60 protein-coding genes (1 of these 60 running past the window's edge) are annotated in these 55241 nt (G+C 56.7%); 15 read left to right on the plus strand and 45 right to left on the minus strand.

Annotated features, from left to right (window positions below):
- Positions 1-395: 395 nt before the first annotated feature.
- From AC6ROY_RS06355 to AC6ROY_RS06365, 3 genes are all read right to left on the minus strand, one after another.
- The gene (locus tag AC6ROY_RS06355) at positions 396-1169 is read right to left on the minus strand and encodes a thiazole synthase (RefSeq protein ID WP_500099293.1); all 774 of its coding nucleotides are present in this window, start codon (positions 1167-1169) and stop codon (positions 396-398) included.
- Between the two features lie 65 nt (positions 1170-1234).
- Positions 1235-1435, minus strand: coding sequence for a sulfur carrier protein ThiS (thiS, locus tag AC6ROY_RS06360; protein ID WP_500099294.1), 201 nt, complete (start codon positions 1433-1435; stop codon positions 1235-1237).
- A 278-nt stretch (positions 1436-1713) separates the two neighbouring features.
- On the minus strand, positions 1714-2598 hold the full coding sequence (locus AC6ROY_RS06365) for a nucleotidyltransferase-like protein (RefSeq protein ID WP_500099295.1): 885 nt from the start codon (positions 2596-2598) through the stop codon (positions 1714-1716).
- A 131-nt stretch (positions 2599-2729) separates the two neighbouring features.
- On the opposite strand from AC6ROY_RS06365, the gene AC6ROY_RS06370 reads away from it, so the two are divergent.
- On the plus strand, positions 2730-3146 hold the full coding sequence (locus tag AC6ROY_RS06370; RefSeq protein ID WP_500099296.1) for a DUF2614 family zinc ribbon-containing protein: 417 nt from the start codon (positions 2730-2732) through the stop codon (positions 3144-3146).
- A 93-nt stretch (positions 3147-3239) separates the two neighbouring features.
- Here the strand turns inward: AC6ROY_RS06370 and AC6ROY_RS06375 are convergent, their stop codons facing one another.
- The 24 genes from AC6ROY_RS06375 to AC6ROY_RS06490 form a co-directional block, all read right to left on the minus strand.
- Entirely contained in the window at positions 3240-4994 is a 1755-nt protein-coding gene (locus AC6ROY_RS06375; RefSeq protein ID WP_500099297.1) for a glycosyl hydrolase family 18 protein, read from the minus strand.
- 115 nt (positions 4995-5109) lie between these two features.
- Positions 5110-5541, minus strand: coding sequence for a peroxide-responsive transcriptional repressor PerR (perR, locus tag AC6ROY_RS06380; RefSeq protein WP_500099298.1), 432 nt, complete (start codon positions 5539-5541; stop codon positions 5110-5112).
- Between the two features lie 63 nt (positions 5542-5604).
- Entirely contained in the window at positions 5605-6864 is a 1260-nt protein-coding gene (locus tag AC6ROY_RS06385; protein WP_500099299.1) for a DUF4097 family beta strand repeat-containing protein, read from the minus strand.
- 12 nt (positions 6865-6876) lie between these two features.
- Positions 6877-7512, minus strand: a complete 636-nt coding sequence (locus AC6ROY_RS06390; protein ID WP_500099300.1) for a hypothetical protein — start codon at positions 7510-7512, stop codon at positions 6877-6879.
- 15 nt (positions 7513-7527) lie between these two features.
- On the minus strand, positions 7528-8052 hold the full coding sequence (locus tag AC6ROY_RS06395) for an anti-sigma factor family protein (protein WP_500099301.1): 525 nt from the start codon (positions 8050-8052) through the stop codon (positions 7528-7530).
- Positions 8012-8632, minus strand: coding sequence for an RNA polymerase sigma factor (locus tag AC6ROY_RS06400; protein ID WP_500099302.1), 621 nt, complete (start codon positions 8630-8632; stop codon positions 8012-8014). The genes AC6ROY_RS06395 and AC6ROY_RS06400 overlap by 41 nt, the downstream gene beginning before the upstream one ends.
- A gap of 69 nt (positions 8633-8701) precedes the next feature.
- Positions 8702-9394 carry an MgtC/SapB family protein gene (locus AC6ROY_RS06405; RefSeq protein WP_500099303.1) on the minus strand — a complete coding sequence of 231 codons (693 nt, stop codon included), beginning with the start codon at positions 9392-9394 and terminating at the stop codon, positions 8702-8704.
- Between the two features lie 106 nt (positions 9395-9500).
- Positions 9501-9959, minus strand: coding sequence for a GNAT family N-acetyltransferase (locus AC6ROY_RS06410; RefSeq protein ID WP_500099304.1), 459 nt, complete (start codon positions 9957-9959; stop codon positions 9501-9503).
- Between the two features lie 15 nt (positions 9960-9974).
- A complete protein-coding gene (gene gatB / locus AC6ROY_RS06415; RefSeq protein ID WP_500099305.1) occupies positions 9975-11441 on the minus strand; it encodes an Asp-tRNA(Asn)/Glu-tRNA(Gln) amidotransferase subunit GatB in 1467 nt (488 codons plus the stop codon).
- A gap of 18 nt (positions 11442-11459) precedes the next feature.
- Entirely contained in the window at positions 11460-12917 is a 1458-nt protein-coding gene (gatA, locus tag AC6ROY_RS06420) for an Asp-tRNA(Asn)/Glu-tRNA(Gln) amidotransferase subunit GatA (protein WP_500099307.1), read from the minus strand.
- A gap of 42 nt (positions 12918-12959) precedes the next feature.
- Complete coding sequence (gene gatC / locus AC6ROY_RS06425) at positions 12960-13247, minus strand: Asp-tRNA(Asn)/Glu-tRNA(Gln) amidotransferase subunit GatC (RefSeq protein ID WP_500099308.1); 288 nt, start codon at positions 13245-13247, stop codon at positions 12960-12962.
- A 280-nt stretch (positions 13248-13527) separates the two neighbouring features.
- The gene (locus tag AC6ROY_RS06430) at positions 13528-13905 is read right to left on the minus strand and encodes an ATPase (RefSeq protein ID WP_500099310.1); all 378 of its coding nucleotides are present in this window, start codon (positions 13903-13905) and stop codon (positions 13528-13530) included.
- 335 nt (positions 13906-14240) lie between these two features.
- Positions 14241-15440, minus strand: coding sequence for a M24 family metallopeptidase (locus tag AC6ROY_RS06435; RefSeq protein WP_500099311.1), 1200 nt, complete (start codon positions 15438-15440; stop codon positions 14241-14243).
- 249 nt (positions 15441-15689) lie between these two features.
- Entirely contained in the window at positions 15690-16238 is a 549-nt protein-coding gene (locus AC6ROY_RS06440; RefSeq protein ID WP_500099313.1) for a hypothetical protein, read from the minus strand.
- Positions 16235-16660 carry a hypothetical protein gene (locus AC6ROY_RS06445; RefSeq protein WP_500099315.1) on the minus strand — a complete coding sequence of 142 codons (426 nt, stop codon included), beginning with the start codon at positions 16658-16660 and terminating at the stop codon, positions 16235-16237. The genes AC6ROY_RS06440 and AC6ROY_RS06445 overlap by 4 nt, the downstream gene beginning before the upstream one ends.
- Positions 16661-16752: 92 nt before the next feature.
- On the minus strand, positions 16753-16911 hold the full coding sequence (locus AC6ROY_RS06450) for a hypothetical protein (RefSeq protein ID WP_500099317.1): 159 nt from the start codon (positions 16909-16911) through the stop codon (positions 16753-16755).
- A gap of 3 nt (positions 16912-16914) precedes the next feature.
- Positions 16915-17091 carry a hypothetical protein gene (locus tag AC6ROY_RS06455; RefSeq protein ID WP_500099319.1) on the minus strand — a complete coding sequence of 59 codons (177 nt, stop codon included), beginning with the start codon at positions 17089-17091 and terminating at the stop codon, positions 16915-16917.
- Between the two features lie 21 nt (positions 17092-17112).
- Positions 17113-17253 carry a hypothetical protein gene (locus tag AC6ROY_RS06460; protein ID WP_500099321.1) on the minus strand — a complete coding sequence of 47 codons (141 nt, stop codon included), beginning with the start codon at positions 17251-17253 and terminating at the stop codon, positions 17113-17115.
- A gap of 25 nt (positions 17254-17278) precedes the next feature.
- On the minus strand, positions 17279-18241 hold the full coding sequence (locus AC6ROY_RS06465; protein ID WP_500099323.1) for a type II secretion system F family protein: 963 nt from the start codon (positions 18239-18241) through the stop codon (positions 17279-17281).
- A 44-nt stretch (positions 18242-18285) separates the two neighbouring features.
- Positions 18286-19290 carry a type II secretion system F family protein gene (locus tag AC6ROY_RS06470; protein WP_500099325.1) on the minus strand — a complete coding sequence of 335 codons (1005 nt, stop codon included), beginning with the start codon at positions 19288-19290 and terminating at the stop codon, positions 18286-18288.
- Entirely contained in the window at positions 19275-20747 is a 1473-nt protein-coding gene (locus AC6ROY_RS06475; RefSeq protein ID WP_500099326.1) for an ATPase, T2SS/T4P/T4SS family, read from the minus strand. The genes AC6ROY_RS06470 and AC6ROY_RS06475 overlap by 16 nt, the downstream gene beginning before the upstream one ends.
- Positions 20748-20769: 22 nt before the next feature.
- Positions 20770-22044: a CpaE/TadZ family protein gene (locus AC6ROY_RS06480; protein ID WP_500099328.1), complete on the minus strand. Its 1275-nt coding sequence runs from the start codon at positions 22042-22044 to the stop codon at positions 20770-20772.
- Positions 22045-22096: 52 nt separating this feature from the next.
- Complete coding sequence (locus AC6ROY_RS06485; protein WP_500099330.1) at positions 22097-23035, minus strand: CpaB family protein; 939 nt, start codon at positions 23033-23035, stop codon at positions 22097-22099.
- Between the two features lie 110 nt (positions 23036-23145).
- Positions 23146-24945 carry a serine/threonine-protein kinase gene (locus AC6ROY_RS06490; RefSeq protein ID WP_500099332.1) on the minus strand — a complete coding sequence of 600 codons (1800 nt, stop codon included), beginning with the start codon at positions 24943-24945 and terminating at the stop codon, positions 23146-23148.
- A gap of 360 nt (positions 24946-25305) precedes the next feature.
- On the opposite strand from AC6ROY_RS06490, the gene AC6ROY_RS06495 reads away from it, so the two are divergent.
- The 4 genes from AC6ROY_RS06495 (at position 25306) to AC6ROY_RS06510 (ending at position 29185) form a co-directional block, all read left to right on the plus strand.
- Positions 25306-26109: a helix-turn-helix domain-containing protein gene (locus AC6ROY_RS06495; RefSeq protein ID WP_500099334.1), complete on the plus strand. Its 804-nt coding sequence runs from the start codon at positions 25306-25308 to the stop codon at positions 26107-26109.
- 99 nt (positions 26110-26208) lie between these two features.
- Complete coding sequence (locus AC6ROY_RS06500; protein ID WP_500099336.1) at positions 26209-27177, plus strand: ABC transporter substrate-binding protein; 969 nt, start codon at positions 26209-26211, stop codon at positions 27175-27177.
- Positions 27177-28202: a FecCD family ABC transporter permease gene (locus tag AC6ROY_RS06505; protein WP_500099338.1), complete on the plus strand. Its 1026-nt coding sequence runs from the start codon at positions 27177-27179 to the stop codon at positions 28200-28202. Before AC6ROY_RS06500 ends, AC6ROY_RS06505 begins: the two co-directional genes overlap by 1 nt.
- Positions 28199-29185 (plus strand): FecCD family ABC transporter permease, encoded by a 987-nt coding sequence (locus AC6ROY_RS06510; protein WP_500099340.1) that lies wholly within the window; start codon positions 28199-28201, stop codon positions 29183-29185. The genes AC6ROY_RS06505 and AC6ROY_RS06510 overlap by 4 nt, the downstream gene beginning before the upstream one ends.
- Before the next feature lie 122 nt (positions 29186-29307).
- Here the strand turns inward: AC6ROY_RS06510 and AC6ROY_RS06515 are convergent, their stop codons facing one another.
- On the minus strand, positions 29308-30120 hold the full coding sequence (locus AC6ROY_RS06515) for a helix-turn-helix domain-containing protein (protein ID WP_500099341.1): 813 nt from the start codon (positions 30118-30120) through the stop codon (positions 29308-29310).
- A gap of 233 nt (positions 30121-30353) precedes the next feature.
- Here AC6ROY_RS06515 and AC6ROY_RS06520 point away from each other — a divergent pair, with 233 nt between their 5' ends.
- Positions 30354-30953 carry a TetR/AcrR family transcriptional regulator gene (locus tag AC6ROY_RS06520; RefSeq protein ID WP_500099343.1) on the plus strand — a complete coding sequence of 200 codons (600 nt, stop codon included), beginning with the start codon at positions 30354-30356 and terminating at the stop codon, positions 30951-30953.
- A 24-nt stretch (positions 30954-30977) separates the two neighbouring features.
- The gene (locus AC6ROY_RS06525; RefSeq protein WP_500099345.1) at positions 30978-31439 is read left to right on the plus strand and encodes a DUF2269 family protein; all 462 of its coding nucleotides are present in this window, start codon (positions 30978-30980) and stop codon (positions 31437-31439) included.
- On the opposite strand, the gene AC6ROY_RS06530 is transcribed toward AC6ROY_RS06525, so the two are convergent.
- The 8 genes from AC6ROY_RS06530 to AC6ROY_RS06565 all read right to left on the minus strand — a co-directional run bounded on the left by AC6ROY_RS06530 (position 31440) and on the right by AC6ROY_RS06565 (position 41148).
- Positions 31440-31991: an MFS transporter gene (locus tag AC6ROY_RS06530; RefSeq protein ID WP_500099347.1), complete on the minus strand. Its 552-nt coding sequence runs from the start codon at positions 31989-31991 to the stop codon at positions 31440-31442.
- A complete protein-coding gene (locus AC6ROY_RS06535; RefSeq protein WP_500099348.1) occupies positions 31982-33427 on the minus strand; it encodes an FAD-binding oxidoreductase in 1446 nt (481 codons plus the stop codon). Before AC6ROY_RS06535 ends, AC6ROY_RS06530 begins: the two co-directional genes overlap by 10 nt.
- 437 nt (positions 33428-33864) lie before the next feature.
- Positions 33865-34998, minus strand: coding sequence for an IS4 family transposase (locus tag AC6ROY_RS06540; RefSeq protein ID WP_500099349.1), 1134 nt, complete (start codon positions 34996-34998; stop codon positions 33865-33867).
- A 289-nt stretch (positions 34999-35287) separates the two neighbouring features.
- The gene (locus AC6ROY_RS06545; protein WP_500099351.1) at positions 35288-35623 is read right to left on the minus strand and encodes a hypothetical protein; all 336 of its coding nucleotides are present in this window, start codon (positions 35621-35623) and stop codon (positions 35288-35290) included.
- 529 nt (positions 35624-36152) lie between these two features.
- On the minus strand, positions 36153-36953 hold the full coding sequence (locus tag AC6ROY_RS06550; protein ID WP_500099352.1) for an alpha/beta hydrolase: 801 nt from the start codon (positions 36951-36953) through the stop codon (positions 36153-36155).
- 162 nt (positions 36954-37115) lie between these two features.
- On the minus strand, positions 37116-37460 hold the full coding sequence (locus AC6ROY_RS06555; protein ID WP_500099353.1) for a hypothetical protein: 345 nt from the start codon (positions 37458-37460) through the stop codon (positions 37116-37118).
- A gap of 331 nt (positions 37461-37791) precedes the next feature.
- Positions 37792-39798 carry a beta-galactosidase gene (locus AC6ROY_RS06560; RefSeq protein ID WP_500099354.1) on the minus strand — a complete coding sequence of 669 codons (2007 nt, stop codon included), beginning with the start codon at positions 39796-39798 and terminating at the stop codon, positions 37792-37794.
- 15 nt (positions 39799-39813) lie between these two features.
- Entirely contained in the window at positions 39814-41148 is a 1335-nt protein-coding gene (locus AC6ROY_RS06565) for a glycoside hydrolase family 30 protein (protein ID WP_500099355.1), read from the minus strand.
- A gap of 162 nt (positions 41149-41310) precedes the next feature.
- On the opposite strand from AC6ROY_RS06565, the gene AC6ROY_RS06570 reads away from it, so the two are divergent.
- Complete coding sequence (locus tag AC6ROY_RS06570) at positions 41311-42243, plus strand: AraC family transcriptional regulator (protein WP_500099356.1); 933 nt, start codon at positions 41311-41313, stop codon at positions 42241-42243.
- 84 nt (positions 42244-42327) lie between these two features.
- Here the strand turns inward: AC6ROY_RS06570 and AC6ROY_RS06575 are convergent, their stop codons facing one another.
- The 4 genes from AC6ROY_RS06575 to uptA all read right to left on the minus strand — a co-directional run bounded on the left by AC6ROY_RS06575 (position 42328) and on the right by uptA (position 45584).
- On the minus strand, positions 42328-42633 hold the full coding sequence (locus AC6ROY_RS06575; protein WP_500099358.1) for a hypothetical protein: 306 nt from the start codon (positions 42631-42633) through the stop codon (positions 42328-42330).
- Between the two features lie 442 nt (positions 42634-43075).
- A complete protein-coding gene (locus AC6ROY_RS06580; protein ID WP_500099359.1) occupies positions 43076-43717 on the minus strand; it encodes an MBL fold metallo-hydrolase in 642 nt (213 codons plus the stop codon).
- Positions 43718-43721: 4 nt separating this feature from the next.
- Positions 43722-44288: a thioredoxin family protein gene (locus AC6ROY_RS06585; RefSeq protein ID WP_500099360.1), complete on the minus strand. Its 567-nt coding sequence runs from the start codon at positions 44286-44288 to the stop codon at positions 43722-43724.
- Positions 44289-44405: 117 nt separating this feature from the next.
- On the minus strand, positions 44406-45584 hold the full coding sequence (gene uptA / locus AC6ROY_RS06590) for an undecaprenyl phosphate transporter UptA (protein WP_500099361.1): 1179 nt from the start codon (positions 45582-45584) through the stop codon (positions 44406-44408).
- Between the two features lie 245 nt (positions 45585-45829).
- Between uptA and AC6ROY_RS06595 the strand changes: the two genes are divergently transcribed.
- The 3 genes from AC6ROY_RS06595 (at position 45830) to AC6ROY_RS06605 (ending at position 48058) form a co-directional block, all read left to right on the plus strand.
- The gene (locus AC6ROY_RS06595) at positions 45830-46288 is read left to right on the plus strand and encodes a MarR family winged helix-turn-helix transcriptional regulator (RefSeq protein ID WP_500099362.1); all 459 of its coding nucleotides are present in this window, start codon (positions 45830-45832) and stop codon (positions 46286-46288) included.
- A gap of 5 nt (positions 46289-46293) precedes the next feature.
- Positions 46294-47634: an MFS transporter gene (locus AC6ROY_RS06600; protein ID WP_500099594.1), complete on the plus strand. Its 1341-nt coding sequence runs from the start codon at positions 46294-46296 to the stop codon at positions 47632-47634.
- A gap of 109 nt (positions 47635-47743) precedes the next feature.
- Positions 47744-48058, plus strand: coding sequence for a dehydrogenase (locus AC6ROY_RS06605; RefSeq protein WP_500099363.1), 315 nt, complete (start codon positions 47744-47746; stop codon positions 48056-48058).
- Between the two features lie 117 nt (positions 48059-48175).
- On the opposite strand, the gene AC6ROY_RS06610 is transcribed toward AC6ROY_RS06605, so the two are convergent.
- Positions 48176-48865: an NAD(P)H-binding protein gene (locus AC6ROY_RS06610; protein WP_500099364.1), complete on the minus strand. Its 690-nt coding sequence runs from the start codon at positions 48863-48865 to the stop codon at positions 48176-48178.
- A 167-nt stretch (positions 48866-49032) separates the two neighbouring features.
- Between AC6ROY_RS06610 and AC6ROY_RS06615 the strand changes: the two genes are divergently transcribed.
- The gene (locus AC6ROY_RS06615; RefSeq protein WP_500099365.1) at positions 49033-49794 is read left to right on the plus strand and encodes a TSUP family transporter; all 762 of its coding nucleotides are present in this window, start codon (positions 49033-49035) and stop codon (positions 49792-49794) included.
- Positions 49795-49889: 95 nt separating this feature from the next.
- On the opposite strand, the gene AC6ROY_RS06620 is transcribed toward AC6ROY_RS06615, so the two are convergent.
- Positions 49890-50183 carry a hypothetical protein gene (locus AC6ROY_RS06620; RefSeq protein WP_500099366.1) on the minus strand — a complete coding sequence of 98 codons (294 nt, stop codon included), beginning with the start codon at positions 50181-50183 and terminating at the stop codon, positions 49890-49892.
- A gap of 206 nt (positions 50184-50389) precedes the next feature.
- Here AC6ROY_RS06620 and AC6ROY_RS06625 point away from each other — a divergent pair, with 206 nt between their 5' ends.
- Genes AC6ROY_RS06625 through AC6ROY_RS06635 form a run of 3 tightly spaced genes read left to right on the plus strand, consistent with a single transcriptional unit; the run spans position 50390 to position 51672 of the window.
- The gene (locus tag AC6ROY_RS06625; protein WP_500099367.1) at positions 50390-50980 is read left to right on the plus strand and encodes a TetR/AcrR family transcriptional regulator; all 591 of its coding nucleotides are present in this window, start codon (positions 50390-50392) and stop codon (positions 50978-50980) included.
- 18 nt (positions 50981-50998) lie between these two features.
- A complete protein-coding gene (locus tag AC6ROY_RS06630; protein WP_500099369.1) occupies positions 50999-51361 on the plus strand; it encodes a DMT family transporter in 363 nt (120 codons plus the stop codon).
- On the plus strand, positions 51358-51672 hold the full coding sequence (locus AC6ROY_RS06635) for a DMT family transporter (protein WP_500099370.1): 315 nt from the start codon (positions 51358-51360) through the stop codon (positions 51670-51672). Before AC6ROY_RS06630 ends, AC6ROY_RS06635 begins: the two co-directional genes overlap by 4 nt.
- Before the next feature lie 107 nt (positions 51673-51779).
- Here AC6ROY_RS06635 and AC6ROY_RS06640 read toward each other — a convergent pair whose 3' ends face one another.
- The 3 genes from AC6ROY_RS06640 to yyaC form a co-directional block, all read right to left on the minus strand.
- Positions 51780-52775: a protoglobin domain-containing protein gene (locus AC6ROY_RS06640; protein ID WP_500099371.1), complete on the minus strand. Its 996-nt coding sequence runs from the start codon at positions 52773-52775 to the stop codon at positions 51780-51782.
- A 160-nt stretch (positions 52776-52935) separates the two neighbouring features.
- Positions 52936-54747, minus strand: a complete 1812-nt coding sequence (locus AC6ROY_RS06645) for an ABC transporter ATP-binding protein (protein WP_500099372.1) — start codon at positions 54745-54747, stop codon at positions 52936-52938.
- A protein-coding gene (gene yyaC, locus AC6ROY_RS06650) for a spore protease YyaC (RefSeq protein ID WP_500099373.1) crosses the window boundary here: on the minus strand, positions 54744-55241 show its 3' portion. It continues 96 nt past the right edge of the window; the window shows 498 of its 594 coding nt (coding positions 97-594); its start codon lies beyond the right edge, outside the window; its stop codon occupies positions 54744-54746. The genes AC6ROY_RS06645 and yyaC overlap by 4 nt, the downstream gene beginning before the upstream one ends.

Here is a 55241-nt window from a genome sequence, read left to right on the forward strand (position 1 = left end):
CAGGATCAAACTCTCCATTAAGGTAGTTCGACTTGCTCATACGTCATGCTAGCGAGAATTTTCATTCTCTATTCAACACTCACTCGTTGTTCAGTTTTCAAAGGGCAATATTTTTCTTAATAGAAACAAACTTTTTGCTCATTTATTTCTTTGTCGCTTTTTGTTAACTTGTTTATCGGCGACTTCTTTAATATATCACATCCACCGCCAATAATGCAAGCTTTTTTTATTTCTTTTTTCGAACCTTTAGTTGCCCGCCGTTTCAGGACGAGTCCTTCTCAGCGGCGAAGACTAATTTATCATAGGCGCTATAGGAATGTCAAGCATCATTTAAAAAAATAAAAAACGGGAAAACTCCAGGCACCCGCCTTCGTTTTCCCGTTTGCTCCAGCCTGTTATTCAATCATTCCTTCTTCGGGGCTGCTGGCGGAAGCATAACGCTTCTTCGCAATCCGGCCCGCCAGGAAGCCCTTGCGTCCCGCTTCGACAGCAAGCTTGAACGCCTCGGCCATCAGTGCAGGATGTTGCGCTCCCGCGACTGCTGTATTCAACAGCACGCCATCAGCGCCCAGCTCCATAGCCAGCGCTGCATCCGCCGGTCCGCCGATTCCCGCATCTACAATAATAGGCACCTTGGCTTCCTCGATAATAAACCGCAGATTGCCCGGGTTCACGATACCTTGTCCTGAACCGATCGGCGAAGCGCCCGGCATAACGGCAGCCGCACCGGCCTCCTGCAGCTTGCGCGCCAAAATCGGGTCATCGGACGTATAAGGAAGCACGATAAAGCCTTCCTCGACCAAAATTTTGGTAGCTTCGAGCGTACCCACCGGATCGGGAAGCAATGTTTTCGGGTCACCGATCACTTCGACCTTGATCATGTCACACAGTCCTGTAGCTCTGGCCAGACGCGCAATCCGCACGGCTTCCTCCACGGTATATGCCCCTGCGGTATTCGGGAGAAGCTTGAACGACTTCAAATCAAGCGTCTCCAGAAAGTTGGGGGCATCCGGGTTATCAATAGGCAGGCGGCGAATGGCAAAGGTAAGCACCTCAGCCTCGGAAGCGCGAACAGCCTGTTCCTGAATGTCAAGCGCGGAAAACTTGCCCGTGCCAAGCAGCAATCGGGATTTAAACGTATAAGGACCTATTTTCAACCGTTCTGTCATGATCTGTTACTCCTTATAAGGTATTAGATTAATGATTCAGCAGTCTACAGCCGCCAGGATTGAGCTTATCCCCCTCCCACGAAATGCACGATCTCTACTTGATCCCACGCCCGCAAAGCAGTACGCTCATAGGCATCACGATCTATAATGACGCGGTTCAGCTCCACGACCAAAATTTTGTGCTCCAGCTTAAAAAAAACGAGCAGCTCCGCAACGGTCGCTACACCTTCGACGTCGCGGCTTTCTCCATTTACAACTAGCTTCAAACGCCCGTCCTCCTTTCCTTCTCTTCTACGTTGTCCTTCCGCATGCACGGCTGCACAAAAAAAAGCCAGCCTGCGCAGGCTGACTTCATGACCGGTAGCTTTTCAAAAAAGCGATCGAGCATCCGTCCACTTCCCTACGCTGGCATCATCCAGAACGACAGGCGGATCACTCCGCATGCGCCGTTATACAGGTTCCAAGGGTCAAAGAATGCTTCTTACTCTCAGCCTCGCATCATGAGGCTCCCCCAGTGGCTATTCAATTGTTCCACACGATTATATCACACGGCCTGGGATTTGACATCCCGGTATCGCAATTCCAGCGTGCTAAGCTCCGGATCGGCCGTATGCACAACCTCTGCGGCAAGCGCCTTTCTCACGAGCTTATTCATCAGCAACGGCAGCTCAACGCTGACGCCCGTCAGCTCCGGAAGCTCCTGAAGCTCTCGAATACTCCAGGCTTCCTCGCGGCTGGCCAGCAGCTCAAGCAGCGGCTTGCAGCAGCGCTCCATTTTGGACATCACCGAAAATTCGCAGGCCAGCAAAACGAGCTGTACCCTCTGCTTCAGTGTTTCACCGCTCAGGGTCAGCTCCTCATAGAGCTTGTACACCCCCGGATTGATCGTCCGCACTTGAGCCCAGACCGTGACTTCCGGATGATGACCTGCTTCTATAATGACAATACGCGCCCAATGCTGCAGCGCCTCCAGTATATGCGTGTAAGCATCAAGCAGATGATCGCTCATCAAATATTCCTTGCTTTGCAAATAACGGCGCAAAAACCTGGAAAACTCAGTCAGCAGCTTATGCGCTCTTACCTCATCAGGAAACTCCAGCAGCCGATGCCGCAGGCTTTCCAAATAAATCTCGTGATCCAAAAGAATCTCCCCTTTTAAGATCCAGTAAAAAATTTGACGCTGATCGCTATGAAGAACAAGCTCTTCCAGCGCGTCGGGAGTCATCCACCGTTCTTGTATACGCAGGTTGTCTTTTATATAATGAACTTGTCGGTCGGCGCTTCGAGCTTGACGGCTGATGATCAATAGCAGATAATCAAAACCGTCGGTTACCGCTGCATGTGGAGAAGGATTGTCAACCGCGAGGATGCTTAACACGGTCTCGTCCTGTCGGAGCCGATCCAGGTGCTGCTGCTTCAGAGAATCCATGAACGAAAGAGCCTCCTGACCTATCAACCTCAGGTTAATCTTGTGCTATGAAGTATTTCTACATGCGAACGCAGTTTCCTGCATTTTTTTGTGACAACGTGCACAATTCTTAAGCGAAAGAAGTGACAAGTGTGAAATTCAAGTCTAGTAAGGCCAATGAATTCAGACTGTGGGGCTTGCTGCTGACGATGGGCGGCATGCTGCTGATGATTTTGGGACTGGGTGGAATCGTGTTTGAGTGGGGCTCGGCGGGACGACTGCTGGCGGCAATCGGCATGGTGATTGGTGCGATTTTGATGCTGCTGAGCATGGGCGTTTATTTTGCAGCCGGCATGATGTCAACAAGCGCAGTTGTTCTCGTCTGTCCGGAATGCGGCAAAGCGACCAAAATTATCGGAAAAACAGACCGCTGCATGTTCTGCAAAACGATTCTCTCGCTGGACCCGGCACATGCTCCGCCTGCGGATGCTCAAGCAGCTGACGCTCAGCCCACGCACGCTGTGGAGGAACCCTCATCTGCTCACGGGAACGCAACGACCCGCTCCTAGAGCCAACAAAAAAACGGCACGCCTCCGCATGATGCGGGGACATGCCGTTTTTTTGCGATGCGGACCAGCGCCATTCAAACGCCGTTGCCGACCTTACTTGCCGCTTCCCTTGCCTAAGTCTTCATTAATCCAATCCCACGCCTCCGGCTGCTCGAAGCCTCTGCGCCAGGACGCGACCCCCGCCAGATTATACTTATGGATTAGTGCGATTCTAGCCCGTACGCTGGTTTCATCTTCGATCCAGATTTTATTCAGCTTGCCGTCTTCTTTATATTCGATATAGTTTTGTCCGACATCGGCCAAAAAGGTTGGCGTCAGCTTCTGCTCCTGGATGATTCGCTGCGGCATCGACATGAAGACGGCTCGCGAGCTTACGGACGGCTTGCCGTCCTTGGTCCCTTCCGTCCACACTCTCGTGTAAAACGGAACCCCCAGCACCAGCTTCTCCGGCGGAATTTTGTCCTGCTGCAGCAATCCTAAAATCGACGCCTCCACCCACGGCAAGGATGCGACAGAGCCGGCCTTCGGACTGCTCGCCCAATGCTCGTCGTACGCCATCAGCATCATATAATCAACAGATTCGATCAGCGCCTTGCGGTCATAAAACATCGACCACATCTCGTTGGTGGAACGCGGCGTCACGTCCATGGATACGACCAAGCCCTGCTCATGCAGGAGCGGCGTCAGCTCGCGGACGAATTGCACCAGATTTTGCTTGTCCTTCAGCTCCACATTTTCAAAGTCGATATTGATGCCTTCCAGCCCGTACATCCGGGAGAAGCTGAGCAGCTGCTTGATCATGTTCATCCGTTTGTCGTGAGTGGACAACGCCTCCGTCGTCCGCTTGGGATCGAACCCGTTGCTAAACAACGCCCAGACATGGTAACCGTTCGCATGCGCCCATTTGACATAAGCGGGATCGGCCAGGTTCTGAAGGCTGCCTTCGCCATCCTGCAGATGAAACCAGGACGGGCTCACCACATTGACGCCGGGCATGGCGGCGATTTTGGACGTATCGGGATTTTTCGTGACGACATGCTCCCAGGTCAAATTAATTTTACCGGTAATCGGCTTCTTTGGTTCAAAGTCAGGCTCGTCAGGCTGGGCCGGAATTTGCTCCTCCCGGTCGAATTCAGCGTCAGTCTTGCGTACATAACCCAGATAGCCGCTCGCTAATTGGACCCGATACCAATCAGCCTCTTCTCCCCAGACAATCAGGCTCTCGCCTTGCTTGAGATCAGACAGGATCGGCGCCTTGATCGACGGGTCGCGCCGCATCGCAATCGTTTTGTCCGGCTTGCCCTCAAATGTGACCGTACGCAGCCAGCGCACCGTCTCGCCTTCCATGAAAAGCAGCACAGCGCCTGTTTCGTCGGACTCCCGCAGATCAACGCCATAGTAGCTGCGCAGCGGGTCGATCGGCAAATACAGCGTGGAGCCTAACTTTTCCGTCGGAAATTTCAGCTTGAAGGGCTTGTCATTCACCATAGCTGTCAGTTCGTCGGTCCGCAGCCGGACGACTTTATGTTGAGTCGTAATAATGGTCGATTCGCTCTTCTGTTCATACACAACTGTCGGGTCAATCCGTTCCTGAACGATGTTGAACGATAATTTCAGCGATTCCTTGCTGCCCAAAGCCGGGTCCTTCAGCATGCCTCCCTTATAAAAAACAGGCTTGGCATTTCCCCCGAACGTCGGAGGCTCATGTTTATTGCTCGGCATCACATTCATCCAGTAATAGGCCGCACAACCCGCAGCCGCCACAAAAGCCAGCAACAGCAGCAGTACGCGCGCGCTTCGATTTCTTCTCGGTCGAACCGGAGCTTGCGGGTATCGGTCATTGTTCATAACTTCACCTCTGTCAATTAATGCAGCAGTCTTCCGCTGAACGAACAAAAAAGACGCATTCGATCCGCAAAATTCGCGTTACCGAACACGTCCATTATACCCGAAATCTAGCAATCTAGCATGTCGCCCTGCTCAAGCAATCTGCGCATACGCCGTAGACCTCAACCCGATGACTTTTCACCCGAAAGCCTGTCATCTCTCCTGCAGCCCGTTCCAGCTCATCCAGCGGCTCATAAGCGAAATCAACCAGCTTGCCGCATTCTTCGCATAACGCATGATAATGATCGGACAAATCGGCATCGAACCGGCTGGAATGATCGCCGTAAGTCATCTCGCGAACAAGGCCCGATTCCATAAATACCTTCAGATTGTTATAAACGGTAGCGACGCTCATGCTCGGAAATTGTGGCGATAACGCCTTATAAATATCATCCGCCGTAGGATGAGATAACGTATTCAACAAATAGGACAAAATCGCGTGCCGCTGAGGCGTCATCCGAACGCCCATTGTTTTAAGCTTATGCAACGCCTGTGCCAAAGCATCCATGGTGTTCACCGCCTAATCAGGGAAAGTATATCAGTTTATTTTACCCCGACGACGGAACAATTGTCAATTTATTCGTTGGACCGCTAAAGCCCCTTTTGTTTCCGCGTATACTTGGTAGGTGCCTGCTCCGACGGTGCCGGACACGTTTCGTTTGGTCACCTCCAGCGGCAGATTGGTCCGGACACTGCCAAATCCCCCCGTGCTGTCTACGGTGTAGCTTCCATCGGCCGGCAGCAGCAGCTCCAGCTTGCCATGCCGGGTTCTTACGTCCCAATTTCCTTGCACCTGCGAGGAAGCAATTTGCACAGACGCGCTGTCGCTAACGGTTTTTACCTGCTTGAGCACGCCATCCACCTTAATCGCCCCATGTATGGTTTTAATCTCAACATCGCCCTGATGACGGGTAAGCACAGATTCCGCATTCGCTGAGCTCAGCTTGGCTGAACCGCGGTGGTCGCTGACCTCCAGCAAGCCATTGGTCACCTCAAGCGTTAAATCACCTTCCAGCCCTTGTGCCGACAACTGACCGTTTTTAACCTTGAGCGCGACTTTTCCGGCCAGCTCGCTGACTGAAATCTCTCCATTAACCGCCGCAGCCGTAAAGGAATCCTGAAGCAGCAGCCGGGAAGCATGTATCTGACCATTGGTCAACTCGATGTCCCAATCCGTTTTCAGATTGACCGGTACGGTGATAACCATATCCATCCGCGGTCTTCGCTTGCCTAACAGCTTGTAGGCGTATTCCCGAGGAACAGCTCGAATGGAAAGCGTATCCCCCTCCAGCTGGTGGTCCAGCCTGGAGCCGCTCACGATGCTTTCGACTTCATCTTTCTTATCATCGTTTACATAAATCGCCAGATCGACCTCCAGCTGCTCTACCTGGCCGGTCTTGATCGTTACATTGCCGTTTGTGTTCGACAGCTTGACCTGACGGAGACCGGAGGGAACGGGAATGGCGGTCACGCCTTTATCAAAGCGCTCCCCATCGCTGAACGCTTCAATGACATCCGCAAGGTTGCTGTCGTTCCAGTCGCGAATGCCTTCGATCCCTTTCCAAACGCCGGGGTTTTGCACGCTGACCACAACGATGGCGGCAATGAACACCGCAAATGTGATCCCGCCCAAATCAAGCCCAAGCGCGCGGTCTCCTTGGCCGTGACGCCGATTAAGCACCATATATTCAAGCCCCAGCGCGATAAATAAAACCGGCCAGGCTTTCACAAGTCCAACGGTCAGATTGGTTCCGGCCAGCTTATCGGACATCACAACGCCGCCCACAACGAGAAGCACAAGCGCCGCCGTGTACCGTCCTGCCTTCAACATATGCAATCCTCCCTATTTTTTCATGGATTCTCTGAAAAAAAGGAATAAGCCGAGACCGATCAGCAGTAATGCACCATAAGCGGAGCCCATAAATTCAACAGCACGATCCAGCCATTCCGATCTGCCTACCGCCAAAAACAAGACAATGCCGGTAATCACCAATAGATAGCCGAATCCATTACCCGGCTTTCCCATGCGGCCCGAACGGTCCTTGCCTCCATCCGCTGAAAAAGGCGCGTCTTTGTCTCTATAGTCAACGATCGGTTCTCCCCAGCCGTTCACCCGGTCCGTCTGCTGCAGCGCATCAAAGATGTTGTAGAAATACATAATCGGCAGCAGCAGCGAAAACAGCACGATCAGCGGAATTCCCTGATGCAGCGCGAAATAAACAATCGCAAAAATATCAAGCATAAACAGCACCATAATGCCAAGCCCGCGCTGCATCAAGCCGAGATACAGCTGGCCGGTGCCCGGGAACATAGACGACAGCAGACCCGCAAGCCATTTGTTTTTGCGTGTGCGCAGCGGCATATACGGATCAAACGGAGGCTTGTTTCCCCCTTGCCCCCAGCGCTCGATTCGCTCCCGTAAAAATGCTTCCTCGGGATCGCTCGCGTGGTCTCGCAGCTTGTCTTGTTGATCATTCATATCCAGCAATCCTCCTTAGGACAGCAATTGGCGGGATACCGCCTCTACCGCTTGAACAAGCTGAGCCGTGCCAAAACGCACCCCATTTTCCAGCTCTTTTGAATTCAGTGAAATGATACGGCCGATAATGCCCGTTGAAATAAACAAATACGTGGCCGCCAATGCGATCAGCCCGTTCGTCAGAACCCGCCTCACGCTGCGCGGAGCAGCCGTCCGAGGCATGCGAGCATTCGGGGGCCAAGCATGCTCAGGTTGCGCTGGCTGCCCTGGGGTCAGTTGGACGGATTCGTCTTCAAGCGGCGCGGCTGTCGGCTTCCTATGGAAAGGCAACCTGCACAGCACACGGTCGGTCAATCCGGATGGAGCCTTAAGCAGCGGCAGCTCATTCAACGCAGCTTCGATCTCGGTCAGCGCCGTCTGCCGGCGTCTGCAAAATGGACAGCTCTGCAGATGGGCGTGCAAACGCTGGGAATCCAGTTCAGAGCAGCCTTTATTCAGGTCACGTAGCAGTTCTTGATCGCTTGGATGCATGCGTGTCATGCTCTCCCACCTCCAGCCATTTTTGCTTCAGCATCGCCTTGCCCCGGTACAATCGGGTTTCGATCGTTTTCAGCGGCAGCCCGGTTGCTACCGCAATTTCCTGATACGAGAGCTGCTTGTAATGATACAAATAAAGCACCAGCTTGTATTTATCAGGCAAAGCTGCCAGCAGCTCCTGTACGGTTTGCTGTTGCTCCCGTTCCAGCGCTCTGGATTCCGGTTCCTCTTTGCGGTCGCCGAACCAGCCCTTCACTTTATCCAGAATCGCTTCGTAAGGCCGCCGCTTCCGGGCACGTCGATAGTCGGTGACCTGATTTACCGTTAGCCGGTAAATCCACGTCTTCAGCTGCGCGTCTCCGCGAAACTGCTCAATCGCCCGAAACAGCTTGAGAAACACTTCCTGAGTTAAATCCTCAGCCGTTTCCCGATGGTCAACCATACGGTAAATCACGGTGTATACGTAATCCTGATAACGCTCCATCAGGGTTCGATACGCCATTTCATCGCCTTGACGGACCAGGTCGACCAACTGTTCATCCGTCATGCTTCCCATCGTTTCACCGCCTTGGCTCTTTCTCATTGACTTAGACGCCCGGACCCGCCTGTTGCCCTTCATCTGTGGTTAAAAAAGATAGAAAGGCGCTGCCGCTTAGTCGACGGAAACCGATCTGATGCCATCAATAGCCATTAGCTCCTCAATCGTCGGGGCCATTTGCGTTTTTTTGGTCAGACGAAGCTCCAGCGTAATCTGCATAAGCCGCACCTCATCATCACCGGGCAGCGCTTCCACCGACCACTTCTTGATGTCGCAATCCTTGGACGCCAGCAGCTGGGAGACACGTCCGAGCAGGCTAGGGATGTCATACGCTTCGAGCCGGATGCTGCGTGTTCTTTTATGCGCCATATACCGCTTCTCGACAACATGCAGACCAAACAGGCTGATCAGCGCGAACAGGCAGGCCAGCCCTGACGCATAATAAAAGCCTGCGCCAATGGCAAGTCCGATTGCCGCCACCACCCATAGGGAAGCCGCCGTCGTCAGCCCCGTGATGGATTTGCCCGTATACAAGATGGTACCCGCGCCAAGAAACCCGATTCCGCTGATGACCTGGGCGGCCAAACGCGCCGGATCGCGCTGCACATGATCAATGTTAAATTCGGCAAAGCCATAGATGGATAAGAGCATAATTAACGTCGAACCCAGACAAACAAGCATATGGGTGCGTAATCCGGCCGCGCGGCTGCTTTGCTCACGTTCGAAACCGATGAGTCCGCCGAGCAGCATGGCCAAAATCAGCCGGAGGGTAATATGAAATAAATCAATCGACCAGGGATCATTCAATGTGTAAAACCTCCTTTTTGCTCGCACATGGTGTACCCACTATTTTATCACGATCAGCCTGTCACATGACGATTTCCGAAAAAAAGTTTAAAAAAAAGCCGCGGAGTTAGGACTCCGCAAGCTTTATAAATTGGGTCATGACGATCCCTGGCGCAATCAACTGCATACGCGCGGGCGAAAAGCCGTGCTTCTCATATAAAGCGACTGCCGGGGCATTGCTTGTCCCGGTATAGACGACCAACGCGCAGCCTGAAGCCGCCAGCGCTTCAACATGCTGCAGCAATGCGCTCCCGATGCCTCGGCGAAAACGGTCCGGATGCACCATCATCCGGCAAATTGTCAGCTCCTTGGCGCTTTGCTTGCAGGAGATCGCTCCGACAAGCCGCTCGCCCTCATAGTAGCCGAAAAACGTTTCGCCCGATTCTCGCAGCTCAAGCGGCGAATCCAGCAAAGGGGGAATTTCAGCGAACCCGACCAGCTCCGCCTCAACGCGATAAGCTTGCTGCTGCAGCTCCAAAAGCGGCAGCAGCTCCGACAGCTCAGCCACGTCAATCATTCGGATCATAAAGGATTCGCCCCGTTAACGATTAAGGCGCTCCAAAATTAATTTGTTTACTAACCCAGGGTTGGCTTTGCCTTTCGTTTCCTTCATGATTTGTCCGACGAGGAAGCCGATGGCTTTATCTTTGCCCGCTTTGAAGTCTGCGACGGATTGCGGGTTCTTGTCCACAATTTGATCGACGATGGCCGCAATCGCGCCTTCATCGCTAATTTGCACCAGCCCTTGCTCCTCGACGATCGCCTGCGGGCTTTTGCCGGATTCAAGCATCGCTTTGAAGACCGTTTTGGCAATTTTGCTGCTGATGGTGCCCTTCTCAATCAATCCGATCATTTCGCCGAGTCCCTGGCCGGTAATTTGTACGTCCGCCAGCTCCAGACCTCCTGCATTCAAGTAACCGAGCAGGTCGCCCATAATCCAGTTGGACACCGCCTTGGCATCCTGGGTGTAAGCCAAGCTCTCCTCGAAGAAATCAGCCAGCTTCATCGAAGCGGTGATGACACCGGCATCGTAGCTCGGCAGGCTGTATTGCTCGACATACCGTTTCTTGCGAGCGTCCGGCAGCTCCGGAATCGTGCCGCCGACGCGGGCTTTCCACTCATCGTCAATATGAATGGACACCAGATCCGGATCCGGGAAATAGCGGTAGTCATGCGCCTGCTCCTTGCTCCGCATCGTCAGCGTCTTCGCCTGGGATTCATCCCAGCGGCGCGTCTCCTGCACGACTTCTCCGCCGGAGTCCAGCACATCGGCCTGACGCCATTCCTCGTACTCCAATCCGCGCTGCACGCCGCGGAACGAGTTCATATTTTTCAGCTCAGCCTTCGTGCCGAATTTCTCCTGGCCGAACGGACGCAAGCTGATGTTGGCGTCGCAGCGGAGCGAGCCTTCCTCCATCTTCACATCGGAAACGTCGCAATACTGCATAATCGCCTTGATTTTCTCCAAATACGCACGCGCTTCCTCCGGGGAACGCAGGTCCGGCTCAGACACGATCTCGATCAGAGGGGTGCCGACACGGTTAAAGTCAACAAGCGACGCATATCCGCCATCGACGTGCGTCAGCTTGCCAGCGTCCTCCTCCAGATGAACGCGGGTAATGCCGATCCTCTTGGTGACGCCGCCGACCTCGATTTCGACCCAGCCGTGCTCGCCGACCGGCTTGTCGTATTGGGAAATTTGATACGCTTTGGGCGAATCGGGATAAAAGTAGTTTTTACGGTCAAACTTCGTATCTGTTGCGACCTGGCAGTTCAGCGCCATCGACGCCTTGATCGCATATTCCAGCGCCTGTTTGTTCAGTACCGGCAGCACGCCAGGATGTCCGAGACATACGGGACACGTATGGGTATTCGGCGGAGCTCCGAACGAGGTGGAGCAGCCGCAAAAAATTTTGGATGCGGTATGCAGCTCAACGTGAACTTCGAGACCGATGACGGTTTCGTAAGACTTTGCTGCTTGTGGTTGGTTACCGGTTGCCGCTGTCATGTGGGAACACTCCTTTCCTTAAAGCTGCGGACGCTGCTGGTGAAACTCGGTATGCTGCTCGAAGGCGTGAGCCGTCCGCAGCACCGTCGCTTCATCGAGCGCCTTGCCGATAATTTGCAGGCCGATTGGCAGCCCGTCCGCCATGCCGCACGGAATGCTGATAGCCGGAACCCCTGCCAGGTTAACCGGAATAGTTAAAATATCGTTCAAATACATCGTCAACGGATCGCTCGTCTGGGAGCCGATCTTGAAGGCCGGTGTCGGAGCCGTCGGGCCTATGACGACATCATAGTTCTCAAACACTTGATCGAAGTCACGCTTGATCAGGGTGCGCACCTTCTGCGCCTTCAAATAATACGCGTCATAATAGCCGGAGCTAAGCGCGTAGGTGCCAAGCATAATGCGGCGCTTCACCTCATCGCCGAAGCCTTCGCTGCGGCTTTTCAGGTAGACGTCCAGCAGGTTTTTCGGGTTGTCGGTCCGGACGCCGTAACGAACGCCGTCAAAGCGCGCCAGGTTGGATGAAGCCTCGGACGAGGCCAGCAGGTAATACGTAGCGACCGCGTATTCCGAATGCGGCAGCGACACTTCCTCTACGGTTGCGCCGAGACCCTCCAGCGTTTTGAGCGCAGCCAGCACCGCTTCCTTAACCTTCGGATCAATGCCTTGTCCCATATATTCCTTAGGCACGGCGATCCGCAAGCCCTGCACATCGCCGGTCAGCGCGCTCAAGTAATCCGGCACGTCTGCGTTCAGCGAGGTTGAATCCGACGGATCGTAACCGGCGATCGCCTGCAGTAAATACGCGCTGTCCTCGACGTTTTTGGTCAACGGACCGATCTGGTCAAGCGACGAGGCGAAGGCGACCAGGCCGTAACGCGATACGAGACCATAGGTCGGCTTCAAGCCAACTACGCCGCAATAGGACGCCGGTTGGCGGATCGAACCGCCTGTATCGGAGCCAAGCGAGAAAAATACTTCACCGGCAGCGACCGCTGCCGCCGAGCCGCCGCTGGAGCCGCCTGGCACATACTCCGTATTCCAAGGGTTATATGTCGGATGGAAGCTGGAATTTTCATTGGAGCCGCCCATCGCAAACTCGTCCATGTTCAGCTTGCCGATCGTGACCGCTTCCGCTTCCCGAAGCTTCTTGACCACCGTAGCGTCGTAAATCGGATTGTAATTACGCAAAAATTGGCTGGCGCATGTGGTCGTCAGCCCTTCGGTTACGATATTGTCCTTAACCCCGATCGGCAGTCCGAACAGCAGGCCGCGCGAGTCAGCCGTGCCGAGCTTCGCGTCCAGCGCGCCCGCCCCGGCAAGCGCCCGTTCCTCGTCCAGCGTCAGAAAAGCGCGTACCTTGCCATCTACCTCGGCGATCCGCTTATACGATTCGCTCACCAGATCGGTGACGGTAATTTCCTTGGCGTGCAATTTGTCATGTACATCCTGTAGTCGTAAATTCAGCAGAGACAAGCGTGAATCCTCCCTTCACATCATACCGCTTCCTGTCGGTTCCTACTCCAGCACAGCTGGCACTTTAATTTGACCGTCCTCTTGATCCGGCGCATTCCGCATCACCTGATCAATGTCCAGCGACGGCTTGACGGCATCAGCACGCATTACATTCACCAGCGGCATCGCATGGCTGGTCGGCTCCACGCCTTCCGTATCCAGCTGCTCAAGCTGCTCGGCGTATTTCAAAATCGCGCTCAGTTGACCCGCGAACGTTTCCTTTTCCTGCTCGCTCAGCTCGAGACGGGCCAGCGCCGCTACATGCTCAACATCCTTAACCGAAATACTCAATGTCTGCACCTCACTTCTTGGCTAATCATTCCTACTATTATAGCTTAGTTACCTGGGGAACTCAATGGACAAGCAGGTGCATAAGGGCGTTGAATCAGACGGGAGAATTAGGCGGCTTTTACCGGAAATGGCGGTCCGAGCTGCAGCAAGCCGCGGCCCCGAGAAGAACGGAGAAGGACGGAGAAAGCAGCAAAGCCGACCCCTCATGAAAGGAATCGGCTTCCTGTACTGCGGCCTGCGGCATTGCTGCCTGAGCCGGCGCAACATCCGGGCTTTGAGATTAAATCCAGGCTTTGAGATGAATTTGACGAATGAAGTCCTGATCCGATTGCACGTCCTTGCTTGTCTCGGAGGTTGCTTCCTCCACCTCGCCCGTCATAATCCGGCGGAACAAGGCGGCATTGCGGGTCGCCAGTGCAAAATCAATCAGCGCCTCGCGTTCGATCCGGTCCGCTTCCTGCCGCAGCAGCGTCTCCTCCAGCTCCACATCGGCTCCCGGCAAATAATGATGCTTGTTCGTTTTCGGCACGCGCACCACGTAATCAAATACATTGTCCGCATTGCGGTCGTAAGCGATGATATATCCGTACTCGCCGACAGGCAGGTTCTGCTCGAAGCTGTCACCGACAATAATCACTTTTTGCCCTAAACGCAGCATATGTGTTCCCCCTTCGCCCGTCCGTCCCTGTTTGCTTTTCCCGATGCTAGTAACGGAGCGATTGTCTGTATAGATGACCTATATGTAGGCTTGCAGGAACCGATGGCCGAATTTCCTTGCACAAAGGTAAGTATCTATACTTAATTCTACTAAGCATATCATTTTTTAACAGGGTAAGCAATGAAATCGGCCATGGCTATCAGGGGCTTGGGGGCTATTTTATTGCTCGGGCAGGCAAACAAGGCAGTCCGCTGTTCGGCAGGCAACCGACTTGCGCTCTTGACGTCGACGGAAACACGGAGCATAGTTTCATAGAACACGGAACGCACCGCCCGCTACAAACAGATCAGTCCCTCCGGAGTGACGCTCAGCTTCTCGAAGCCGTCGGCTGTCACGGCGTAGCTGTTCTCAATGCCGACAACGCCGCGTCCCGGAAACGTAAACTTAGGCTCTACAGCAAGCACCATCCCAGGCTGCAGTTCATAGCGGAAGCCTCTGGCCAGCACCGGCCATTCGTCGATTTCCAGACCGATGCCGTGTCCGAGGAAACGCACCTGATCCACGCCGTATCCCATATAATGATCGGCCAAGCCGGCTTCAGCCGCCAGACTCAGTGATTCGGCATACAATCGCTCGCAGCCTTCACCCGGCTTCAACAGCGATTCCGTATGACGAATGATGCGCTCCGACTGTTCATAGGCGTACTGCAAATCAGGGGCCAAGGTACCGATAACAACCGTACGCGTCTGGTCGATCACGTAGCCGTCCAGGCAGCAGCCGATATCAATCAAAATCGGCTCGTCGCGTGCAATCGGCCGCAAGCTGACGCTTTGCGGGCAAAAGGCGCCCAGGCCGCGGCCGCCGGCCGGGCCGTCAAAATAAGTCGGCTCAGCCGCCGCTTCCCCCGCTCCGATCATGCCGGTGATGACAGTCTGGTTAAAGCCGCGCAGCCGCATCAGGCCGCTATGTCCCCGCTGGCGAATAAACGTTTCGATGCGGCTCATCACGTCCAGCTCGCGCTGCCCCGGCTGCAGCCAGCCCAGCATATCGGTGAACGCCTCATCAATAAGCTGTGCCGCTGCACGGATGCAAGCCAGCTCGCGCTCCGACTTCACCATCCGCAATTCGCGGATCAGGGCCGACCCGTCCTTCCATTGGACAGTCGGAAGCGCCTGCTGCAGGCGTTGGAGCTGCTGCACCGGCAGCACATCAAACTCCGCAGCCAGCAATATCGGCTTGCCTTCGTCCGCTTGAGACAGCGCCGGGAAAAGCTGCCCCAGCTGTACGGCCAGCTCCCGCAGCGAGCCAAGCGGCTCTACAGGCCAAACGGATTCCTCCAGCGCCCGCGTGACGCTCCGCCGCACAAGAAAACGCGGTTCGCCCGCCTTCGGCACAATGAGATACCCTGTCTGCATCGAACCCGTCAAGTAGTACAAATCCACCTGCTGGGCAATAAGCATCCCGTCCTGCCCGCTTGCCTGAAGCTTGGCCTGCAGCCGAGCCACCCGGGCTTCGTATTCATGGTTGTTCGCCATCCTGTTCCACTCCCTGCAGCTTTAACCCGCCCCCGGCGGAAAGCCGTTTGTTTCCTTAACCTTACCGGGTAGCGATGAAAAATGCAAAGGGGCGAAGACCGGAAAACAAGCCTTTGCTAAAGCTTATTGATGAAGCCGCGGCAGCAGGCAAGCCGGACGGCGGCCTTCGAACAGGCTGCTACAGGCGGATCCGCTGCGCCCGTCGCCGCAAAACTTGTTGAATCGCTTTGCGACCAACCTGCTGCTGCCCTACCGCAGGCGCATGCTCGACACGCCGCTGAGCACAATCGGCTCCTCCCGGCCTTGCCCAAGCTGCGCGCGAGTCAGCTCCACAATGGCGATCACAGACGGACCGTACAACGTGACCTGCACGTTACGCGACGTTTGCCTGACGGTCCCTCCATGAACCGTGATCGAACGGGTCAACGTGTACGGATAAGCGGGGGGCGCCACATATTCAAGCCGATGAATGATCGGGGCCGCTTCCAGCGGACTTCCCGCCACCGGCGTGAGATCAGCCGCCAGTTTGAAGTTCAGCCTGAGGTACCGCATAAATTGCTCCCGGCCGTCGGCTTCCTCCCATACAATTTTGCCCAGCGCCGCTTCGGTCGGATCAACACTCATCGCAGCGGCGCGGACAGCTTGGTCCAGCAGAGGCTTGGACTTCGCTAGGATGTGCGCATGCAGCAGCCAGTTCCAGGCAATGCCCCACAGCAGCACCGCCGGGACCAAGGCCAATAAAGCAACAAGCATGATATGAATGCCGCCGCGCTCCTGGCTCAACGGCTGCTTAATCATTCAAAGGCCTCGCTCCGCCCGTACAACACAAGATGGTAAAACCCTTCATAGGCCCCGCTTCCTCCTCCCCCGCGAACGGCGCGGAGAACCCTCGTCATATTGGGCGCCGGATAGGTCAGTTCCAGCTTGATGGTCGGATCGGCCGCATCCCGCCGAACGAACGCCGACGTACCGCCTGCATAAGACGGATACCTTGTACCGCCGATATCAACCGGTCCCATCCCCAAGCTGGCAAGCCGCATATCCAACCGGTCGCGTACGTCCGCACTCACATAACCGATGGCTTCGGCCTCCTTCAACGCGTGATTGGCAAGTGTATGAAGATGGTTTGCTTTCATCGCAAACACAAAAAACGGCACGATGGCAAAGCACACAAACAGCAGCACAGGCATAATCAGCAAGGTAACCAGTACACTCGACATGCCGCGCTCATTTCGGACAAATTTACGATGACATCCATTACCAAAATCGCGTTGCGACCTATCGACGAGGTCGGTCGAGCCGACCGTCATCCTCAGTTGCTGTTGTAATCGAAGCTGCGAATTTTTTCCGTCATGGTCATATGCCCGTCCCGCAATTGCGCCTGCATCCCTCCGGCTCCCGGCCTGAACACAAACAAAGCGACGCCAAACACCAGCACAACAAGTAAGCATAACGTTACCAGTTTGCTCATCGCTTATGGCGCGGTCGCCGTAACTTTGCCGTCGGTTTGGCTGACCGTTGCGCTAGTAATACTTGTATTAAGCGCCGTTCCTTTGGCGCCGACTGCCGGACCAACCTTTGTTCCTGCCACAAACATAGCTGCGCCTCCGAGCAATACCGTCAATAAGCACGCGATAACCAATTTCCCCATCTGCTTTCATCCTCTCATTTTTTATTTGAACGCATCCTGAATTCGCACCTGCGTCTGGCTGCCCGCTATACCTGCCGCCGGGGCCAACTGGCCGCCTACAACGTACAAGGAAGCGCCTCCCAGCAGGACGGTCAGCAGTACAGCAACGATTAACTTCGACACCGGCCTCCCCCTCCGCATGTGTACCTTATCCCTCAAAGCTGGTCATCAGCTGCTCCGAAATGGTAATCAGCCATGGATACAGGAACAACACGATGATGACTGCAAAGGGCACCATGATATAGAAGCTGATCCACACCGGCGCATTTTCCAGCTGGCGGTCACGCTCTGCCCCCAACGTTGCTTCGATACCTGCCGTTTGCTCCTTCAGCACCTTGGCAATTTCGTGCGAATCGGCCCGGCTGACCGCCTCCAGCGCATTGACGAGCGGAAAGGCTTCGGAGATACCGACATGATCGCGAAACCGCCGAATCGCCAGTGCCCGGTCCTTGCCCCACATGACGGCCAGCTCCTGCAAAGGCGGCTTCAACAGCGTCAGCGGCCGGCCTGCTCGTACGAGCAGCTCCCGCATATCCGCGCGTTCACTGACGCAAACGGACAGTCGATGGGACAGCTTGGCAATTTCCATTAACAGCTTCGCTCTCCGGCCGCGGGCATTTGCAGCCAGCCACATATCCGGCACCGACCAGCCAGCCAGTCCGGCGAGTGCCAATTTCAGCCAAATGCCCCAGCCCCAGAGGCCGGACCCGCTGCCTGACGGGAGGCTTGGCGCTGCGAGAAAAAACTGAGACAATACGCCGAGCACTACGAGCGTCAGCATAAGCAGCAGCTTGACCTGGACGAACCGCTGACGCGTCCAATACCCAGGCAAGCCTGCCAGCCGCGCCCGGTCCCTGTAAGCCCGAAGCTGCTGCAACCGCTTATGCGACATTGGGCGTTTCACCGGACCGCCGGACCACGGCGTCGCTCGATTTAACCGCTCGCGCAAATAAGCGAGTCGGCTTCCGTCCAGACGGCGAAGCGGGCTAACTGCCGCATAGGCAAGCAAGGCGCTGCCCACGGCAAATAGAGCCAATAAAGCGTAACCGGGGAGCATGCTCAGTAATCCAGCTGGCTGCATGCTTTGGACCTCTGCATAGGCGGCCTTCATGTTGATTCACCTCCTTCCCGAGCGCTTCCGCTCTGCAGCTGCGACTAATACGCCCTTCGCCCCGTGCGGATCACGAGCAGCATCGACACAAACATGACAGCGAAAGCCAGAAGCAGCAGCAGCTTGCCGCCAGGCTCAACAAAATAACGGTTGTAGTTGACCGGATCGGCGTAAACATTAAATCCAATGATAAACAAGGCGAAGCCGACCATAAACGTCGTCCCGAGCCGGTAGACGGTAATCATCGCCAGCCGGTTTTCCTCGTGCCGCTTGGAGGCTTGCATTTTATTGACCAGATGATGCAGCGATTCTGTCATATCGGTCCCGTATTGCGCCCCGATCAGCAGCAGATCGGTTAAATCATGCGCCCATTCGTTATCGACACGCTGCGCAAATTCATACAGCGCCTCGTCGATCGACTTCATGTGCAAGCCAAGCTCCAGCCGCCTCCACTCCGCCCGCACCTCCTCCGGCATCGTATCTGCGCTGCTGACAATCATATCGGCCAAGGTCAGACGCGGACGGTAATGCCCGATTAAATTTTGCACGAGCATCATCATCCGCATCGCAATCCGCTGGCGCTTGCGCAGCACACGGAAGCGGATCAGGAAATACGGCGCGGCTCCGGTCAGCACGCCAATCATGACGCTAAGCGGCCAAATGTGCGCCCCTTGCATCGGAGCCGCGCTGAGCGAAAGCTGTCTGGACATCGTCTGGAGCAGCACATCCGATCCGCCGAAGCCGACCAGCGTCAGCAGCAGCATCGCCATCGCTACAGGCTCGGCCCCGATCCGCAGCTCCGCCAGATCCAGCTCCTCGCGCAGATGCTTCAACGGCCCTGCCAGCAGCCTGAACAACGGCGCGCTAGCCCTTGCCGCCCCGGCATGCCGGTACAAAGCCGGATGTCGGCGGCGATACGACCAGAAGGCGGTAAGCGCATGAGCCAGCGGCAGCGCCAGCCCAAGCGAGCCGATGATCCAGATGCCGAGCATGACCGGCTTTACGGCTTCATACCAGCCCAGCGAATCACCGATCAATCGTTCCAGCATGTTTCCCATACCCCCAGCTTTACAAATTCCTCCGGCTCAGCCCCGTTCGCAAGCAAATGGTCGGCCAGGGAACGGCTGAATACGTGTCCTGTGAACCGCCAGCTTTGTGTCCTGTAGTGCCATTCCACAAGCGGACGCACGGCGATATGCTGATGCTCGTCCACCGACAGCTCCGTGATTTCGGTTACGACACGCACAGCTCTGCCGCCGACCTGAACGATTCGTAAAAAAATCAAAATATTAAATGCTCGCGCTACCCGGCGCATCGTGTCGCCCGTATCGTGCTGCCGCCCGTCCTGCTTGATCATATCGACAACATCGCTCAGAAAGGAATCCCGGTATTTCGTATGCATCGTCCCCATCATATCGTGTCCGCGAAGCGCGCCCTGCACCATTTGAGCTACCTCAGACCCTTTCGCTTCACCAACGATCACCCAATGCGGGCTCATGACCAGCAGCGGCTTAAACGACTCCTCCATCGACAGCCGGATATCCTCAACCTCCCGTACCGCCAAAATATTTCGCGTGCCGCGCAGCCGCTCTCGCAGCGCAACCTCAAACTCCTTCTCCAGCGTACGAATCCGCTCATGCTCCGGAATTTCCGCCGCCAGCGCGAACAGAAAGGTCGTCTTGCCTGTAGCGGTCCCGCCGCCGATCAGCAAGCTCGCATGATGGCGGACAAGCAGACGCAGCAGCTCAGCCATCCGTTCGTCGATTGTTCCGAGCCCGACCAGCTGACTCAAGGTCACATCGCGAACAATAAAGTTGCGGATATGAATGCTCGGTACATCCGAATACGGCGGGCGGGTCATCACAAGCCGCGAACGGTTCCACATATAGGACTGTACGAAGGGCTGACGCTCATTAATCGGCTTCCGGCCGCATAAAGCAAGCCGATCCTGCAGCCGCATCACCTCGTCCAGCGAGCTAAACATACGTTCATGCCGCTCCATCCGCCCTCCCTTCAGCAGAAAAATGTGACGACCGATCACCTGCACCTCCTCCACGTCGTCCAACCGGTACAAATCCTCAATCAAGCTCGTGCCGCATGTTTCGGCAAATATGCTTTCCGTGGGCGAGAGCGGGTGGATCAGCGTCGCAGGCGTCACCTGTATACGGTATTCGGCAAGCAACGCATCAATCATTGCCTTCATCCGCCACTGTGCCAGCGGCTCGCCGAGGCCTGCCTGAATGATGTCCTCATAAAGCGAGTGGTCCGTCTTCGAGCGCTCCGTCAAATGCTCGTACAGCATGACCGCCGCCTCAGATAGCGGCATTCGCCGCTCTTCTCCCGCTTCCGCTCTAGGTCTGCCTATCGCCTGGTCATGGCGTAGAAAGGGATTGCCTGCCTGAGCCATATCCTTCATATAGCGGGCGGGATCAAATTGCAGACGCGGTCGCATCCCCGCCCCGGCTGGAAGCGAGCCAGCCTTGATGTCTGCAGACAGGCTTTGCATTCGTTACCCTCCTCCTTCCCATTCAGCCCAAATGTGTCGTCAGCCGGCTAAACCATCCGATTTTGGGCCGTAGCCGGGCTTCAGGCAACGCCCCGGCCCGGACTTCCTCGACGGGCTGAACCACGGTTGCCGCGAGCCGATCAATCTGAGTGGAAAATGCATCTGCTTCCGGACGGCCATAAAGCGGCAAACCTTCGTCTGCAGCGCGAAGTCCGAGGCCGCCTGGCACATTGGGCAGCGCCACTGCCAGCTTCATCCCCAAATAGTCGGCGATGCGCTCCGGCTTTTCGGCCGGGGCGGTGCGGTTAACGACCAGCGACACATCCTGCGGCTTTAGTCCGCAATACGACCAGAAGCAGGCAAACCAATCGCCCCAGCCCGCGCGATAAGACGCATACCGGTTCTGAACGACCAGCCAGCGCTCATCCGCTTCCCGCACAGCGCAAATTGTCGCAGCGTTGTCGGGACAACCGTTGATGTCGACGACGGTCAGATCGAAGGCCCGGCGTGCCGCTGCCAGCAGATGCTCCATCATCTCAGGGGTCATGTCCGCCGCCGTATCCCGGCGGGGCGAGCCTGTAAGCACCTGCAGGTTGCGATGCTGCCTATGTCCCCTGCAGGCGCCGAGCAGGTCATCCGGCGTCAGCCGCTGCGTCTGCAGCCTGGCCCGCAGCGAGAAGGCTGACGCCATGCTGATCGGCAAGCCGAGACACGTATGAAGCTCCGGGTTGCGGAGATTGGCGTCGATCAGACCTATGCGCTGCTGGCTCCGGGACGCAAGCGCAAGCGCTGTGTTGACGGCGACGGTTGTCGCCCCGTCCTTGGCTGACGCTGACCAGACCGCGATAACTGCGCCTGTTCCGCCACGGTCCATCCCGACGAGTTGGCCGCCCGCTTCCACGTAAGGCTCCTGACCTGCCGCAAAGCGGTGAAAAGCGCGCATCACCGCACTTCCGACGAGCCCGGCCGGCAGCACCACAATATCCAGCGCCTCGCCAAGCCGACATACGGCCTCCATCAAAAACGAATCAAACACCGCCTCGTCCTGCGCAACCATCAGCCGTACATGCGGCAGCTGACGACGCAGCATCGGCATCCACTCCCACGGAAAACGATCCGCCCAGATGCCCGCATGCACCGCTATAGCGTCAAACGGGTCATCGAGACGGGCCAGCAGCGCTTCCCGGTTATTCACCAGCACAAGTCCACTGCCGCTGCGCTGCTGCTCCTGAAAAGCTGCATGCGGGGATAGCAGGCTTCCATCACGTTCCGGCGGCATGGCCAGTAATGCTTTCATCGTTCATTCTCCTCTCGTTTCCCTTAAATAAGGTTCTGCCCGACAGCTGTCGCTAATTGGAGTTCCCTGTCGCCGGAGCTGGCCGGCTTGCCGACCGTGACGCGGGCAATGCCGCTTCCGCCGCTGCCGGTGTCTGGATCGACGTATCGGCAGGCTTCATCTGGGCAGCGGACAGCTCCGCGTCCAGGCGCACCGGTTCCTTTCTCACCGTAAACGCATTTGCCGCCTTCAGCAGCGTAAACAGCTCTGTCACCCTGCCGTCACCCTCGCGGCCTTCCGGCGAGCTCAAATCGGGCAGGGCCAGCTTGACCGTACCGGCGATCCGGCCGAGTACAAACGCTTCATACACTTCGTCACTCATCATGTACGTGTTCGTTTCCGGCTTGCCGTTGGGCCGCGACCGGGCTGCCTGCAGCGATTGCCGATCAGACAGCATGATCGCTTCAACCGCTCCGACATCGGCCACCTCAACGCCTTCCGTCGTTTTGACGCTGGTCACCGGCAACCGCTCGATGATCTTGACCGCGCCGATGCCCAGCGGTGACGAAGCTCCTGTCTCCACCAGCCGGGGCTGGTCAAATTCAATCCAGACATCGACACGGTCGCCCCGCCGCACCATATTATTGACGTTCGCCACCGCGTCTGTCTTGAAGCTGAAGTATCGCTCCAGCGCAAGCGGCGTCAACCTTGTATCGGTCAGCTTCCAGCCGCTCAGCTCCTCCTCACTGGAAACCGGCACCGCAACACGCCGCCCGATCAACTGCCGCGGGTCTGTAGCAGCTTGCGGGTCATGAGCAGTCTGCGCAATCCGGACGATCCGCAGCATGGACGGCTCGATCTGTTCGCCGCTGTGCAGCAGCCGCACAGGCTTGACCGTTTCCATGGTATGAAGTGACATTTCGGTATGCTTCATGAAATACCAATAACCGGTGACCGAGCCTGACATCAGCACAGCCCCGAGCGCTCCTATGATCCACGGCTTACGCAGCAAAAAGCTTCCTCCTTTTCTTCAAGCTCATCAGGCAGGCGTGTACCGGTATGGCAGCCAGCTGCGCAGCAGCCCCCGAACCATTTTTCTCAGTCTATAGCGATAACGATTGATCATGACGATCCCCCTTTTCCTGCCCCGGCAGTTGGTATTGAAAACCAATTGCGGATTTTGTGGTATAACGATGTCTCCGTTTTCCTTGTCTGGCGGCCTCTGACTCCCTCAACCGGCAGACGTTCACGAATCAGGCCATGTGCGCAATCGCGAACAACCGGCCAAATGAGCGGATGCTCTGTCGGCAGATGGCCGCTCCACGCAGCCTCGGCCAGCAGTTCCACTGGCAGCGCCGGGAGCAGGCAAACAGGCGGCTCCGGCAGCAGCCGCAGCCACGCTGCCCGCTCTGCGGCGGAGGTGCATTTGTTGGCAACCGGATGACGGCGGCAGCCGGATCGCAGCCCCTCCAAAAGCAGAGCAAGACGACGCTCGCTTGCCTTTAGCTGAAGCTTGTGAATGAACGGATCGACGACGTACACGATATCGGTGACTGTTTCCAGCAATGCGGCAATTTCCGGTTGCTCCCAGCGATCGCCGATATCCACAATCATCACTGGCCTGCGCAGCGCATGAACCAGCTTGAGCCAGCCTCCCGCTTCCTGCAGCGGACCGGAGGACTCGGCTGAACCGGGCACTGCTGCGCCTGCCACCGGCAGTCCAGTCGGCAGTCCAGTCGGCGACAATCCCCGATCAGAGGCAGGCAGCCACAACGTGGAGCCGCATTCCCAGCTCACGCCGTCAACGCGGGCCACCCCTGCCCGGGCAGCTTCGTCGTAATATCGGTAGCCAACCGGCTCGTTGCGGACAGCGAACAGCAGCGCAGCCAGCTCTGACTGCGGAGCGGGCGGTTCAATCAGCGCATGCGGCACGCCGAGCTCCTGCAAGGCTCGAACGAGAGCCAATGCAACGAAGGTTGCGCCAGCGCCCGCATACAGCGAGCCGACGGCAATGACAAGCGGGGGCGTCCAGCCCGGACCGGACGGCAAGCCGCCAGCGGAGAATGCATTGCTGCGTGCTGCAAGCCAGCCGGTGAGCGCAGCTGCCGTTTCTTGCGCCGACGCGTAACGTGCAGCCGGATCGCGGTGCAGCAGCCGCGCGACAATCGGCTCCAGCCCGGACGGCAGCGGCTGCCGCGAGCGGCCCGGCTGCACCGGTGACGCATACAGGCCGCCGCTCAGCAAGTGATACATCAACGCGCCCAGGCCGTACAAATCTGTGCGCGGATCGCTTTGCCGGCCGTCATATTGCTCGGGAGCGGCAAACCCGATCGTCCCCAAATTCACCGTGTCTCCTTCTCCATCCGGCTTGAAGCGGCGGGCCGTGCCAAAATCAATCAGTCGCACCCGTCCGTTGGCGTCGATCATCAAGTTCGCAGGCTTCAAGTCCCGGTGGATGACCGGCTGAGGACCTGAGGTGTGCAAATAATGAAGCAAGCCGCACAATTGCAAGGCCAGCTCGACAACGGCCTCCGCCGTCATCACGCCGCCAAGCCGCCTGAACCGTTCCTGCAACGTTTCACCTTCAATATAATCCATCACCAGATACAAGAAGCCGTCCGCATTCAACGGCACCATATCGACAATGTCCGGCAAGCTCGGATGGGCAAGACGGCTCATCGTATCGGCCTCATCCAGCATGGCCTGCCGGACGGCCGACTCCTCCTTAGCGCTTCGCCTCCCTCGTTCCCCATCCGAAGCGGCTTCAAGCTGCAGCTCCTTCACGGCCCACCGCTTGCCAGGCAGCTTTTCATCCTCCGCCAGCAGCACCCGGCTCGTCCCGCCGTGGCCCAGCGAGCCTATAATTTTGTAGCGGCCGGCCAACAGCCCGCCAATCTGAATGCCGATCTGCCTCTGTTGCATCGTCAATGCCCACTCCTCCAGCCTTACAGACAAAAAACCGCCCGACCATGCCGGGCAGGCATGGTGCAGGCGGTTCCTCCGCGCAATCTCTTATAGCTCCGTTCCGGCATGCTTCCTACACGAAAGCTACAGGATAGTGATTGGATTTATTTATTAAATTATCACATAATTCCCATATATGCAAGCTTATATTTCGTCGTTACCAAAATCCGGCTCCGAGCCGGATTTTTTTCGTGCTTTGTCTGCAAACAGACGGTCCGCAGGCTTGCCTCCTGACCGCTGCTGTGTCAAGATCAATCCAGAGACGGATCGGGGCGTGGCCCTGATCCGCGCGACTTTCCACAGAAAGGGCTGCTGCTTATGGATTTCCTTCAACTTGCTACGATGCTCCCTGTTGTGGAACAGATCGGCTCGGGCGATAGCTCCCGCATCATTGAAGGCGCAGTTGACAGCCACCGTCTGATCGTCATGCTGCGCGGCCACTTGACCGTCACGCCGGAAGCCGGACCGCCTGTTATCGTCACCCAGGGATATGCTTGCCCGTCCGGGCGCGGCCCGCTGACGCTGCAGGTTCCCCGGACGAAAAAAACCGATTATGTCATCATCACCTACCGCGTCTATCCGGAGAGCAGTGCATGGACACTTGCCGGATTGCTGCGGACGCACAGCGAGGTCAAAATTCAATATATGCTGGACGAGCTGCTGCGTACGTTCGAAGATATTCATCCTGACTCCGCCGAGGAGGAAGCGATCCAGCAGGTGCGCAAACGGCTCATTATGGAGCGGATTTTATTTATTTTCATGGCCGAAACCCGAATGACACAGGAACAGAAGGCCCGCTCCGCCACCCTTGAAGATACGTTATCGTATATGAAGGAGCATTATATGCTCAAGCTAACGTTACCGATGCTCGCTGGCCGGGCCGGAATGAGCGAGGGGCATTTCACTGTGTTGTTCAAAAAACATACAGGTATGACCATGACTCACTACCTGCGCAGCCTGCGGATTGAGAAAGCCAAGCAAATGTTCAGCCAAACCCGCTTGCCAGCCAAGGAAATTGCGCTGCAGACGGGATTTGCCGATTATTTTCATTTCAGCCGCATTTTCAAACAAGAAACGGGCTGTTCACCTACGGAATACCAGCGCAGGCTGCACGAAATCTAAAAATATAACATGCCTAATCGTAAAATTAAACATGGTCTATTTTCGCTCTGATAGCTACAATAACGTGAGAACAATTATCATTATCAGGGGGAAGTTATTATGCAGCTTTGGATCAACCGTACACTCCGTCTCTCTTTTCTTTTGATGGTCATCTTCAGTTTGGCCGCTTGCGGTCAGGCTCCAGCCAGCCCGTCCGGAGCAGCGCCTTCAAGCCCGACACCGGCTCCTGCCGCCGCAGGCGGCTCCGTTACCGTCGAGGACGCGCAAGGCTCGCTCACGCTTCCGAAAAAACCGGAACGGATCGTCACAATGGATTTCAGCTTCACCGATATGCTCGTCACGCTCGGCGTTCAGCCTGTTGGCATCGCCGACGACAGCAGCCCGGACCTGTTCATGGATGCCGTCAAAAGCCAGCTGAAATCGTACACCTCGGTAGGCTCCCGTTACGAGCCGAATATTGAGCTGATCAGCTCGCTGAAGCCGGACCTGATCATCGCCGATCTCAACAAGCATAAAAATGCGCTGGCGCAGCTGAAAGCAATCGCTCCGGTGCTTGTGCTGAATGATTTTCAGGCAGATTACGACCAGATGCTGAAAAACTATATGATTACGGCTAAGGCTGTCGGCCAGGAAGCCGCAGGCCAGAAACGGTTGAAGGAGCATCAGGATAAAATGGAGCAGGTGAAGCAAAAGCTGAAGCAAGCAAAGCTTACTGTGCTGCCGGCTGTTGTAAACCCGAAGGGCTTCTACGGCCATTCGGACCACTCCTACAGCGGCTCGATGGTTCACATGCTCGGCTTCACCGACCCGCTGGCCAACAACGCGGCTTACCCGCAGCTGACGCTGGAGCAGCTGGTCGAAACGAACCCGCAGGCGCTGTTCCTGATGCCGACGGATAAAACAACGATTGTAAATGAATGGGAAACAAATCCGCTTTGGAAAAAAATCGACGCGGTTGCCAATAACCGGGTATTTACGGTAGAACGACGCGACTGGTCCCTGTCACGCGGCATGCTCGGCTCTGAGAAAATTGCCGAAGATATCGTGAAGCAGCTTGGGTCCAAATAATGCATACAAGTAACCAACAAGGGAAGCAGAGCCGATTCGGGTATCTGCTCTTCCTTTTTTGTATGTCGGGGCTGTTGCTGGCTGAGGGCTTGCTGTGGAGTCTCAAGCTCGGACAAGCTCAAGTATCCTGGTCGGCTTTAGCGGATGCGCTTATGGGCCGCGGGCACGACAAGGTCCATCTGTACATCCAGACGCTGCGTCTGCCGCGCACGCTGACGGCCTGTCTCGTCGGCATCGCACTGGCTCTGGCCGGGCTGCTTACCCAGCTGGCGACGAAAAACCCGCTGGCCTCGCCGCATATTTTCGGCATCAATGCAGGAGCGGCGCTGGCCGTCGTCGCCGGGCTTGTATTTGCCTCGGTCTTATCGCTGGCCGGTACAATGCTGCTCGCCTTCCTCGGCGCTGCCGCAGGTGCGCTGCTCGTCTGGTCGTTATCGTCGGGTAGCGGACCGGGTCAGCATGTCCGGCTGGCGCTGGCTGGCATCACCGTCCACTTCCTGTTGTCGTCGTTAACAGAAGGCTTTATTATTCTGAATCAATATTCCACTGAAAGTATGATGTTCTGGCTGGTCGGCTCCGTCAATCATGCAGGCTGGCCGGAGGTGCGTATGCTGCTGCCGTTTTTCATCGGCGGACTGGCGCTGCTCGGCTGGCTGCTGCCGTCGTTTCGGCTGCTGCTGATGGACGACGAGGTGGCGGCCGGACTCGGCCAGCACGTCGCCATGGTGCGGCTGGCCGCTCTGCTGCTCGTCATCGTGCTGGCCGGAGCTTCGGTTGCGATCTGCGGGCCGATCGGCTTCATCTGCCTGATCGTGCCGCATATCGCCCGCGCGCTTGTCGGCCAGCAGCTTGCCGTGCTTGTGCCGCTGACCGGTCTGCTGGGCGGGGTACTGCTTGTGTATGCGGATTTGCTCAGCCGCCTGATCGCCTTTCCGTTCGAATCCCCTGTCGGGATAGTGACGTCGGCAATCGGCGCGCCGTTTTTCATCTATTTGGCCCGCCGGAACAGGAGGAGCGCCGCATGAAGCCATTCATTCTGCTCAGCTCAGCCAGCCTGATCCTCATTGTGCTGGCAATCGTCTCCCTGGGCGCGGGCACCGTGCCTATCCCGCCCGCAGGCATCCTCACCGGCTTGACGGACACAGCCAGCGGGTCGTATTTTATCGTTCACGAGGTACGGCTCCCGCGTATTCTCGTCGGTATACTGGCTGGCGCGGGGTTGGCCGTCGGCGGCGTCATTTTGCAAAGCGTTATCCGCAATCCGCTGGCTAGTCCCGATGTGATCGGCATTACGAAAGGAGCCGGACTAACGGCGGCGGCTACCATTTTCCTGTTTCCCAAGTCGCCTGCGTTTGTGCTGCCGCTGGCCGCGTTTGGCGGAGCACTCGCCGCCTTCGCCCTACTGCTGCTGCTGAGCCGAAAATTGACGCTGTCTCCGTCCTCGCTGGCGCTGGTCGGCGTCGCGCTCGGCGCGCTGTTCCAGGCGGGAACGCAATACTTGATCATCACCAATCCTACAAATATCAATATGGCGCTGCTCTGGCTGTCGGGCAGCCTGTGGAGCCGGGGCTGGCGCGAGGTGTATACCTTGCTGCCGTGGATGCTGGTGCTGCTCCCTCTAGCCTGGAGCGGCTTTGCCAAGCTGAACGTCTTCCAGCTCGGCGATGCTATGGGAACGGCGCTTGGCCTGCGGGTCATTCGCGAACGGTTCTGGCTGCTGCTGCTTGCCGTCGCTTTGTCCGGCATCTCGGTCTCAGCTGTCGGCGCAATCGGCTTCGTCGGCCTGATCGCGCCTCATATGGCGCGCAGCCTGGTCGGCGGCCGCCATCAGTGGCTGGTCCCGCTGGCAGCCGTGCTCGGCGCTGACCTGATGCTGCTCGGCGACTGCCTTGGACGCATCCTGATCGTGCCGCGCGAAATCCCGGTCGGCATCATGGCCGCCATCATCGGCGCGCCGTATTTCCTTCGCCTGCTGCGACGCGCGAGACGGCAGCAGCGTAGCGGGTGACGCAGCCGGGCAAGCGGCGAACAGTCGGCTTGAGCTTCCTTCCGCTGAACACAAGCCCCGAAAAAACCGGGCAGGACCGCACTCGGCTGCAGCTGTCGCCCGTGCTGCAGCCCGGCCGCCGGCTACAAGCTCTTGCCCGTCTGGTGTCGGGTCGTCCGGTTCAAGAAATTATTCATCAGTACAGGCAGGGAAATCAGAATCGGCGGATCGTCAATTCGAGGCAAAAACAGCTTGACCTGCTGGGGTGGAACCTTGGAAAACGGCTTGACCTCAATGGGGGCTTTGGAGCGGGTGCGCAGGGTGGCTTGAGGCAGCAAAATATCCATCGCCCTCATCTTCCACGAAATCGAGGTCGCCAGCAAATAATAGGTCCCCGGCTTGACGCCGTGCAGCACAAAATGTCCTGTGGAGGACAGCAGCGTGCCGTACAAAGGCAGCCCTTCAGGGATTGGCTTGGCGAATAAGCCCAGTAAAATAAATCCCTGAAACGGCACCTCGGTTTCCACGCTGCCCTCCACTCTTGCGTAAGCGTGCGCATCGGCCAGCGGATGCCGCTCGCGCCAGTCGCCGAGCTGCTGCAAGGAACGCAACGCGTGAGTTGTCTGCTCCGTGGAGCTGCGGAACTGGGCAGGCGATATGCCCACTCGCGCGGTAAACCGCGAGGTGAACGTGCCAAGACTTTGCTGGCCGATTTCCAGTCCAACGTCACGAATGCTCAGCTTGGTGCGCAGCAGCAAATCCTTGGCCTTCTGCAGCCGTAACGAAGAAACGTAGTATAGCGGGGACATCCCCGTTTTTTCTTTGAAAATCCGCGTAAAATGGTAAGGGCTGTAGCCCGCATAGCTGGCCAGACGGTCAAGCAGCAGCGGCTCGGCCAAGCATTCATGAATATAAGCAATGACTCCGTCTACTTCGGAGTACCGGTCGTAGGTCATGCTTGTCCCTTCCTTCCAAGCGGGTTAGGCCCCTAAAGCCCTAAATAGGAACGCTAGTTCCCTTTTTTCATTTTACCACTTGAACAGAGAATTTATCAAGCTGTACCGAAATAAGTTTCTGTAATCATCGACCAAACCAATTTCAACTTTACAAACCGACGGTTTGTTTGTATATTAAATCTAAGGATTCAATCTAAGTCTATGCATGCAGACTAGAGGAACGGGGGAATACGATGAAAAACGAAGATCGCAGAAAGCAAACCATTCGGCAATTGCTTGATGCGACAGAGCAGCTGCTTCGGGAAAAAAGCTGCAGCCTGATTACGATGAAAGACATCATGGAGCAATCGGGCCTTTCCAAGGGGGCCATTTTCCATTATGTCAAGACGAAGGATGAAATATTCGCCTGGATTCTCAAGGAGCGGCTTGACGAGTTAAATTCCAGCTTCACTCGGGAAGTGGAGAAAAATGCCGTGCGAAGCTTCGATGGTCCGATGAAAACCATTTCCGCCAATTTGCAGCTGCTTGCCGATGGCCGGGAAATAACCAACAAGATTTTAATCTATTTGCTCGGGAAGGACAATGATCCGGCTGTAGCGGAGGCGCTTCAGATTTTTTATGCTTCAACCCTCGAATACTCGGAGAACTGGATCACGACCGGCCAAGCGAGCGGTGTCATTGAGGAATCCGTTGACGCCCTCCGCATGGCCGAGCTGTTCGTGCTGTTATCACTTGGATTACGCGTACGCTCTTCCTTGAACGCCTCCGAGCCTTCCTTTTCGGCAGACGGCATATCTGAGTTCATCATCGGGATGCTGAAGAAACAACAATAACATTCAATGAAAGGGTGTAGTCTCATGAGTATGTGGCTTGTTCTGCATCTTGTAGGCGTTGTCATGTTTGTCGGCAATATCAGTACGGCGGCCTTCTGGAAGCTCCGCGCAGATGCCGGGAAAAATCCGACGGTTATCCATAGCGCTGCTCGCAATGTGATGCTGGCCGATTATGTATTTACATTGCCGGGACTTGCTCTCCTTGTTGTTTCGGGAATGGTTATGGCCGTTCAGGCGAATTGGTTGACGGGAGGCTTTAACTGGCTTATGGCTTCGCTGGTACTGTTTGCGGTGTCCGGTATGATATGGATTGGTGTTTTGCTTCCTTTGCAGCGGGCCATGATTCGCCACAGCGCCGCAAGCGTGGAGCAAGGGAGCATGTCCGAGACATATATGCGGGCTTCAAAGCTGTGGGCCGTGTTCGGCACGATCTCGTCCTTGCTGCCGATTGTTGTCTTGTACCTGATGGTGACGAAGGGCTTCTGATCAGATTATCCGCCCCTTCTCCCGGACGGCCCCCTTCCATACGATCCACGAGCTGATCCCATAAAGCATGGCGCTCATATAAAACAAAGCGTGAATCGTCAGCCAGTCGAGCAGAAATCCGCCGACCAACACCGCGAAGCCAGACGCAGCGGACGTCCAGAAATGGTATGTGCCCATCGCTTCTCCCCGCGCGCCCGGTTCCGTGTGGTCGGCCAGCAGAGCACGCTCGCTCATTTTTTGCATGGCGCTGCAGATCCCCATGACCAGTTGAAGCACGACCACGACCCCAAACGATTGCACCCACGGAAAAGCGAGCATAACCAGCATCATCCCCAGAGAGCCGGTCAGCAGCAGCATGCGGCTGTGCCGGTCCAGCCGGCCGCCGAGCCAATGGGACACGGCCGCTGAGCTGATCGTAAACACCGCAAACGCCAATCCGTATTTGCTGTAGCTGTTGCCAAGATTTTTCAAGAAAAGCAAGTAATACGGATAAATCATCCCCGCCGCCAGCGTAACGATGCTCTGGGACCTGATCAGCCATTTCATCTCCATCCCCGCTCTCCCTTGTATTGTTGATAAAAGCTGTTCATAAACAGATGCTCCGGGTCCAGCCGATCCTTCTGCTCGAAAAACTGGCGGTGGCGCGGGTACGCCTGCTCGAACTGCTCCTGGCTCGGATACGCGGCATACGGCAAATAATAGGAGCCTCGATGGCGGATCACCTCGTCGAGCACGCGCTGGACCGATTGCTTGAACCGCAGCTGAGCTGCATCGTTCAGCGGTACGTGAAACAGACAGACAAGCGCAAACGCATCCTCTGTGGCGTAGGAAAGCACCGCCTCTTCATCCCGGCTTACATAACGGACCGTAATGTTCAGCAGGTTCATCTCCTCCTCCCGCAGCACCGTCCGCAGGTTGTGAACAAAGCCGGCAAATTGATCCGGCGGAATGAAATATTCCTGCAGCAGATCATTCCGGCCCGGCGTCTGATACGCCATAAAAGCCGACTCCGAGCGCATCGCATTATTGCGGCTAATGATCGCGCCCTGCTGAGCGGCGAAATACGTCTCCTGCCAGCTCCAGAACTGATTTTTGCCCCAGTCGGACATCCGGTTCAGCTGAAAGGCCAGCTTCGCCGGAACAACCCATGCTTCGCGGTTGGTTAGCGTATTGTACGCCTGAAGAGGAAGCGACGCATCCGTCCTGTAGTTAATCGCGTACATGTCGGCAAGAAAGGAGTCCGGCGCCACCGAAATCCGTGCCAGATGCATACGCACAGCCGGGTCAGCCTGCACCTCGCGGGCGAAATAGGCGGGATAATCATGCACCTGCACGCGCTGCATCGCCGTCCGGTACACCTCGTTCTCCGTCAACGACAAGGTCACGTCGAGAATGATGCCGAACAGCCCGTAGCCTCCGAGCACATAAGGAAACCACTCCGCTTGCTCCGTGCGGCTGACCTGCCGGATCTGGCCGTCGGCCGTCAGCAGACGAAATGATTGGACACTTTCGATCAGCGAGCCATGGCGAATGTCCCGGCCGTGGGCATTAATGCTGATCGAGCCGCCGACGGTAAACACGTTTTGCGACTGCATCGCTTTGACCGCCAAGCCATGCGGATTAATCCGGTCCTGGACGTCCTTCCAGGTTGCCCCGGCTTGTACCCGAATCGTCCGCCCCGCCGGGTCCAGCTCCAAAATCCGGTTAAACGAAGTCATATCCAGCACGATGCCATCCTTGTAATAGGTATGTCCGCCCTGGCTGTGCCGCTGCCCCGCGATCGACACGGTCAGCTTCCGCTCACGCGCTTCCTTCAGCAGCCGAACCAGCTGCTCCTCCTCGCGGCCGACTGCCACCTTCTCCACCTTCACCGGATGCAGGCGACTGTAATCCGTGATCAGAAACGGGTCCTGATCAGGCGTGTCTGTTCGAACATACTGCCAGGCGCACAAAATCGCGAGCAGCAGCAGCGCCAAGCTTTTTTTCATCGCCCCAGCATCCTTCCGTTTCCAACGTCACCCCTTCAGTTTAACCTGCTCCTGACGCTGGATGTAGTACTAACTTGAAGTAGTACCCTGCTGAATGAAAAAGAAAGCCGTGCGTATGCACGACTCCTCCAACGATTCACGACTTGGACACGCATTTTCAGTCCAATAGTCGTATTACTCAGTATAAAAGGGACTGTACCTCGCTAAACAGCACTTTCTTGCTGGGGATGTGGCTGAAAAATCAATGATTGTTTAGTGCTTTATGATTCTGTTATTCAGGGCACCAATAGTCAGTATTGTATTGGAATAGTTAGAAAAATCCCCTGTTCCACTAGTTGTAAATTGTTGAGTCCCCTCTTTAAAATCTCCATCTATAATGACTTCTCCCAATTTCGTATTATCCATACTATAGAAAGAAATGTTAGCAGGCCTGTTGATTAACCAGAATATGTCACTGTATTGGGAGCAAAATCGGTTGAGAGCAGACGATCTATGCTCATGATCCATTCAATCGGGAGTTCACCAAGAAGAAGTAAACGGGTGAACCGAACTAACGTGAGATCTGCATGACGAGGAAATGCCCGTTTTGCGCCGTCGAACAACCATTTGAAGAGTACAAATACGATCAGCGCGGAGAACAGCTGGCCATAGACCGCATTTTCGGTTGTGCCAAACAACGTCGGGATGTTGACGTGCTGCTTGATCCAGCGAAAAAACACTTCGATTTGCCAGCGTGCTTTATAGATCAGGGCAATTTGTTCCGGCGACACTCCCATCAAATCGGTCACAACGCGAATTTCTCTGCCCTCAAAATCATGAAAGATGACCACACGGTGACGTAGCTTCGACCGACATTGTGGGGTTCCGAGTTGGCAGGTAATATCCCTAATAATGGAGGAGTCGGCAACAGTTTGACGCCGCAGGGCATACGGTTTTTCGAAGTGGATGTTGTCACGAAGCCGGATGACAAAGAACTGCCCTTCTTGTTTATAACGATCCAGGCGCTCCAGTTTTCCATAGGCGCGATCCATAACCCTAATATAATCAGGATTTTCCAATGATTCGCAGACCGGTCCATCATGCTTGGCGCCAATCGTTTCCGTAACCTCCACAGGTTGTCCATTTTGAGCACGGAGAGCGACATGCAGTTTCACTGCAGCTCGCTCTCCGTGATAAGGAGCCCCAGGCAGCCGGGTTTTTCCCACGGTCATGGTCGTCGAATCCAGCAGCAGCAGCTCCTTTGGAAATGCCAGTTTTCGCCGGGTTTCCCGGTTGCATTTGCCAACAAGCAGTTGAAAACCTTGTTTAAACACAGCAAATGGCACATCGGCGGCTTTTCCAGAAAAACTGGAATAGTGGACGGGCGTGAGACCACTGCGAGCGGCATGATCCGCACCATAACGATACCCAGACCATTCTTCGCTGGCTGCAGCTACCCAATATTGAAGCAAGTGATAGACGGTGAATTTTCGCGCTACATTGACATAGCCCACCGTCTGGATGATCGTTTGTACTTCTTCTGGCTTCAGAACCGTTTGTAGAATGGCTTGAATCATGTTAGACTTTTTCATGGAGTCGTCACCTTCCGGCCGTTTGTAGGGGTACAAACAGTTTACCGGATTGACGACTCTTTTTCTACCATTTAGTGGTTAATCAACAGGCCTGCTACAATAACAATGTAACAAGTCAATGGACTAGCACATATACATCTACTGCTGAAAAAGGTGACACTTCCGATGAGATGAGCATTGTACAGGTTACTGTCATTAATAGCGATTACAATGACTATGCAACCATTGAGCTCAATAAACCATAATTACCAAAAAAGTTACATAAAAATTCTACCTAAGGCATCGGGCATTACGTGCTGTTCACAAGAACAGCACGTACCCATTGAAACACGTAATTTAATCCATACGCTATCATCGAATTGCTCGGTACATGTAGGTAGGACCTTGGTTCGATATTATTAAATTCCACGCATGATGTATACACGCAACCGAACAGCCCGTAGCCTCCGAGCACATAAGGAAACCACTCCGCCTGATCCGAGCGGCTGACCTGCCGAATCTGGCCGTCGGCCGTCTGCAGACGAAATAATTGGACACTTTTGACCAGCGAGCCGTGGCGGATGTCTCGGCCATGGGCGTTAATGCTAATAGAGCCGCCAACGGCAAACACGTTTTGCGATTGCATCGCTTTGACCGCCAGCCATGCGGATTAATCCGGTCCTGGACGTCCTTCCAGGTTGCCCCGGCTTGTACCCGAATCGTCCGCCCCGCTGGGTCCCAGCTCCGCTTCCATCCTAGGGCTTTTTATATTGTCCACTAAAAGAGGGCTTGACCATAATAAGGGCGGTGTTTAAAAATAATTAGATTTATTACAATAGTTGTAAGCGCGGTTGTCATTTACTTTCTGTTGCGTTTATTCAATTCAAAGGAACAATTTTTCCTTACATTTATTGTTGTATGTATGGTTTTCCTTATTCAATCAATTGTTTCCGATTCCATCAATAAATATCTCAATAAAAGGAAAAACAAGTGATAGTCAGATGTATTGCGTAGCAAGAAATATACGACCCGTTGGCTCATGCCGACGAGTCGTTTTTGCGATTTATTCGTCTTCTGCCGGGAGCGTGTCTTCTGAGGTTTGCAGTAAATACTTGCCATCCAGATGCTCCATGCCCCTTCCTAGCTGCCAGCCCCGTCCATTTCACCCAGCTCCGTTAGCCGTTATATTGCGACGACGGTAGAGGCAGCCACTCCAGCACACGCTGAATCGTAAAGTCCCAGTACGCCCAGTTATGAGTGCCGGGATGCTCCTCATACGTATAATCCATAGCCAGCGCCTGCGCCGCTGCACGGAAACGCTGGTTGTCGCCGTACAGGAAATCCTCGGTCCCGCAGCATTGATACAGCTTGGGCAGCGCTAAGCCTGAGCCGGAAGCCTGGTGTGCCTCTGCGAGCAAATGAAACAAATCGACCCGGCTGCCCTCGATGCCGTCCGCCGAGCCAAACATGGCTGCGACCTCGGCCGGGTTCAGCCATTCCTTCGCCAGCCGCGCCACGTCAAGCGCGCCGGATAAGCTGGCCGCCGCCGCGAAACGACCCGGATGCGTCAGCCCAAGCCGCATGGCCCCGTAGCCGCCCATCGACAAGCCGGCGACAAAGGTAAGCTCCCGCTCCTCAGCCAGCGGGAAAAAGCTTCTCGCCAGCGCGGGCAGCTCCTCGCTGATGAAGGTCCAGTAGGCGAGGCCGTGCGCCATGTCCTGGTAAAAGCTGCGATGAACGTTCGGCATCACAATGGCCAGGCCGTACTCGGACGCATAACGCTCAATCGACGTCCGGCGCAGCCAGGTAGTATGGTCGTCCGACAGGCCGTGCAGCAAAAACAATACGGGATGCTTGCCCGTGCCGCTTTGTCCGGTCAGCCCGATTTGACTGCGGGTAGACTGCGGCAAGATCACATTCATTGCTGTCGATAATTTTAAAGTCTCCGAATAAAACTGACACTCCATTAATGCCATCGGTATCCACCCCTTTATCAAGACGAACGCTTCGCTTTTTCAGTCCACGCTGTTCCGCTCCGCTACGAGCTCCCCCTCCCGCGTTGGCGGGCGGCGGGCGGCAGCACAGATTGTACGCCCGTGCTGCCGCTCCATCCGGGCCTGCTGCGCACAGCCGCCGCGCTAACTGTCCGACCGCGCCTCGCCAGTGTACCGGCGCGGCCTGCCCACGGCAGCAGACCGGCGGCTGCCCGGTCCGTTCCGGCGTGACGCGGCCGTGCGGCGCTGCCCCTGTCTGCGGCCAGCACGCGGCCGCGTATTTATCTCGCTCAGCCGGATCGGCCGGTCCGCAGCTTGGCCAGCGGAGGCCTTCTGGCGCACCTCCGACACAAGCTGCGCGATTTGCAGCAGCACGGGCGACATCTGCTCCGCCGTCTGACAAAGCGTTTGCACTTTATCCATCGTGCCGCGCAGTTCGTCCAGACCTTCATTCATATGCCGGATTACACCGGGAAACTTGCTCATCATAACAGCTCACCCTTCCCTTATGCAGTATAGGCTGCTATAAGGTATGCGGCGGCCGCCCGGTTGGCTTAGGCGGCTGTCCAGGTGCCGTGCGTGTCGAGCAAAGCCAGCCCGGATGAAATCCAGCGCAGCGGAGAGAAGCAGGCGCATCTGAAGCAGCAAGCAGCCGCTATTTGCTCCCCGTCCTTGATTATCATAGCCCAAACCCGAATAAGCAAGTCGCGTCCGTGTTGCTGCGCAAACAGACGAGCCGTACGCAAACAAACCAGACTCCCCCTCCGGGAAGTCTGGTTCACGACTTGACGCCTCTGCGGCAAGCAGCACGCCCTAAGATCTAGGCTTCCTCCACCACGATAAAACCCCAGCCAGGCAGCTCGACACGCTGTCCCTGGCGAATCGCCAGCCCGGACACGAGTTCAACGCCTTCGCCATGCGGATACGCCAAGCTTTCGGGATGATCGGAATAGTTGAAATAATAGCGAATCGTCCTTCCGCGCTCATTCACCCCGGATTTCGTAATCAGCGGATGACGGATCGCCTGGTCCGGCCCCCATAGCCCGGCTTCCTTCACGGCCGCCTCCAGCACCTTGCCCATCACCGCGGCGCTCGGCAGGCAGCCGATATACGTCGCCGTGCCTTTGCCGTAGCGGTTGCGGGTAATGGCCGCATAGGCTCCCCAATGCGGATGCTCGTAGCTGGCAAGCACCTCGGCTGTCGTCGGCGTCAGCAGCTCCATCCAGGTATGCACGGCATTGTCCGCCTCTCCAACCTCAAACGGATCGTCCTTGAAGGCAACGGACTGCGGCTCGACAAACATATTGTACCGGATGCCGCACGCTTCATGAATGATACCCGGCTGTGCGGTCGTTCTGACTTTAACATGCTCGTCGGTAAAACCGCTTTTGAACGTATAGACCACATGGCCGCCGCGCTGAACAAATGCGTTCAGCCTGTCCAGCAGCTCGTCCGAGGCGGCATAAAGCGCCGGTACAAGCAGCAGCTCGTACTGATCCAGCGCATCGCTGGACGGATGGACGATATCCAGCCCGACATTCATCCGGAATGCCGCATCATACATCAGCCGCACAATATCGTTGTACTGGGTTTGTCCGCCGGGAAGCGGGAACCACGACATCGCCGTCAGCGCTTCATTGCTGACCAGCAGCGCCGCCCGGTTCGACTTGCGCAGGTTCATCAGCTGCGGCGACAGCCGGTTAAAATCGCGCCCGACCGTCTTCGCTTCCTCATACACCGGATTGGACGCCAGATCGTGGCTGAGCAGCCCTTTCCAGTACGTTTCGAAGGAGTTGTGAATCGAATGCCAGTGCCAATACGCAACCATGCTGGCGCCTGACGCCAGATGACTGAACGCGAGCAGCCGCAACTGGCCCGGATAAGGCGTCCAGTTCGGGAACGCCTGCGCTTGCGTTTCCAGCACGAAATAGCTTGCGCCCTTCAACGAACGGGTCACATCGCCGCCGAATGAAATTTCAATGCCGGTCAGCTTGTCCTGCGAAGGATGGTAAATATCGACCCCGGCAATATCGAGCGCTGCCGATGCAGCGAAATGATCCACGTCCGGCTGCACGCCGTAGGAGTAGCCGCGCCATTCGAAGTCGAAGTTATGGGTCACAAATTGCTCCGGCTGCTTATATTCCCGCACAAGCCCGGCTTGCCAAGCGAGAAAATCCGTCACCAGCTTGCGCTGGAAGCGCGCGAATTCGGCGCCCAGACTGCCGTTGATCGTACCGACCACGGAGGGGAAGTCCTCCCAGCTATTAATCCGGTTGCTCCAGTAATCGAGCCCGAATTCCCGGTTAACCCGCTCCACGGTGCCGAACTTTTCCTTCATATACTTCACGAATTTAAGCTGTACGTTCGGTCCTGCCGTGTTGTAATGCTTCGTCTCATTGTCTACCTGGTAGCCAATAATCGCAGGATGGTCCTTCACATGGCCGATCAGCTTGCGGATAATCCGTTCGGCATAAAACAAATACGTCGGATTCGTAATGTCCATAATTTGACGCGCGCCGTACCGGCCCGGCCCTTGCGCCGTCACGGCCAGCACGTCCGGATGCTCCTTGACCATCCACGTCGGAATCGCATACGTCGGCGTTCCAACGATCACATGAATGCCTGCTTCATGCATCGCATCCAGCACACGGTCCACGTGGGCGAAATCAAACACCCCGTTCTGCGGCTCATGCGTACTCCACGTCGATTCGGCGATCCGCACCATATTGATGCCGGCTTCCTTCATCATCCGGATATCTTCATCCAGCCGCTCATACGGCATATATTCCGTATAATAAGCCACCCCATACAGCAGCTTGCCGCTCATCGCTCCTTCACCACCTTAACAAATAATGGTATTAAATGATTCCGGCTCCAGCTCGAACGCGTACACGCCGTTCCCGGTCGCCAGCCGCACAACCTTGCTTTCAGCAAACGGATTCGAGATCACCACAACCTGCTCGCCCGCAGGCGTGCGGAAAGCAAGCGCGCTGCCTGTCCACGGCCCTTTCAAGCCAATGCGGACCGACCCCGGCGCGACTTTATGGGAAAAATGCTTCATGACCTCGTATTCCGGGTTAAACACCGCTTGCCCGGCGGCCGGATCAACCGTAATCATGGAATTTTGCTCCCAGCCCCACGTGCTGCGTCCTTTCGGCTCCAGCACCATGTTCCAGTACGTATACCCGTTTACGCCGTTCGTAAAATAATGCTGGTACAGGTTAAATACATAAGTGGCGTACTCCCACGTATTTGTTCCGTCGCCGCATTCGTTTTCGGTCTGCAAATAACGAAGCTCCGGATAGCTTTGCACAGTGCGTTGAATCGCATACTTGCCGGCCCACTGGTAGCCGATTCCTTTTACATACTTGTAAGCGTCCGGGTCGCTGAGCACGGTAAAGGCGTAGGCGCTGAAATCGGAGGTCGATTTTTTCAGCCATTCCTGCCAAGGCTCCGGCGCATTGATGGTGCCCAGCCAAATTTCCGCCGTAATGCCGTGCTGCTCGAAGGCTGGCCCCAAATAATCGCGGATAAAATCGCGAAGCTGCTCGCCGGTCCATAAGCAGGACGGGAATTTCTGATCGGCCACGACTTCATTTTGAACATGAATCTGGTGAATCGTAATCCCTTCGTTACGGTAAGCCTCGATAAATTTGACGAAATAAAGCGCGTACGCCCGCAAAATGTCCGGCTCCCAGCGCAGCGTGCCATAATTGTAGGCTTTCGGAAATTTCATCCAGGTCGGCGGGCTCCACGGGGACGCAAAAAGTTTCAGCTCCGGATTATAAGAAAGCGCTTCCTTGATGTACGGAATTAAATAATTCAAATCCCGTTCAATCGAAAAATGCTCCATCTGCAGGTCGCCGTCCGTCTCGTTCAGGCTATACCACTCCAGCGCGTAATCACTCGCCCCGATCGGCAGCCGGCACAAGCTCAGCTTCTGCTCGCCCTCAGGGTGGAACAACGCATGAAGCACCTTGCCGCGCTCCTGCTCCGACAGATGGCTAAGCGCCACAAATCCAAGCTCGTTGAAGCAGCCTCCGAAGCCTTCCACCGTTTGAAACTGCTCGGCCGTAATCGTCAGATTGGCCTCGCCGCCGCCCTGCTCCGGCAACGGCTTGTCCACCCAACGCGCCTCGCGGGTGCTGGAAATCCAGCGCATGCTCTGTTCACTCATCTTTAGCCGCCTCCGTCCTGTTTTCGTTGCTTCGCACAGCGCCCCTGATTGCCTGTACAGGCGCCGGCTTGCTCACTGCTCCCCTTTATTATAGATTTAGAGTAGCCATGCAGACGATTGTCCAAACAACGTGAAAATTACCCAAAACCAAGGTGGAGCAACATGGATAAAAACAAGCCTGTCGGAGGCTGGAGCAGCCAGATTCAATGGTTGCCTGTTATTAATTGGAATGTGAAGTTTTACGGCGCCCACCATCAGCATGTAAGCTCCGATTGGGCCATGCCGGTCGAGACGCATATTGGCTTTGAAATCAATTTGATTTTGAGCGGCACGCAGGAAACGATGATGGAGCATAACCGCTATTTGCTGCATGAAGGGGATATTATATTGATCCCTCCCGGCTTCAAGCATGCCAACCGCTGTGCGTCCGACACGGGCATGACTTACTTCACCGCGCACTTCAACGTCGATGATCCGCTGTTTCGTCAGGAAATGATTCGCAGCTCCAACATTTGCTTCCCTGCGCATACAGAAGTAAACGGCAAGCTGCGCAACGTACTGGACTACTGGGTTGAGCTGGGGCGGCAACCGCGCGAATATACATTGGCCGACCGGTTCCGTCTGCAGTCCAGCCTGTTCGAGCTGTTCGGCTTGCTGGCGCAAACGGCGCTCGCCGCGCAGGCGGAGCCTGTGTCCCTCGCCCCCGCTTCGGTGCAGTACGCGACGGCAATTGCCGAGGCGATCAAAGCGAACTTTCATCCGCATGCTCCGCTTGATGACGCGGACGGGCAGGATAAATCCTTGCGGATCGAGCCGCTGATCGCCTCGCTTGGCATCAGTCCGGGCTACGGGCTGGAAGTCTTTCGCAAAGTGTATGGCATCTCGCCGAGGCAGTACTTATCCGACCTGAAGCTGCACGAGGCCAAGGTGCTGATCCAGCAGCCCGGTCTGTCCCTGAAGGAAATTGCCGGCCTGCTCGGTTATGCGCAGCTGTCCCACTTCAGCAGGCAGTTCAAGCGCTGGACCGGCATGAGCCCGCTGCAATACCGCCAGTCCGCGCGGACAGACGAAGCAGGCCGTCCCCCGTCAAGCTGACAGGCAACGGCCTTGCCACAGCCACAACTGCCGCGGACATGAGGCGGCTTCGACGCGTTCAGCGGCTGGCGGCAGCCGGCCTCTTTAACAGCGCGGGAAGCTGCGCAGGATGATGACCAGCAAAATGTACAGCACCAAAATACTCGCGGCATTCATACGCGGAACCGCATAGGCTGGAGAAACGGCTGTCGGCATGTGGTGGTGGTGTTCGTGATGCTTTTTCGGCGCATAGATGTTAATTTCCTCATAGCTGGCATGCACGTTAATCGGAGCGCCGTGCATCGGCTGTGATGGCATCGGAGCCGGCATCGGCATCGGCATCGGCATGGGCATTGGGGAGGGCATAGACGCTTGCATCGGGGCCTGCATCATCGGTTGAACTTTTTCCATACTACATAAACACCTCCGGGGATTGTACGCAAAGTCCGGCTTGCGGCCGGCTTTCGTCAGTTCGCTGCCCGATTATTCGGGCGCGATTTGTTGTCGTAGTCGTGCTGGTGTACCGAACACAACATCAGTCTATGGTGTCCTACCTAGACCGAGCACGGTATTCACCCATTTTCCGGCAAAATAGACGTTTGCCCTGCTCCGGCGGCTGTCCCCCCAACTGTTACGCCCGCACATGACCAGCGTGGAGCGGAGCATGCGCGGGAGGGGTTCCAAGCGGTCGCAATGGGACGTGGGGGGGACGCAGACAAAGGATGAACAAAGCAGCGAGCTTTGCAAGCAAATGCCCGCTCTATCCAGTCGCTGCGGAACATGCAAAAAAGCCCGGAGAAAACGAGTTTTCTCGTCTTCTCCGGGCTTGCTTGGCAAATAGGGTAGATGGCCTCTACACGTAAGGGTTATGCTCGCGTTCGTAGCCGATCGTCGTCTTCGGGCCGTGTCCCGAATAGACGATCGTGTCGTCCGGCAGCTCAAACAGCTTGCCGTGAATCGACTCCAGCAGGTCGCGCTGGTTGCCGCCAGGCAAGTCGGTCCGGCCGACCGACATCCGGAACAGCACATCGCCGCCGAACAGCAAATTGCCGTAGCGAATGCTGACGCTGCCCGGCGAGTGGCCGGGCGTGTGCATAATGTCGAAGGTGCGGCCGAGCAGCTTGAGCTGCTGCCGGTCATCCAGCGCATATTCTGCCGGGTCCGTCGTCAGCAGCACGCCAAGCTCCGGCCAGCGGGCCGAGCCGTTGCGCTTCGGATCGGTCAGCCAGTCGGCTTCCGCGTCATGCAGGTAGACCGGGCAGCCCTTCGCCTTGCGCAGCTCGTCCACGCCGCCCATATGGTCGAAATGAGCATGCGTCAGCAAAATCGCTTCGATCTCCAGATCGGCCGTCCGCTTGAGCAGCGGGCCCGGGTTCATGCCCGGATCAATAACGATCCCTCTTTGCTCGCCGGGTACGGTCAGCAAATAGGCATTCGTCTGAATCGGTCCAAGCTGGAACACCTCGACCTTGAGTGGTTGTAAGGGTTCGGTCATCGGCTTAGAACGTCGACAGCAGCTCGCGAAGCTCGCGGACGATAACCGTCTGATAGCCGGCGCCTTCTCCGTACTGCCGTCCCATTTCCTCACGCGCGACTTTAATCTTGTCCTGGTAATCCGGCGCTTCACGGTCCGGGTTTTCTTGCTTGAACTGGTTCATCACAGCCTGAACGTGAGCCGGACGCGGTCCCCAATGGCCGAGGACGAAGCCGCTGAAGTCGGTGAAAATAACGATTGGAATCGCCTCGCCGCCCATCGTCAGAAACTGCTCCATCACGTCCTGATGCTCTTCCTTGATCAGCAGCTCGGTCGGAATACCGGAAATTTCAAGCGCCCGCAGCACAGCCGGGACGTTGCGGATCACATCGCCGCACCAGTCAGCGGACAAGATCAGGCAGCGCAAATCGTCACGGTTGTTCATCGACTCGAAAAACTCTTTGTCGCTTTCATCCGCCCAGGCGAAGGCTTCGTACCATTCCTGAAACTTGTCCTGGTTTTTGGTCATTTTCTGGATAAATTGCTCAGGCGAAAGCCCTTTGTTCAGCTTGCTGCTTAAATTTTTACTCATGCTTGCGTTCCTCCTCCAACATCTTCCTACGGCCTATTGTATCAAAAAAAACGCCCGCGCTCCAATTCCTCCTTTCGGCGGATAAGCGCGGGCGACTTCATGCCTCCAAACGGCGGCCTAGACGCTGCTGTCGTTGATCAGCTGCTCAATCGCGGCTACATCGGCCGGCGACAGCGTCCGGGTAGGACGATGATTGAGAATATACGGCACCAGCCGTTCGGCCTTCAAGGCGGCGAAGGAGCGGGTCGTTCCCGCCAGGCGGCTGTTCGGGTGCGTGAAGCAGACGATGCCGATCACATCGGCGCGAATTTTGTGCTTGCGCAGCAGCTCCTTGAGCACATACTCATGCCGGTACAGCGGCGCAGTCAGATCCGGATTGCCCTGCTCGTCGCCATCGTCCGCTTCCTCGCCGGTTCCGGACGGCCGATCCAGGCTGATTTCACCGGACCACGGATTGGCGTCAATATGAAAAATGCCGTTGGGCCCGATCACCAGATGGTCGATCTCCTGCGGACTGCTGCTGCCCTGGACGCGCTTGCCGTGCAGCACGCGATACGCGCCGCCGATATAGTTCAGCTGCTGGATGACACGTCCGCTCGCAGCGCCGTTTCGTCCGCTTGCTGCGTACAGCTCGGCGGACGGCTGGCCAGGCTGCTCCGGCTGGTCGTCCGCCGCCTTCGTCCGGCGGCTGGCGGAGCGGCGAAGCAGCCATTTCCACAGCACATACAAAGCAATCAGGATCAGCGCGCCGATCAGGACCGGCTTCATGTAAGGCGCGGCCAGCTTGTCGATTTGCTCCCAGTTGGTCCCCAGCTCGCGGCCGAGGTAGACAAACAAAATGGCCCACGGAATGGTGCCCAGCGTCGTATAAAACATAAATGCGGCCAAATTCATCCGCGCCATCCCGGCCGGAATCGAAATCGCCTGCCGCAGCACAGGCACGAAGCGGGCCAGAAACACCATGCCCGGGCCGTAGCGGGTAAACCAGTTTTCAGCGATGTCCAGGTGCTTTTTCTTCAGGTGCAAATACTTGCCGAATTTATCCAGCGCCGGGCGGCCGCCGTACCTGCCCAGCGCATACAAAATCAGCTGCTGCAGCAAGCAGCCGATCGTTCCGAATACGATCGCGCTCGTCAGCGTTATTTCACCGCGGAAGACGAGATAACCGCCGTAAGCCAGAACAATTTCGCTCGGAATGACCTCCATCATAAGTCCCAGCAAAATCCCCCATACGCCCAATCCTTCTATAAACAGAAGCGCGGATTGAACTCCCTGGTGCAGCAGCTCACTCACCATGACACCTTATCATCCTCTCTTCTACAAGCTATCTTGCGGCTGCCTCTATTCTATCATAAGCCCGTCCGGGCCGCATCCTTGCACGTCTAGCCGACCGGCTCTGCCGGCTGAACAAGCTCCGCGCGGGATGAATAGGCAGCTGGCTGCCGAAGCAGCTTCGCGCAGGTCAACAAACCGGGCTGTTTACATTTTTAGTTGTCGGACATATAATTGCCATGACAACTATTTAGGAACAGAGGTGACTTATGCAGCCTGATTTATCCTCCCTATCGCTTGGCTTTCTGCTTGGGCTGACGCACCGCAAGATGGCGAATCTGCTGTCCGGCCGGCTCAAGGAGTATGATATGACGACCGAGCAATTTTCAGTTTTATGCCGGCTGGCCGAAACGGACGGGATCAGCCAGAAGGCGATTGCCGCCCGTACGGTAAAGGATCAGCCGACTACGGCCCGGATTTTGGATTGCCTGCTCCGCAAGGAGCTTGTTCGCAAAGAGACGAGCCCGACAGACCGCCGCTCCTTCCTCGTGTTCCTGACGCCGGAGGGACGCGCCCGGCTGAATCTGGTCATGCCGGTTGAGCAGGCAGCGCTGCGGGACATCTTCGGCGAGCTGGACAGCGCTGAGCTGACCGTATTGCGCCAAGCCCATTTGCGCATCCTTGCGCGGCTGGAGCTGCTTCTGGACGAGGAGGGCGACCGCCCGTGAATCCGATGTCGCTTCCCGCTGAACAGCCGCGGCTTTGGAGCCGTGAGTTTATTTTACTGACGCTGAGCAACATGCTGCTGTATTTGAACCTGCAGATGATCACTCCTGCGCTTCCTGCTTATGTGACAGACGCATTTGGCGCAAGCCAGTTTGATATCGGGCTGGTTATCAGCTTGTTTGCCCTGACAGCCATCCTTTCCCGGTTGTTCGTCGGCCGACTGCTCAAAACCGGACCGCGGCTCACGATTTTGCTCATCGGACTTATCTTCTATGTAGCTGCCACGTTCAGCTTTTACTTGGCCGGAAGCTTTCTGCTGTTTCTGGCCCTCAGGCTTGTGTATGGCATCGGGTTCGGTGTCACAAGCACCGCCTATGGGACGATGGTATCGGATATCATCCCGATGAGACGGATCGGCGAAGGAATGGGATACTTCGGACTGTCCTCCGGCTTATCCATGGCGATCGCTCCGCTGATCGGGCTGTGGCTGCTCGACTCGTACGGCTTCGGCACGCTGATTGCGGCTGCTACCGGGCTTGGTTTGCTCATTATGCCGATCGTCTGGGGCATTCGCATCAAGCGCCCGGCGACCGCATCGGACGCAGGGGCAGTCGGTCCTTCCTCAGCCTACGCTGCCGCAGAACAAGAGCAAGCGGCCCGGCTGGAGGCGGCTGCGGCGGCTCCGTCCGCTGCCGGACAGTCTGAGCCAGTGTCGGCCGGAGCCGCGAAGCCCTCCGCTCAGGACGCTCCGGGCGACCGCAGCCCGCGGGCAGGCCGGGACCTGCTGCTGCCAGCCTTGCTGAGCATGCTGCTGTCCTTGACCTACGGCGGGCTGATCAGCTTTCTGGCCCTGTACGGCAAAGAAACGGGCCTTGCCAACGTCGGCTGGTTTTTCCTGTTTAACGCGGCTGCCGTCGTGCTGGTTCGCCCCTTTGCAGGCAAGCTGTTCGATACGCGCGGCCATCGCGCTGTGCTGCCGCCCGCCGCTTTGCTGGTGATGGCCGGGCTTGTCCTGCTGTCGTATGCGCACGGGGTGCTCTTGCTGGCGATTGCAGCCATATGCTACGGTACGGGCTACGGCATGCTGCAGCCGTCGCTGCAGGCGTGGATGGTGAAGTCCGTTCGCCCTGACCGTCGCGGCGCAGCCAATGCCGCCTTCTACAACTCCATTGACCTGGGCATCGCCCTCGGCTCGCTGCTGCTTGGCGGGATCGCCGCCCTGAGCGGCTACGCCTGGATGTACCGGATGTCCTCAGCCGTGATGGCGCTGTTTCTGCTCATTTACGGAGGGATGGTGCTGCTGGAGGCGAAGCCGCGCCAGACCGCCGTCTCCAGTCCCCGCTCCTGAGCGAGCCGAGCCCGGTCCCCGGCTTCCTGCCCGGATAAATGTTGCTTTCGGACGGTACGACAGCCCCGCCTGACGCATACCTTATGTCAGGAAGGTAGGTGACGCTCTGATGAATCCGGGTAACTCGATGAAGCACCAGAAGCCGCTGCCCTCGGCGCGGCAAATTCGCCGCACCTGCAGTCGGGAGCTGTACCGGGCGCGCAAACGGCTGGGACGTTATGTCGCTCCGGCTCCGATTCGCGAGGCCGACGAGCTGTATTATCGCCGGGTGATGGCCAATCTCCCGTATATTGCCGAGCATGGCAGCAACCGCAAGGTGCTGGCTGACTGGTTCGACGACCACGTCTGCGCGGATGTCGCCGCGCTGTGGGAGGTCGAATCGGGAGCGTTGTCGCATGCGTTCCGGGAATCATTTGGAGGCTGATGCAGCGGGCATCAGCCTTTTTTCCGTGAAGCTTGGGCAGCGAACAGCTTCAACCTCACGGTCACATTCCCCCTCCATGTTCCCCCGTTGCCAAATGGAATCGCGGCGCTGGCAGCCTTATCCCCGCTTGGCCGCCAGCGCCGCGATCCGCTCGGACTCCAGCACCTCGACGGCAGGCGTATCCGCCGCGGCCGCTAGCCGCAGCATCGCTTCGGCCACCGCGCAGCCTTCAATCGCCCTGTACTTCGCCAGCGGCCCGCGCATCAGCTTGCCTAACGGCTTATACAACGCGGCGGCAGCCCGCTCCATCGGCCGCCGCTCCTCGCGTTCGCCGAGCAGCAGCGACGGACGAAAAATGACCAGCCGCGGCAAGCCAAGCCGCTTCAGCGCTTGCTCGATATCGCCCTTCACGCGATTGTAGAAAAACCTCGACCCCGAATCGGCGCCCATGGCCGTCACGATCAGCAGCCGGGCCGCGCCGTCCCGCACCGCCGCCCGGCCCAACGCCAGCGGATATTCGTAATCTACCCGCCGGAACGCCGCCTGGCTGCCTGCCTTGCGAATCGTCGTGCCAAGCGCGCAGAACACATCCGCGCCTTCAAGCAGCCCGTCCGTCTCCGCCTCCAGCTTGTCGAAGGCAATCCGATGCTCAATAAGACGCGGGTGCGACAGTCCTGTGCTTGTTCTGACCAAGGTTATGACACGCGCGTAGGCAGGACTCGCCAGCAGCAGACGGACAAGCTCGCGGCCGACAAGTCCGGTTGCCCCGGCCACAACGGCCGTGCGGGCTTCCGACTTTGTTTTCATAGGAACAAGCCTCCTCCAAATTGTAATGCGGAAACAACTCCAACATTCCCATATAAAGGGAAAACTATTGACAATACCAGTCGGTTGACTATACTAAATGTACCGTATTTTTAGACCGTTTTCGACTAATAGACCTGGAACCCGCCCAGACGAAGGAGATTGGCTTCATGGAATGGCCTGCGCTCGACATGCTCTTGTTTTTAATCGCGGCCGGATTTGTCGCGGCATTTATTGACTCGGTCGTCGGCGGAGGCGGCCTGGTTTCCCTCCCGGCTCTGCTGCTTGCCGGACTGCCGCCAAATCTGGCGCTTGGCACGAATAAACTCGGCGGCGCCTTGTCGTCGCTGACCAGCACCTTGTCCTTTATGACCTCCGGCAAAATTCACACCAAGGTTGTGCTCACCCTGTTTCCGCTTGCTTTTATCGGCTCGACGCTTGGCACGTATACGGTCCATCTGCTGCCGCCTACGTTTCTGCGGCCGCTGGTCGTCAGCCTGCTGATCGGCATTTTATTGTATACGTTGTTCAAAAAAAACTGGGATGGCACAGGCCAGCTCCGCCCGCTCACACCGGTGACGCGTTCCTTGCTCGGAGCCGCCGCATTTATCATCGGCTTCTATGACGGCTTCTTTGGCCCTGGGGCCGGATCATTCCTGCTGTTTGTCTTTCTGCTGTACGGCTATGACTTTGTCGGCGCCTCCGCCAATGCCAGAGTGCTGAACTTTGCCAGCAATATTGCCAGCTTGTCCGCCTTCTTCCTGCTCGGGTCGGTCCATGTCGGCTACGGACTCCCGATGGGTCTGGCGATGATCGCCGGCGCGTTCGCAGGCTCGCAGCTGGCGATCCGCAAAGGTGCGGCTTACGTGAAGCCGCTGTTTATCGTCGTAACGACGCTGCTGATCGGCAAGCAGCTGTGGGATTTATTTTAAACGGAAAAGGGAGAGCATGCGTCCGCAGCCGGAAGCGTGCTTCTCCCTTTGTCTGATTCGGCGGTGCTGGTCTGGCTGTCTGCCTGCGGCGTTCGTCATGAGGGATAAACCATCATCGTCGACAAATGATTGACCGGAGGCCAGATGTGCTTGGTCTGGTTGCTGATCCATTCCTTCGCCGGATCGCGCACAATATACGGATTCGCAAGTGGACGCAGGTCGTCCCACAGGCAGTCGACTCCTTTGCCGTCGGCATCGCCTGCAAACATGCTGCAGCCCTGGCAAAACTCTTCCTTCTGCTCCTGATCAAGCTTCACGACTTTATTTCGCAGACAGCAATACACCCGGCCGCTCGCATCCTGCAAATTTCGGTGTCGAATAGGCTGCATTCTCTTGAACTCCTTCCATATGCTTCATCCTTGAAGCAAAGCGATAACAGCTAATACCCCATATGTATGCGGACGAACCTCGCCTTGTGATCGTTTCCGACAAAACGGGCTTGTCCCGCTCTTTACAAACGTATGCGGATCGGGTAGAATCTATTCCATTATTACTGACCTAATTATCGTTAGTTAGGGGAAAACGAGGTCTGCCTATGACATCTGCCCGCATTAAAGAAGTCGCGCTGCAGCTGTTTGCGCGCAACGGCTATGACGGGGTTCCTTTATCCGAAATTGCGGCTGCCGTCGGCATCAAGACGCCTTCGATCTACGCACACTATAAAAGCAAGGACGACTTGTTTGTCGCTGTGCTGGAGGACTGCACCCGCGAGCATAATCGCCGGCTGGAGCAGCTGATTGCCAGTTTGCACGGACGGCCCGCCCGCGAGCAGCTGCGCACGCTGCTGGACGACGCCCGGCATAGCTATTTGCTTGACGAGGAGCAGGTTACGTTTATGAAACGGGCCATGCTGTTCCCGCCATCAGGGCTGGAGGATCGGCTGCGTGAGCAGCTGTCGGTGTCTGAAGCGATGATGTACGCCACCTTGGGCGCGATCTTCGAGCAAGGCATCCAGTCCGGGGTGCTTCGGCGCGAGCCGATTGATAACTTGATCACGTCGTTTTACTGTATGATGGACGGGTTGTTTTTGCAAACCTATTATTACCGCAGGGTTGATCTTGATACGAAGCTCGATGCCGTATGGTCAATGTACTGGAACGGGATCGCCGCTTGTACGGAATCGTAAACATGAAGGGAAGCAATCATGAATAAACAATGGGTTCAAGTGTATGTTGCCGCTTTATTTGAGGTAGGATGGGTAAGCGGCCTCAAGCATGCCGACGACGTCTGGAGCTGGGCGATCACCATTATCGCGATTCTCCTCAGCTTCTACGTGATGATTCGCGCATCAACGGTACTTCCGGTGGGTACCGTGTACGCCGTATTCGTCGGGCTCGGAACCGCCGGGACCGTTGTCGGTGAAATTTTATTTTTCGGAGAGTCGGTCAGCATGGCGAAGCTGGCGCTGATCGCGATCATGCTTGTTGGCGTCATTGGTCTCAAGCTTGTCACCGGCAACACCGGCAAGCAAGCCGGGTCAGCAGCGACAGGAGGGGAACGCTCATGAGCTGGTTTCTGTTAATCTGCGCAGGCTGCTGCGAAATTGTGGGCGTAAGCATGATGAACAAACTGGTCCGCGACCGGAAGGCAACCTCCGCGCTGCTGCTCGCCCTTGCGTTTGTCTCCAGCTTCCTGCTGCTGTCGATCGCAATGAAGACGCTGCCGATGGGTACCGCCTATGCGGTCTGGACCGGCATCGGCGCCTCCGGAGGCGCCATCGTCGGCATGCTGCGCTACGGGGAGCCGCGCGACGCGCGGCGCTTGCTTTTTATCACGATGATTTTGAGCGCAGCGGTCGGCCTGAAGCTGTTCTCCTGACACCTCCTTTTCCCCTTCTGCTCCAACAACGCGGCCGGCATCCCCCCCTCAACGGTGGAAGATGCCGGCCGCTTGGCCTAACACGGACTAGCTGAGAACCTCAATAATCAAATTTGCTCCAGCTCATTCGCCACAGACTTAATCATACGGACAAATGACGTTAATTCCTCAGAGCTTGCTGCCTGCTCCTGCGCAAGCGCCGAGGCTTCCACCGAATCCCGCAGCACTTCCTGAAGAATATTGGAAATCTCGGCAAGCTTGGACTTAATCGTAACCAGAGATTCCTTGGAGTGGGAGGCCAGCTTGCGGATTTCGTCGGCTACTACGCCAAATCCTCTGCCGAACTCACCGGCATGTGCCGCTTCGATCGCCGCAGTAAGCCCCAGCAAATGCGTTTGAGCGGATATGTCCTGCAGCAGCGAGCCTACTTTATTGATCTCCCCGACTCTGGCATGCAGCTGTTCTACCCGATGATGAGCTTTTGTCTGGATTTCCGTCGTATGGACCGCAGAGTCAGTCAAGGACTGGCTGCTCCCGTTCAGCTCAACCATCATCGCCGCAAGATCCTGCACCGCCTTGCTGACCTTGCCGATCGTATCCTGTCTTTCGTCAGACAGCGCCTGAATTTTCTGTTTCTCGTCATGCTCATAGGCTTCCAGCACTAACTGAGAATCAAAGTTAAACATTTTCGTTAGAGCAAGAATAATATCCATCCAGCGATCGGGAGCAATGTGCTGGAAATGCTGCACCGCGACATTCAAATAAAGCATGTAGGTTCCCAGATACCATTCCGTTGTTAGGCCGATTCGGGAGTGAACTCTGCCGATAAACAGTCGCCTGTCAATAAACTCCGCATCTATTTTACCGTCGACCATCGACATGAAGTACCATCTTTGAGTTTCCTTCAGCCGTTCAATCGTCGTGTTGGCGCTGATTATTTTTTTCAGCTCAGGCTGCGAGTAAATGCGGTCATACAGCTGATCCACGACGCTGTCCACAATTTCCGCAAAATGGTCCTTCTGCTGATGAAGAAAGTGCAGGTCCTGCTCCGTAAGGCCCGTGTATACCAGTTGTTTTTTTCTTGCCTGATCTACCGTAATCATAGCAAGTCTCCCCCTGACCCCTCTTTGATTGGCTTGTGCCTAAGCTGAACTGCGGCCATCCGTTGTAGAGCTTCGAATCGTTCGAATACAAGCTATATCGACCCATTTTGGACTGGAATGAATAGTCTCGCTGCGGGTAGCCCGAGCCTGGCCTCGCCGATCACGTCGCAGCCGCTTCGCTGCGCGCGAACTGGGTGCGGAACAGCCGTGCATACAAGCCATCTGCCGCCAGCAGCTCCTCATGCCGTCCTTCCTCGGCGACCCGGCCGCCCTCCAGTACAATAATCCGGTCAGCCGCCAAAATGGTGGACAGCCGATGAGCGATAACGAGTGTCGTGCGGCCGATCATCAGCTTGTCGAGCGCAGCCTGCACGAACGCCTCGGACTCGGAGTCCAGGTGCGAGGTCGCTTCGTCGAGAATCAAAATGCGCGGATTTTTCAAAATCGCGCGGGCAATCGCCAGCCGCTGACGTTCGCCGCCCGACATCCGGTGGCCCCGCTCCCCGACAGTCGTGTCATAGCCTTGCGGCAGCGACGCGATCACATCATGAACGTAGGCCTGTCGACAGGCCTCCTCCAGCTCGGCGTCGGTTGCGTCCGCCCGGGCAAACAGCAAATTATGACGGACTGTATCATGGAACAGAAACGATTCCTGGGTGACAAACGCCACCTGGGCGCGCACGCTGTCAACCGTCAGCTCGCGCAAATCGGACCCGTCTATCTCGACTGCGCCGTCTGTCGGGTCGTAAAGCCGGGCCAGCATGCCGATCAGCGTTGACTTCCCTGCCCCGCTCGGTCCGACAATAGCCACGACCTCGCCCGGCCGGGCGACAAAGGAAATCTCGCTCAGCGCCTCCTGTCCCGTCTGGTACGCATAGGACACCTGCTTGTACGCCACATGGCCCGCCGCAACGCCCAGCTCCCGCGCACCGGGGCGGTCGGCGACCTCCGGAACAAGGTCGGCATATTCGAACAGCCGCTGGAACACCCCCAGCACCGTACCCAGCTCCACCCGCAGGTTCAGCAGCGTGCCGACCGGGCCGTACAGCATCCCCAGATATGCCGCGAAGGCTACGATGCTGCCGATGGTCATCTCCCCCTCCATGACCTTCCACCCGCCGTACAAATAAATGAGCGCGGTGCCGAGCGGCCCCAGCACGCCGATGACCATCATAAACCAGCGGCCAACCAAATTCAGCCGCAGCTCCAGCTCCATGACCCGTTCGTTCAGCTCGCCGAACTGCCGCTGCTGGGCCGGCTCCTGCTGAAAAATACGCGTCAGCAGCGCGCCGGACACCCCGAACAGCTCGCCAAGCTTCGCCGACATATCGCCGCGCACCTTCTGCGTTTCGATGCGCAGCCGTTTGCGGATCGCCGAGACACGGCGGACCGGCAGCAGAAAAATCGGCAAAATCGCCACCGCCAGCAGCGCAAGCTGCCAATCAAGCGCCACCAGAATACAGACGCTGGTCACCACGATGACCGATTGGGTAATGGTGGACACGATCAGTGTCGATACAACCGACTGCACCGACTGGACGTCACCCGTCAGCCGCTGGATAATCTCGCCCGACTTGGCATCGGTGAAAAATCCGAGCGACTGCCGCTGCAGGTTCGCAAACAGCGTCTGTCGCAGATCACGCATAACACCTTGGGCTACCTTCGTGTTCTGATGGTTTTGCCAGACGCCCAGCAGGCCGCTGACCAAGGGCAGCAGCACCATCAGCGCCACCATCAGCATCAGCTGCCGCTTGTCGCCCTGCGGCAGCGCGTGGTCAATAATTTCTTTCATTACAAGCGGCGGCACAAGCCCGATGACGCCGCCGAGCAGCGCCAGCGTCAAGATGGCCGCCAGCGAAAACCGGTATGGCCGAAACAGGCCATAGACACGCGACAGCGGCACGTCCTTCCAGTCCGCCCGCCCGCGAGGCTTGTAGCCGTGTCCGCTTTCTCCTCCGCCAAGCTCCTTCATCGCCGTCCCTCCCGTTCCTCCGGGCTGCGCGCCGCTCCGGCCTCAAGCTCCGCCTCCGCACCCGGAAAAAGCGGAAATACATGGCGGATCGCCGCCGCAATTTCCTTAGCCATCGTCATGACCACGTGCAGCGAGGTGCTTTGCAGCAGCGCATACTTCTGTCCCTGATCAACGTTCACAATCGCCGCAATCGAATACGTGCCGACCGGCGGCAGCTGGCGGCCGACCGACTTGCCCGGCGCCAGAGGCCGATTGGACACCTGGTAGCTGCCAATGGACAGCGGCTGCCCGAGACAGGCGTCAATCGCCAGCACCGTTACGCCCGCTGGCACAGCGGCCAGCCGCTGCGGCAGGTTGCTCGCGTCCAGCGGATGCGCCAGCGTGCCGATCACCCGCCGGTAACCGGCCTCCTCCAGCAGTGAGCCGACCAGCGGACCCAGCGCATCGCCCGTTGAGCGATCCGTCCCTACACATACAAACAGCAGCTGATCCAG

Source organism: Paenibacillus sp. sg306046, assembly GCF_059821225.1.

What these genes read in the sequence shown, in the direction of transcription:
- AC6ROY_RS06355 (WP_500099293.1), bottom strand. Translation starts at nt 1,169, where the DNA reads ATGACAGAACGGTTGAAAATAGGTCCTTATACGTTTAAATCCCGATTG.
- AC6ROY_RS06365 (WP_500099295.1), bottom strand. Translation starts at nt 2,598, where the DNA reads ATGGATTCTCTGAAGCAGCAGCACCTGGATCGGCTCCGACAGGACGAG.
- AC6ROY_RS06375 (WP_500099297.1), bottom strand. Translation starts at nt 4,994, where the DNA reads ATGAACAATGACCGATACCCGCAAGCTCCGGTTCGACCGAGAAGAAAT.
- perR (WP_500099298.1), bottom strand. Translation starts at nt 5,541, where the DNA reads ATGGATGCTTTGGCACAGGCGTTGCATAAGCTTAAAACAATGGGCGTT.
- AC6ROY_RS06385 (WP_500099299.1), bottom strand. Translation starts at nt 6,864, where the DNA reads ATGTTGAAGGCAGGACGGTACACGGCGGCGCTTGTGCTTCTCGTTGTG.
- AC6ROY_RS06390 (WP_500099300.1), bottom strand. Translation starts at nt 7,512, where the DNA reads ATGAATGATCAACAAGACAAGCTGCGAGACCACGCGAGCGATCCCGAG.
- AC6ROY_RS06395 (WP_500099301.1), bottom strand. Translation starts at nt 8,052, where the DNA reads ATGACACGCATGCATCCAAGCGATCAAGAACTGCTACGTGACCTGAAT.
- AC6ROY_RS06400 (WP_500099302.1), bottom strand. Translation starts at nt 8,632, where the DNA reads ATGAGAAAGAGCCAAGGCGGTGAAACGATGGGAAGCATGACGGATGAA.
- AC6ROY_RS06410 (WP_500099304.1), bottom strand. Translation starts at nt 9,959, where the DNA reads ATGATCCGAATGATTGACGTGGCTGAGCTGTCGGAGCTGCTGCCGCTT.
- gatB (WP_500099305.1), bottom strand. Translation starts at nt 11,441, where the DNA reads ATGACAGCGGCAACCGGTAACCAACCACAAGCAGCAAAGTCTTACGAA.
- AC6ROY_RS06430 (WP_500099310.1), bottom strand. Translation starts at nt 13,905, where the DNA reads ATGCTGCGTTTAGGGCAAAAAGTGATTATTGTCGGTGACAGCTTCGAG.
- AC6ROY_RS06435 (WP_500099311.1), bottom strand. Translation starts at nt 15,440, where the DNA reads ATGGCGAACAACCATGAATACGAAGCCCGGGTGGCTCGGCTGCAGGCC.
- AC6ROY_RS06440 (WP_500099313.1), bottom strand. Translation starts at nt 16,238, where the DNA reads ATGATTAAGCAGCCGTTGAGCCAGGAGCGCGGCGGCATTCATATCATG.
- AC6ROY_RS06445 (WP_500099315.1), bottom strand. Translation starts at nt 16,660, where the DNA reads ATGTCGAGTGTACTGGTTACCTTGCTGATTATGCCTGTGCTGCTGTTT.
- AC6ROY_RS06450 (WP_500099317.1), bottom strand. Translation starts at nt 16,911, where the DNA reads ATGAGCAAACTGGTAACGTTATGCTTACTTGTTGTGCTGGTGTTTGGC.
- AC6ROY_RS06455 (WP_500099319.1), bottom strand. Translation starts at nt 17,091, where the DNA reads ATGGGGAAATTGGTTATCGCGTGCTTATTGACGGTATTGCTCGGAGGC.
- AC6ROY_RS06465 (WP_500099323.1), bottom strand. Translation starts at nt 18,241, where the DNA reads ATGAAGGCCGCCTATGCAGAGGTCCAAAGCATGCAGCCAGCTGGATTA.
- AC6ROY_RS06470 (WP_500099325.1), bottom strand. Translation starts at nt 19,290, where the DNA reads ATGCTGGAACGATTGATCGGTGATTCGCTGGGCTGGTATGAAGCCGTA.
- AC6ROY_RS06475 (WP_500099326.1), bottom strand. Translation starts at nt 20,747, where the DNA reads ATGCAAAGCCTGTCTGCAGACATCAAGGCTGGCTCGCTTCCAGCCGGG.
- AC6ROY_RS06480 (WP_500099328.1), bottom strand. Translation starts at nt 22,044, where the DNA reads ATGAAAGCATTACTGGCCATGCCGCCGGAACGTGATGGAAGCCTGCTA.
- AC6ROY_RS06490 (WP_500099332.1), bottom strand. Translation starts at nt 24,945, where the DNA reads ATGCAACAGAGGCAGATCGGCATTCAGATTGGCGGGCTGTTGGCCGGC.
- AC6ROY_RS06495 (WP_500099334.1), top strand. Translation starts at nt 25,306, where the DNA reads ATGGATTTCCTTCAACTTGCTACGATGCTCCCTGTTGTGGAACAGATC.
- AC6ROY_RS06500 (WP_500099336.1), top strand. Translation starts at nt 26,209, where the DNA reads ATGCAGCTTTGGATCAACCGTACACTCCGTCTCTCTTTTCTTTTGATG.
- AC6ROY_RS06505 (WP_500099338.1), top strand. Translation starts at nt 27,177, where the DNA reads ATGCATACAAGTAACCAACAAGGGAAGCAGAGCCGATTCGGGTATCTG.
- AC6ROY_RS06510 (WP_500099340.1), top strand. Translation starts at nt 28,199, where the DNA reads ATGAAGCCATTCATTCTGCTCAGCTCAGCCAGCCTGATCCTCATTGTG.
- AC6ROY_RS06515 (WP_500099341.1), bottom strand. Translation starts at nt 30,120, where the DNA reads ATGACCTACGACCGGTACTCCGAAGTAGACGGAGTCATTGCTTATATT.
- AC6ROY_RS06520 (WP_500099343.1), top strand. Translation starts at nt 30,354, where the DNA reads ATGAAAAACGAAGATCGCAGAAAGCAAACCATTCGGCAATTGCTTGAT.
- AC6ROY_RS06525 (WP_500099345.1), top strand. Translation starts at nt 30,978, where the DNA reads ATGAGTATGTGGCTTGTTCTGCATCTTGTAGGCGTTGTCATGTTTGTC.
- AC6ROY_RS06530 (WP_500099347.1), bottom strand. Translation starts at nt 31,991, where the DNA reads ATGGAGATGAAATGGCTGATCAGGTCCCAGAGCATCGTTACGCTGGCG.
- AC6ROY_RS06535 (WP_500099348.1), bottom strand. Translation starts at nt 33,427, where the DNA reads ATGAAAAAAAGCTTGGCGCTGCTGCTGCTCGCGATTTTGTGCGCCTGG.
- AC6ROY_RS06540 (WP_500099349.1), bottom strand. Translation starts at nt 34,998, where the DNA reads ATGAAAAAGTCTAACATGATTCAAGCCATTCTACAAACGGTTCTGAAG.
- AC6ROY_RS06545 (WP_500099351.1), bottom strand. Translation starts at nt 35,623, where the DNA reads ATGCAATCGCAAAACGTGTTTGCCGTTGGCGGCTCTATTAGCATTAAC.
- AC6ROY_RS06550 (WP_500099352.1), bottom strand. Translation starts at nt 36,953, where the DNA reads ATGGCATTAATGGAGTGTCAGTTTTATTCGGAGACTTTAAAATTATCG.
- AC6ROY_RS06555 (WP_500099353.1), bottom strand. Translation starts at nt 37,460, where the DNA reads ATGATGAGCAAGTTTCCCGGTGTAATCCGGCATATGAATGAAGGTCTG.
- AC6ROY_RS06560 (WP_500099354.1), bottom strand. Translation starts at nt 39,798, where the DNA reads ATGAGCGGCAAGCTGCTGTATGGGGTGGCTTATTATACGGAATATATG.
- AC6ROY_RS06565 (WP_500099355.1), bottom strand. Translation starts at nt 41,148, where the DNA reads ATGAGTGAACAGAGCATGCGCTGGATTTCCAGCACCCGCGAGGCGCGT.
- AC6ROY_RS06570 (WP_500099356.1), top strand. Translation starts at nt 41,311, where the DNA reads ATGGATAAAAACAAGCCTGTCGGAGGCTGGAGCAGCCAGATTCAATGG.
- AC6ROY_RS06575 (WP_500099358.1), bottom strand. Translation starts at nt 42,633, where the DNA reads ATGGAAAAAGTTCAACCGATGATGCAGGCCCCGATGCAAGCGTCTATG.
- AC6ROY_RS06580 (WP_500099359.1), bottom strand. Translation starts at nt 43,717, where the DNA reads ATGACCGAACCCTTACAACCACTCAAGGTCGAGGTGTTCCAGCTTGGA.
- AC6ROY_RS06585 (WP_500099360.1), bottom strand. Translation starts at nt 44,288, where the DNA reads ATGAGTAAAAATTTAAGCAGCAAGCTGAACAAAGGGCTTTCGCCTGAG.
- uptA (WP_500099361.1), bottom strand. Translation starts at nt 45,584, where the DNA reads ATGGTGAGTGAGCTGCTGCACCAGGGAGTTCAATCCGCGCTTCTGTTT.
- AC6ROY_RS06595 (WP_500099362.1), top strand. Translation starts at nt 45,830, where the DNA reads ATGCAGCCTGATTTATCCTCCCTATCGCTTGGCTTTCTGCTTGGGCTG.
- AC6ROY_RS06600 (WP_500099594.1), top strand. Translation starts at nt 46,294, where the DNA reads ATGTCGCTTCCCGCTGAACAGCCGCGGCTTTGGAGCCGTGAGTTTATT.
- AC6ROY_RS06605 (WP_500099363.1), top strand. Translation starts at nt 47,744, where the DNA reads ATGAATCCGGGTAACTCGATGAAGCACCAGAAGCCGCTGCCCTCGGCG.
- AC6ROY_RS06610 (WP_500099364.1), bottom strand. Translation starts at nt 48,865, where the DNA reads ATGAAAACAAAGTCGGAAGCCCGCACGGCCGTTGTGGCCGGGGCAACC.
- AC6ROY_RS06615 (WP_500099365.1), top strand. Translation starts at nt 49,033, where the DNA reads ATGGAATGGCCTGCGCTCGACATGCTCTTGTTTTTAATCGCGGCCGGA.
- AC6ROY_RS06620 (WP_500099366.1), bottom strand. Translation starts at nt 50,183, where the DNA reads ATGCAGCCTATTCGACACCGAAATTTGCAGGATGCGAGCGGCCGGGTG.
- AC6ROY_RS06625 (WP_500099367.1), top strand. Translation starts at nt 50,390, where the DNA reads ATGACATCTGCCCGCATTAAAGAAGTCGCGCTGCAGCTGTTTGCGCGC.
- AC6ROY_RS06630 (WP_500099369.1), top strand. Translation starts at nt 50,999, where the DNA reads ATGAATAAACAATGGGTTCAAGTGTATGTTGCCGCTTTATTTGAGGTA.
- AC6ROY_RS06635 (WP_500099370.1), top strand. Translation starts at nt 51,358, where the DNA reads ATGAGCTGGTTTCTGTTAATCTGCGCAGGCTGCTGCGAAATTGTGGGC.
- AC6ROY_RS06640 (WP_500099371.1), bottom strand. Translation starts at nt 52,775, where the DNA reads ATGATTACGGTAGATCAGGCAAGAAAAAAACAACTGGTATACACGGGC.
- AC6ROY_RS06645 (WP_500099372.1), bottom strand. Translation starts at nt 54,747, where the DNA reads ATGAAGGAGCTTGGCGGAGGAGAAAGCGGACACGGCTACAAGCCTCGC.